The following is a 57,671-nucleotide window of genomic DNA, read 5'->3' on the forward strand; positions in this document are numbered from 1 at the left end:
AGCCTAAGATCCAAACCGTAAAGATTTCAATATGTCGAAATTGCCCAAAGCGAACCAATTTTTTGATATATCCGATTACGGTCGTCCAATAGCCAAGGGTATTGCTACCTATTTCAAAAATACCGCCGTAACACCGATACACATAACCATAAGTTTTATTATCTCAGGCCTGCTGGCCATTGCCTTTTTAGTAAACCATCACTATTGGATAGCTGCCTTCTTCTTGGTCTTAAAATCCATTCTCGATGCTGCTGACGGGGAATTGGCCCGATTAAAAAAGACACCCTCCTATACGGGAAGGTATTTTGATTCAGTATCCGATATTCTATTGAACTTCATGATTATCATAGCGATATGGCATGTGACCAAAAGTTCAATTATGTATGCTGTCATCGCATTTATTGGCATACAATTACAAGGTACGTTGTACAATTATTATTATGTCATTCTTCGAAACAAACATAATGGTGATACGACCAGTCGTATTTTTGAAACGAAAACCCCAAAGGCCATGAAAGGGGAAAAACAAAGCAGGGTGAACCTGTTCTTTAATTTATACCTATTGTTCTATAGCGTTTTTGACAAAACCATTTATTGGTTAGATCAAAAAGCCATTTATGACAATCGATGGCCCAATTGGTTTATGACCGCTATTTCCTGTTTTGGTCTTGGTTTTCAATTATTGCTGATAGCACTATTCCTGATCTTCGACCAAATACACCTTATAATCCCTTTTTTCATTGGTTACTCCCTGCTGATTTTTGTTTTTATACTTATAAGAAAGGTAATCAATCGATAAAACCTTTTTTACAGATCTATTACTACTTATATATGGATCTATTTTTAGGATAATTATCCTGACATCCACGACTTATATGGGTTTTTATGAAAAAACAACAAACCGCTTTCCATATTCAATGAAACAATCCTAATTTTATAAGCATGAAAAAATGCGTTCTCCCCATAGTCGCCATCCTCATGTTGGCCTGTACAAATAAAGCTGAAAAAGGAACCATCATCATCGATGTGAATATTTTGGATGTCACCACAGGGGAAATACAGGAACATAAGGATGTGGTTATTGATTCGGGGCGGATTAAAAGCATTTCCGAGCATCAAATGAATCCTAAGCCCTACGAAACCATGGTAAATGGCAAGGACCAATATTTAATGCCAGGGCTTTCTGAAATGCATGCCCACATTCCCCACCCTTCTGAAAACAATGAACAGATTGAGGATGTTCTATTTCTATATCTGGCCAATGGCATTACAACCATTCGAGGAATGTTAGGGCACCCCACGCATTTGGTATTGCGCAATAATGCCGAATCCGGGGAACTACCAAGTCCACGTATCTTCACTTCGAGTCCGTCATTGAACGGAAAATCGGTTACCTCGGTCGAGGACGCTATTTCAGTAGTTACCACATATCAAAAAGACGGCTATGATTTTTTAAAAATACACCCTGGAATCAAACGGGAGGTGTTTGACCAGGTGGTTAAGACTGCCAAACAAGTGGGTATTCCCTTTGCCGGACATGTTCCTGTCGATGTCGGTATTCGTCATGCATTGGAGAGTCACTATGCTTCCATTGACCATATTGATGGGTTTTTGGAAGGCTTGGTGCCCGAATCGGCCAATGTGAAACCTGGGGACAACGGTTTTTTCGGATATGCCTTTACGCCCTTGGCCGATACTTCGAAGATTGATGGGTTGGTCGCCATGACAAAAGAAAACAAGGTCTGGATCGTACCCACCCAAAGTCTTTTTGAGCGCTGGTTTGCCCCTATTACAGCCGATGAACTATTGCGGCAACCCGAGATGCAATATATGCCTTCGAAGACCTTGGCCGATTGGAAAAAGCGTAAGATTGCCACAACAGGTACCGCCACTGGTTTTAAAACAGAGCAATGGCTAAAATTCGATGCCATTCGCAAACAACTCATTCAGAAACTACAAAAAGGAGGGGTCGGTATGCTATTAGGTTCCGATGCCCCACAAGTTTTCAATGTTCCGGGATTCTCAATCCACCGGGAAATAGATGGCTTATTGGCGGCCGTACTCACTCCTTTGGAGATCATTCAATCCGGAACCATAAATCCGGCTAAATTTTTCAATAAGGAGGGGGTATTCGGTCAGGTAAAGGAAGGACTTGAAGCTGATTTGATTTTGCTTAACGCAAACCCTCTTGACGATATGGATAATCTAAAAGATCTGTCAGCCGTATTTCGTAAAGGCCATTTTATTCCCAAGGTAGAAATCAATAAACGTTTGGCCGAAATTGCGAAAAAAAATGGACATACCTTGAAAAGTAGGACGGCTACCGAAAAACGAGATGCCCCATTGAACGGTACATGGAAATACTACAGTCGAAAAGGGAAAAAACCAGCCGCCTCAGCAACATTCACCCGTATAAAAACCCTGGCAAACGGCTATTGGTCCATGTCCGAAACGAATATCCTGACCAATAAATTGGATTCTTATCAAGGAGGCCGGTATTTAAGGAATGACACCATCTTCTCAGAAACCAACACTTTCGCCAATAGCAATAGTTTATACCTGTTGGGTGAAACACAACTTTTTGAACTGGAAGTAAAAAAAGACACACTTATCCAAACAGGAATCGATAATGACACGGATGAAGTTTGGATACGGGTGGAATAGCCTTTGACAGCGTATCACTCAGGGGAAGTACTGAATTCATTAACAAGTATTTAATGAATCCCCCAAAAGATTTATTTATATTTACGAGACTAATTAACGTACCTAAACCAATGAGAAGAATCATTTCCCTAGTGATGCTAATGGCATCTATTTCAATTTTTGCACAAGAGTTTAAAATGGACCTGGCACAGGACTTAAAACCTAGGAATATTGGCCCTGGGGGTATGAGTGGTCGGGTTACCGCCATCGATGTCGTACAAGACGCCCCAGACATTATGTATGTGGGTACGGCTTCGGGCGGACTTTGGAAATCAACTTCGGGAGGAATAAAATGGGATCCTATTTTTGATAAGCAAGTCACCGCTTCAATCGGGGCAGTTGCCATTCAACAATCCAATCCCTCTGTAATTTGGGTAGGTACCGGGGAAGGAAATCCCCGGAATAGTTTAAATGGAGGCTATGGCATTTTCAAATCCCTGGATGGGGGAAAATCATGGAAATCGATGGGTCTCGAAAAAACCCGTCATATACATCGTATCAAAATTGACCCCATGAATCCGAACACCATTTATGTAGGGGCCATTGGCTCCCCATGGGGCGAGCATGCCGAAAGAGGGGTTTACAAAACCACTGATGGTGGCGAAACTTGGGAAAAGATACTTTTTGTAAACAACAAGACAGGGGTTGCCGATCTGATCATGGACCCAACGAATCCAAATAAATTGATCGCCGCCATGTGGGAACACAAAAGAGACCCATGGTTCTTTAAATCAGGTGGAGAAGGTAGCGGGCTTTACATGACCCACGACGGCGGTAAAAACTGGAAAAAACTAACCGAGGAAGATGGGCTTCCCAAAGGGGAATTAGGCCGAATTGGTATCGCCATAGCCCCAAGTAAACCCAATATCGTTTATGCCTTGATAGAAGCAAAAAAGAATGCACTCTACAAATCGGAAGACGGTGGTTTTAAATGGAAGAAAATCAATGATAAGGCCGATATCGGGGATCGTCCTTTTTATTACTCGGAAATTTATGTAGATCCCCAAAATGAAAATCGGGTCTATTCGGTATTTACCTATGTAAATGTTTCACAGGATGGAGGTAAGAACTTTTCCCAGCTCATGCCTGCCTATAATGCCACCAATGGTGTGCATCCCGACCACCACGCATGGTGGATACACCCGGATAACGGACAGTTTATGATGAACGGTAATGATGGTGGGTTGAACATTACCAAGGATGGCGGTAAAACATGGCGGTTTATAGGAAATTTACCCGTGGCCCAATTCTATCATATCAATACGGACAATGAATACCCATACAATGTTTATGGAGGAATGCAGGACAATGGTTCTTGGCGGGGCCCTGCCTATGTTTGGAAAGACCAAGGCATACGCAACAGTTATTGGCAGGAAATCAGTTTTGGTGATGGCTTTGATGTCGTACCCGACCTGGATGATTCAAGATATGGATATACCATGAGCCAGCAAGGTTTCGTTCAGCGATATGACCATGTTACTGGTAATAATTATATTGTACGCCCCACCCCTCCCGATGCCGATACCAAACTCCGTTTTAATTGGAATGCGGCCATTGGCAAAGATCTCTTTGATACTAATACGGTATACTTCGGTAGTCAATTTGTACACAAAAGCACCGACAAGGGCCTTACTTGGAAGGTGATTTCCCCAGATTTGACAACCAATGACCCTGAAAAGCAAAAACAATCGGAAAGTGGTGGTCTAACCATGGATGCCACAGGTGCCGAAAACCATTGTACCATTTTGGTCATTGAACCATCCCCTGTAGAAAAAGATATGCTTTGGGTTGGTACGGATGACGGTCGTGTTCATTACACCCTAAATGGGGGTGCCACCTGGACCGAGGTAACACAAAACATAAAAGGCTTACCTAAAGGTAGTTGGATACCACAAATTAAACCTTCAAACAAGAATAAGGGCGAAGCGCTTTTAATTGCCAACGATTACAGGCGATTCAACTACACCCCTTACGCCTACCGCACCAAAAACTACGGAAAAACATGGGAGCGTATCGTTGATGGCAATGACGTAGCGAGTTACACCCTATCGATCATAGAGGATATAGAGAATCCTAATCTTATGTTTTTAGGAACCGATGACGGACTCTATATTTCGTTTAATGCTGGAGAGAAATGGCAAAAATGGACAGAAGGTTTCCCTACGGTCTCGACAAAGGATTTGGTCATTCACCCAAGGGAACATGATTTGGTCATAGGTACGTTCGGACGGGCTGCATGGGTTCTGGATGACATCCGTCCGTTAAGGGCTTTAGCCACGGATAAATCGATTTTAGAGAAAGACATCAAAATCTTCACTCCACCTACGGCATACCAAGCCGCCTACCAACAACCGACGGGAAGCCGCTTTGGGGCAGACGCCCTTTATAATGCCGAAAACCGGAAAAAAGGTGCGATGATCACCTATTTTTTAAAGGAAGGAAAGAAAGAATCCCCTAAGAAGGATAAGGAATCGACCCAAACAAAACCAGAAGTGACCGACGACTCCGACAATGCTGAAAGTAAAAAGGACGAACTAACCGGGGTACAGAAAAAAGATTCCATCATGTTCCAGTTCTATGATGGGGATAGATTGATACGAACCATTAAGAAGAAAACCCCAGAAAAAGCAGGGTTCCATCGTATATATTGGGCTATGGACGAAAAAGGCCCGGACCGACCTTCAAGAAAGCTACCAAAAAACAAAGATGAACGTGGAGGCACTGATGTAAAACCAGGAACATATAAGATAAAAGTTTCCTATGGAACATTAACCGATGAGACAGTGATCGAAGTGAAATCGGATCCGAGATTGAATGTTTCCTTGGCCTCGATCAATGAAGTCTACGAAAGTTCAAAAAAGTTGGAGTCCTTTACCCAAACGGCTGCAGATGCCGTAAAACAATTGGTGGAAAGCAAGGACATTGCCAACAAATACCTAAAAGAACTTAAAACCCTCGATGATGAAAAATACAAAGACCAAATAAAAGCCTCCAAGGAAATGGTAAAGGCCATAGATACGGTCATTGCCTTATATCTGGGCAAGGAAGATAAAAGACAAGGTATCACCAGAAATCCGGAAATAACCGTAATGCAACGTATTGGGAATGCCAGTTTTTATTCCCGTACCCGAAAATCGGGAATTACGGCTACGGAAAAACAACTGATTCGGTTTGCAGAGGACGAACTGAAAAAAGCATTGCAGGAGACCAATAAATTCTTCAATGAAAAGTGGAAGCCTTATAAGGACGACATTGAAAAACAGGAAGTCAGTCCTTTTAAATCCATAAAGACATTCCATCTGGATTAAAAATCCCATTTCTTAAAAACACACCCCTTTCTTTAAATAGAAGGGGTTTTTTATGTTCACTGTTTAAATGGATCTTTTGCCCTTCCCTTAATTCAAAGCCGTAATACCGTTTAAAAAAATAAAGATTATACAGAAACTTGACTTTTATCAGGTTTTCCTTTTCAGTACGAAAGTACATTTGCAGCTTCAAATTTCGCCTAAAGGCATTCTATATGTCCAGGCTTGATAAAACCAAATCCTTTACCTGTAAAAACGACCATCATGAAGCGGGGCCTACTGTTACTTTCCCTACTATTTTCATCCCTATTAAGTTCCCAGAATACCACCGAAGACAAATGGGGCACATGGATTATGCTGTACGGAGACAATAAAATATCCGAAAATTTAGATATTGTCACTGAATTCAGGCTACATCATTATGAAATTTTCGATGTCTTGGACAATCAATTCTATAAAATCGGACTTGGCTATCGTGTTACCCCCAATATATCGGTAGGTGCCGGTTATGTTCACCATTATTCGGAAACACGGACAAACATCAGTGTCTCTGAGAACAGACCTTATGAAGAAATATGCCTTAATAGAAAAATAAAAAAATTAAGTGTTTCGCACCGTTACCGAATAGAACACCGGTGGATAAACAAAGATGGGGTTACTGATTTTGTCAATAGAATGCGATATCGATTACAACTGATCCATCCAATTTCAGGTAAGTTTTACATCAAGGTTTTCGATGAGATTTTCCTTAACCTCCAAGAGGATGTTTTTAATCAGAATAGATTGCATACGGGAATCGGATATCAAATAAACCCAAACTTTAAGTTTGAAATGGGCTATTTAAAAAATCATTTAGCGAATCGCGCTGATGACATTCTTCGGATTGGGATTCTTTTCAAAACCGATTTACGAAAAAAAACAAACATCGAATAAAACGTTCAGGTTAAGTATTTTGGATATTTTGCGACCTATTAGAAATATCATAAAACTTGACTCCAATGAATCTGCAAAAAATAATCTTCAAGAACAAGGATGGAAAATCATTGGTAGGACGATTAGAACTTCCTGCCAACCAAGATGCGCATAACTTCGCGATTTTCGCCCATTGTTTTACCTGTAACAAAAATCTGACGGCGGTCCGGAACATCAGTAAAGCCCTAACTTCAAATGGTTTTGGGGTTCTCCGCTTCGATTTCACGGGCCTAGGGGAAAGCGAAGGTGACTTTGCGGACACCAATTTTTCAGGGAATGTTGAGGATTTGATTGCAGCCTCGGACCATTTGGGAGCCAACTACCAAGCCCCCACCCTTTTAATTGGGCATTCCTTGGGAGGCGCTGCCGCTATTTTCGCTGCTGCACAAATTGACTCTATTCAGGCCGTTGCCACGATTGGGGCCCCTTCAGATCCCGAACATGTAAAACACTTATTGCGCAATGGAATCGATGAAATTGAGCATCATGGGAAAGCTTTGGTGAATATAGGCGGAAGGGATTTTACCATCAAAAAGCAATTTTTGGATGACCTCCAACAAAACACCCTGTCGGCTACCGTGAAAAATCTGCGCAAACCCCTGCTTATATTGCATTCACCACAGGACACCACTGTGAGCATAAAAAACGCGGAGGAAATTTATAAAGCGGCCCATCATCCCAAAAGTTTCATTTCCTTGGATGGAGCGGACCACCTGTTAATGAACAGGAAAGATTCCCTTTATGTAGGCGATAGTATAGCCGGATGGGCAAAAAGGTATCTATCGATTGATGATGACGAACATTTAATCGAAAGCGACCACCAAGTCATGGCCAGTTTGGATTTTGAAGATGGATTCACCACCAGAATGAAAGTTGGCAACCATTACCTCTCTGCGGATGAACCCGTTAGTTATGGGGGCAATGATTACGGTCCTTCCCCCTATGAATTGGTGTCCGCAGGGCTATCGGCCTGTACCGCCATGACACTGCAAATGTATGCGAAACGCAAAAACTGGCATATTGAAAATGTTGAAGTACACACATCGTACAGCAAAACACATGCTCAAGACTGTGAGGATTGTGAATCATCGAATGCGAAAATCGACACTTTTCATCGAGATATCAAGATTTCAGGGGATTTTGACGAAAAACAACTCGACCGCTTGCTCCAGATCGCTGACAAATGTCCCGTACATAAGACTTTACATAACGAAGTTCAAGTTATCAGTAAACTCATCAAGTAGATTGGTATCCATAACCCTTTTACTATGGGAAAAACCTTATTCCGGTAGACCGATTATTGCCTTATTACGATAATTAATTATCTTTAATACCTAACCTAAAACAAAGTAGCATGAAAAAATTATATTTTTTTGCATTAGCATTTGTCTTAATGGCTGGTTTCAGCTGTAAAGAAACTAAGAAAGAAGCTACCGAAAAAGTCGTAAAGGATGTTGTTCAGGAAGAATCCGTGGAGACTATCAGCTTCACCATGGAACCTAAGAGTGATAGTACTGTTAAGGGTGAGGTTACTTTTACCCAAGAGGATGACGAAGTAACAATGATCGCCAATTTTTCGGGACTTACTCCTGGAAAACACGCTATCCATTTGCATGAAAAGGCGGATTGCTCCTCCTATGATGGCAAATCGACCGGGGGTCATTGGAATCCCACACACGAACCACATGGAAAATGGGGTGCGGCAGAAGGCTATCACAAAGGGGATATCGGTAACTTCGTAGCGAATGAGGAAGGCAACGCTACCCTTACGTTTTCAACCGACCAATGGTGTATTGGTTGCGATGACCAAAACAGGAATATTGTAGGTAAGGCCGTTATTGTGCACCAAGGTGTAGATGATTTTGTATCACAACCAAGTGGTGATGCCGGTGCGCGCATCAGTTGTACGGGCATTATCCAATAAAACCTAAAAAACCCAATGGTAAAAGCTGCTTTTTTGGCAGCTTTTTCATTTTTATTGGATTACCCCCTATTTCCACTATTCGGAAGCCCCAATCAACTCCATCAAAAATGATGCTTTTCCCCGTGCAACATTCGTATGTTACAGCAAAAAGAGTAAGATAAAAATCAAAATCCATCACCAATTGGACCTTACCCGCATATGGATGATTACCGATTTAAAGGTCAATCCTAAGAATTAATCCCTTCAAAAAGAACATCTTTTTTCATTTATCTTTAATATTGCAGTAAATGTGGTCACCTAAAATAGGTGTTCAACAGTACTTTTAAATAATTTAAAAAAATCATGATGATGAAAAGAATTAATTTATTGGCCTTAGGCATGCTTTTGATTTTAGGTTTTAGTTGTAAACAAGCCAAGAAAGAAAATACAGAGCAGCAGAAAGAATCCAAAGAAATCATGAGTGATTCCTTTACCCTGGTCAAGGATTCGACCAAAGTGGGATTCACTGCCTATAAGACGACGGAAAAAGTACCCGTTGGCGGCCAGTTCAAGGATATCAATATTACGAATACCAAATCCGGAGCCACGCCCTTAGAGGCTTTGAACGGCACCGAGTTTAGCATCCCAGTAAGCAGTTTATTCACGAATGACCCTACAGGAACCAGAGACCCTAAGTTGTTGAAGTTCTTTTTTGGCGTCCTTAAAAATACCGAGCTTATATCAGGGATCTTTAAAACCACTGCTGACAACAAATGTTCCATTGACGTTACGCTTAATGGTGAAACCTCAAATATTCCACTCGAGTACACCATGGATTCTGAAAACAAAATCACATTCAAGGGCGTAATGGATTTGGCAAATTGGAATGCCTTGGATGCCGTTACTTCCATCAACAAAGCCTGTAAGGAATTACACACGGGTACGGATGGGGTAAGCAAAACATGGAGTGATGTTGCGGTACAAGCCGAGGTACAACTGAAGAAAAATTAATAAAGAAACCCTTAACATACATACCAAAATATGCATAAAAGCAAAGGGATATAAGGGTGTTCCCAGGATTAAAAAAATAGCTGCCAAACGGCAGCTATTTTTTTTCGACAGTTAAATCACTAATCACCAGAAAATCTTTCATTGTATGTAATTTTTGCATTGGCATTTTATCAAAAACCCAATTTCAACTTATAAACCGATGATTACATGCGAAATGTCCTATAATTTGCTTTATTTTGGAACCAAAATAACAATACCATGAACCCTTCATCCTCAGGATGGATTGATAAATTCGGATATCTGGTTAAAGATCAGGTTGAAAGCTATAAGGATTATATCGACCTTTATGAAGCTTTGAAAAATACCGGGTTCGTATATGGACTTAACATTAAGTTCCCAAGATTCATCCATCCCGAACATAAACTATCAGAAGACGAGAAGGCCAAGATCAACCTTTTGGCCGCACTATATTATACCTATAGATTTGAAAAAAAGAGCACTGACTTCAACGCCTTTTTAATTGCTGTTTTCCAGTTTTATCAGGACTTGGGTCTCAACAAAATCTCATTCTTGAATAAATTATTCGTTGGGAGCAAAACTTCCGATCAGCTCGAAAAATTAATTGATACCAGGGTATATTTGGAAGATAATGTCATTAGCAAGACCTTTAATAGCATTATCACCAATTCATTACTATACATCGATGTGCTCACGTTTAAAAGGTATTTGAGCAACCCCAGTGCTATTGAGGAATTTGCGGAGAATTTCGAAAAAACGGCAATGAATGTCATTTACCATACCTTGAATTCCAAGGAGAACCATGAAAATGACCATAAATTGGCCCATTTATTCGAGGCTTCCCTAACCTTTATCGACAGTGAGACCCATACTTTTGATGCTAATTATCGCGATAGGTTGCAAAAGGACCTTTCCCCTATCGAAAAACAGTATTTACTTGATCTTGCCGCATTGACCATTTGGGAAGACCACTCTATCGATTACATGGAATCGGAATTTATATATCAATTTGGAAAGGACCTTGGTTTCACCAAAAATGAAATAGCAACCATCTTGGATGATATTTCGGTGTTTTTTGAAAAGAATTTAAAAATAATTCCCCATTTAAAAAATCATAATTTAGCCTCCAAGTTCTACGACAGCATGTCAAAAGTGGTGAATAAATTGATTCTACGGAACAGCAAGAGACTTCAAAAAGAGCTTTCCGAAAGTAAGGAGTTGGTTGCCTTAATATCAAAATCAACGGTCAGGGACCTAAGTGCTGAGGAGAAGAAAAAAGTTCAAAGCCAATTGTTGGATATTTTTAAAAGCATTCCCTCACTAGCCATTTTCATGCTTCCCGGAGGGGCTATCCTACTACCGATTTTCATTAAATTGATACCTAAATTATTACCCTCCTCATTTGATGAGAATAGAATCGATAAAACCTAATTTTTTTGCTTTATTTTGGACTATAAGAAAAATCTATGCAAGGTATTAATATTCTAAACCTCAATTATTTAAATATATTTACTCCAACCACAACTTAAAGTCCTTAACCCGCTCCCTACTCACAATGATCTCTTGATCAATATAGCGATTTAATTTGATTTTCAATCGCGAATTCGTGTATGCGACAATATCATTGATGTGATTGATATTGACATAATACTTTCTACTTACCCTAAAGAAAATCCTAGGCTCCAATTCAGACTCGAGATTTTCCAAGGTAGTGTCCAACAAATAATTCCTACCATCGGAAGTCGAGGCGTAAGTACCTTTGTTCTCACTATAAAAACATTCAACATCGTCAGCGTTTATGATCTTAAGATGCTGTCCCACCCTTGCGGTAAATCTTTTTTTGTATTCACGCTCCAACGGATTGACCAATAGTTTTTTGATATCCTCAAAATCCAATGCCATTGTTGGGGTAGCAGGCTTAACGGTTTTGTATTTTTTGATGGCATTTGCAAGCTCTTCGTCATCAATGGGTTTCAACAAATAATCAATGCTATTTAGCTTAAAGGCCTGTAGGGCATACTCGTCATAGGCGGTCGTGAATATTATGGCACTCTGCACATCGACCACATCGAATATTTCAAATGAGAGTCCGTCAGAGAGTTGGATATCCAAGAAAATAAGGTCGGGATGCTCGTTGTTTTGAAACCACGCTATCGATTCCTCAACGGAATGGAGCATTGTGGTCGTCTGCACGTCCAGTTTGGCCAATTGCCGACTAAGCCTTCTGGCGCTAGGTTTTTCATCCTCAATTATGATTACATTCATTGGTTTCAAGTTGGTTTTATTACGTTTATATATTGGAACCTATTGTACTTAATCGTTTTCAAGGTATTTCTTAATCTGTTCTTCTTCCCAAATCTTAAGAATGTTCGCTTTGAACACAAACAACCTTAACCCTATCACAACAAGCACTAATCCCCAAATAATAGGTATTAAGAGCATATTCCATTCCATCCACTGTAATATATTTTCATCTTCAACACCTTTTTCAATGAATATTTTCAAAACCAGCCCTTTAAAAAGCAATATCAAAATCGTAATCATTGCGAATTTTATCAAGTGGAAATAAAAATCTTTAATTTGGTCAACCCTTTTTTTTGCTTTGATGTACTTTCCTATTTCTTTCTGTTCATTCTCCATTACCTGTACTTTTTACTTTCTTTTATATCCTTGTCCATATATTTCTGAATCTGTCTTTTTTCCCAATCCTTCCCGAAAAAAGGATTATACGAAAAGACCTTCACCCCATGAAAAAACAGACCAATACCCCAGAACAACCACACAGCAAAGGTGCCGAAATCCCAAAATGCCTCACTAAAACCCTCTCCGTCCCCCAAATTACGAACCACCTTCATGATAGAAATAAAGGTATTCACCATAATATAAACAGCAAAATGAATATAAAATCCCTTGAGTTCCTCTACCCGTTTCTTGACACGGTCTAACTTTCCATTATCCTTTTTATCCATTATTTCCATCTTTGCTGTTTTTCATCCTCTTGCATATACTCCTTTATTTTTCGTTCCTCCCAGTCCCTTCCAAAGAACGGACTTAAACTGAATGTCTTAATGGCCTGGAAGACCAAACCAATACCCCATCCAAAGGCTGCCCAAAGAAACCAAGGATACCGCCATTCATCTGTCCAATAATTTATCCCTGCCAAAAGACCAATAAAAAATATATACGATAACAAACTGGTATAAAACTTTTTAATAGCCTCTACTTTATCCTTTGCTCTAAAATACTTGTTGTCTTTTTCTGAAGTCTCCATGTGTTGTTGGTTTATTGAATCATACTTTATTACTAACCCAAAAGTAAAGCGATCACAACTCCTTTATAAATGAATCTTACCCACTTGTTATTTTTAGGGGATGGATTGTCATTTAGAAGTTTTCATCATCCATATACTTCCTTATCTTTCGTTCTTCCCATGATTTTCCCCACAAGGGATTATACCCAAAAACCTCCATACCATGAACAATCACCCCAAACCCCCAACCGATGGTTGGAAAAATAATCCATGGGAAACTGGTCGTATTATAGTTCAATATGGCCAAACACGGAATCACAATACAATAAGCCATAAGGTTGCCATAAAATCCCTTAAGCCGCTCTACGTGTTCCTTAGCCTTTTCATAACGTTTGTCATCTATATAAGTTTGTTGTGTCTCCATGATTGTTACCTGTTTTGTCAACATTGGCAATTTCACCCTGAATTCGTTGGGCGATTTGGTTATTTCCACTTGCCTGTTGGTTAATATATCGTAGCGTTGTTGAATATTACGCAGCCCCACCCCACTACTCTTCTTTACCACCTGTTTTTCCTGTATATTATTATCGACCACCAGCATATCCCCCTCCTCATACACCTTGATATGCAAGGGTCTTGCAGAGGTGACCACATTGTGCTTTACCGCATTCTCGAGCAACAACTGCAGGGACAGGGGCACTATTTTGGCTTCCGGGTTACTACTGTTGTCGGGTATATCGAAATGAATACTATCCTCAAACCGCATCTTCAAAAGCTTTACGTAGGTTTTGGCAAATTGAAATTCCTCATCCACGGACACCAGGTCCTTATTCTTCTGCTCCAACACATACCGATACACCTTGGAAAGTGAGGTAGTGAATTTCTGCGCCTGATCGGGGTCTTCCTCAATTAAACTGGTCAGTACATTTAAACTATTGAAAAGGAAATGTGGGTCTAATTGGTTTTTAAGGGCATCGAATTTAGCCGAGGCCGTACCTGCAATTATTTTTTGCTCTTTAACCTTGTTTTCCTGCCGATATTTATAATACCATACCGCATAGAACATAAGTGAGATACATATCGCAATGATCAACGACAACTGATAATACCCCAGATTCTCATTGGCAAGGAACTCCATTAAGGGCTTCTTTTCCAATACCACAACAAGAACAATACGGGAAAGGAAAATTCCAAGAATTGAAACCAGGATATTTCCTGTAATCCCTATGGCAAATCTTTTCAAGGTGAACAGGTCATGTTTATAGACTGTAACAAGATGTTCAATCCAATACGCATTTACCATGTACAGGATCAAAGCGAATATCATGTTTTTATAATATTCGGTCCAAGCGATTTGATAATCAAAACCTTCATCGAACCTGCCCGTGAAAAAATAAATGGCAAGAAAAATGAAATAGATCACAGTGCCTATTACGATTGCCTTTATAAAATGATTATAAAATCGTGTCATTGATTACTTGTTCTTATTTACAGTTCTTGACTATTTCTTCCGCCCTGTCTTTTCCCCAATTGGGATGAAAGGCCGACTCTGGCTTAAATTTAGCAAAAAGTTCCAAAGCACGTTCAACATCTTTACAGAATGGAGCGGTATCCTGTCCAAAGTACCGGGCGGACCCCATATCCCATTCAGCCTTTGAAAACACAACCCTTGGGTTTTCCGGGGCCAATTCCAGTGCCTTTTGGTACAGTGCTACCACTTTACCCGAAAGCGTCATTCCGTAGGTAGCCCCATCAAATGCGATCCAAGCCGTATAAATCATAGCCTGTTGCACCATGATTTCAGGATTATTGGGGGATATGGCCTTTGCCAGGTCGATAAACTCTTGGGCCTTGCCCAATTGCTGGGTGACTTTCCCCTCGTCCTGTTCCCCAAAAGAGGCCACGGTGTTCACTTGCGCCCCATAATAAGACGGAAGCCAATTATCCGGTTCTGCCATTGAGATTCTATCAAACAGGTTGGAAGCCTCCAATATATCCCCATTGCCCCAGTACTCAAATGCCTTTTGCATTCCTGAGGTGAATTTATCCTGTGCCGAAACCATTGTTGCCATACACAACAAGACCAATGTAACTGTTTTCTTCATGATTATTTGTTTTATGGATTGTATGGGCCAAAATTGAAACAACCCCAGAACTTATGACAAAATGAATTACCGAACTGTTTAAATTCCATACTGGATTGTCAATTAAATCCACAATTGGCCTGTGCCGCTTTATTATTTCATGAATCACCTATCGAACAAACAGTTTTTAAGGCATCAATACCCTAACCTGTTAAAATCACACACCATTTTTATTATACCATCAACAAAACATTACCTTAAATCACTGAAATTTAAGCGCTTATGGTCATTTCACGGATTTAACTCTTTTTAATAACTAATCCACTACCTTTGCCGCTTATTCTTCACAATACATGACATTCAAAGATTTAGGCATTATAGAACCCATCCTTAAGGCCCTTGGGCAAGAAGGTTATACCAATCCCACACCCATTCAAGAACAGTCCATTCCCATTTTATTGAATGGCAAGGACCTATTGGGTGTTGCCCAGACGGGCACAGGCAAAACCGCAGCCTTTGCGGTACCGATCATTCAACAGATATACAACAACCAACCCGAACAGGGACGCAATCGAAAGATCAAGGCATTGGTGGTTACCCCAACCCGTGAGTTGGCCATTCAAATCGGGGAAAGTTTTACGGCGTATGGCAAATTCACCGGAATTAAGAATACTGTTATTTTCGGCGGTGTAAAACAAGGAAAACAGGTGCAGGCCTTAAGAAACGGAATTGATGTTTTGATTGCCACACCAGGGCGTTTATTGGACCTTATGAACCAAGGGTTCATCTCGCTTAGGGATATTGAATATGTGGTATTGGATGAAGCCGACCATATGTTGGATATGGGGTTTATCCACGACATCAAGAAAATCATAGCCAAGCTTCCTTCCAAAAGACAATCGCTGTTTTTCTCAGCCACGATGCCCAAGGATATCGTTGAACTATCACGTAAGATACTCGGTGATTTTGAAAGGGTCACCGTAAAACCGGAACAAGCCACAGCGGAAAAAGTAGAACAAGTCGTCTATTTTGTAAGCAAGGGAGACAAGGTAAACCTCTTGGTTCACTTATTAGAGGAACAACCCAATAGTTCCGTATTGGTTTTTTCACGAACCAAACACGGGGCAAATAAAATCGTCAAAAAATTAGCCCAGGCGGAAATCCGCTCAGCCGCTATTCACGGAAACAAATCACAAACCGCCAGACAAAATGCCCTGAATGATTTTAAAGATGGGAAGCTTGGTGTACTCATAGCAACGGACATTGCCGCTAGAGGCATCGATGTAGACGGACTATCCCTGGTTATAAACTTTGATTTACCCAATGTTCCCGAAACCTATGTACACCGAATCGGTAGAACGGGAAGGGCCAATGCCAGTGGAATCGCGGTTTCCTTTTGCGATAGGGAGGAACGCCCCTATTTGAGGGATATTGAAAAACTGATCAACCTGAAGGTTCCCAAAATAACCGAGCACCCTTTTCACGAGGAAGTTGCGGAAGGATCCCCCATCAAAAAGAGCCGAAATACACAACGGCCAAAAAATCCCAGTCAAAATCGGAATCGGAATCAATCCAGAAACTCGAATTACAAAGGCAAAAGCAGCGGGAATAGAAATAATAACGATAGGAACAAATCCCGGGGAAGGGATTAGACACCCCAATACATCCAACAGCACCAGTTGACCACAGCTTAAATCGTCTGTAAACGGCTTAACAAAGCCCCTCTGTGCATTTTTGCAATAGGAATGACCTTTCTATCGATTTCAAGATGACCTTCCGCCACAACGTCTAATTTGGAAATATTTACGATGTACGACCTGTGCACACGCAAAAAACCGTGCTTGGGCAATCGTTCTTCCATGGTTTTCAAGGTTGTTGCCAACAAATATGTGCTTGACACCGTAATGATCTTACAATAATTTCTGTCGGCCTCAATATAGAGCATATCAGCCAACAACAACTTTACCATATTGCCCTTGTGACGAATAAAGATGCGATCTTCCAAAACTTTCAAAGTTGAATTTTCGACTTGGGTCTTCCCCCCTTTCAAATCTATCTGTTGAACTACAAGTTCAAATGTTCGTCGCAATTGAATGATATTTAAAGGTTTGGGGATAAACGCAAATGGATGGGTCTTCTTGGCCCTATTGAATGAGGCCTCATCGGTATTGGCCGTGAGGTAAATAATGGGAATATTCAAAATACTGTTAATATGGGTGGCCGTTGCTATACCATCGAGCTTTCCTTTTAGATGAATATCCATTAGAATGATATCCGGATTATTTTCCTGGACATGGAGAATAGCCTCTTCACCCCGGGTCTCTATACCCGTAACCTCAAAACCTAGATTGGTCAATTGGAGGCTGATGTTGGCCGCAATGATCATATCGTCCTCAACCACCAATACCTTTACTTTATTTTCCATTGCTATGCTGCTTTATTATATTGGAATTCAAAGGAAACCGCTGTCCCGTTTTCCACAACCAAATGCATTTCTCCATCAAGCTGTCTGGTTAACAATTTAACCAGTTTAGTACCAAAACCGGTTCCTGTTTCATTTTCGTTTACAGTGGCACCAATACCATTATCCGTTACATTCAGGAATAATTGGTTGCCAGTTTTGCGCAATGCGATAACAACGCTTCCTGATGATTGTTCCGGAAAGGCATATTTCATCGAATTCGTCAAAAGTTCATTTACAATAAGACCAATCGGAATCGCAGTATCAACATCAAGTTCCACCTCCTCCATATCCAAAAGCACCTCAACCCTACTTTGAACACCGAAAACATTGACGATATAATTCGATAAATTAAAAAAATAGGATTTCATTTCTATCGACGATAAACTATTCTCCTGATATAATTTTTGATGTACCATGCTCATACTCTGAATTCTATGCTGACTGTTTTCCATGGCATCCACAATCTTTTTGTCACTGATTTCAGCGGATTGCAAGGTTAAAAGGCTAGAAACGATCTCGAGGTTGTTCTTTACCCTATGATGGATTTCCTTCAGTAAAAACTCTTTCTCCTGGTTTTGTTTTTCGAGCATTTTATTCTTTTTCCTATTGTTCTTCATAGCCTTAAAAAGCAGTACCAAATAAAGTAACAGAAGAAATAGAAAGGCCATGATCAAGGTCTGCCTTAGTTGTTGTTTTGTGATTCGGGTTTGCTGAAGTTGAATGGTATTCTCTTTTTGGGCAACATCGTATTCCGTTCTAAGTAGTGATATTCTTTGATCGGCCTCAGCGGTAAAAACCTTATCTTTTAAATCATCATATACAGCGAAGGCCTGATAAGCTTCTTGATAATTATGGTTGCCTGCATAAGCCTTACCCAAGGTTTCATAGGCCTGACTTAAAAAATACCCATCCCCAAAATCCTCGGTCGCAATAGCGATGCTCTTATTCAGACTTTCTATGGCTGAGATATACATTCCTTGTATATTCTGCAATTTCCCGATAGCCAACCAGGATCGCATCAACATAAAACCATTATCCAACAATTCGGCATATTTCAATGCATTCCCCGCAGCTTCTGTCGCTTTCCCAAACTCGTTCAAATAGCTGTAAAGATCCACTTTGGATATATACACGTCGCTAAGATTATTGTAAAAACCATACCGCTCCCCTATAGCAATCGAATGATCGTAATAGTTCATGGCTTTTTCATATTCTTTCAATCTTAGATAGTTGTTGCCCACCACGTAGAGGGTAAAGTCGTAGTCCAAGTCATTAACACCCCGTTCCTCAAAAATAGCTACCGATTTTAAACCGTATTCCAAGCCCGACTCAAATCTGGATTGCTTCCAAAATAAATTACTTAAATCACTGTATGCTAAAGCTATAGCCTTCTTGTCTTTATGTTCTTCTCCAAGTTGCAAAGCCAGTAATGCATAATCGGCAGCCCGGTCTAACTGCCCCTTACGTTCGTAAACATATCCCATTTGGGTATACAGAAAAGGAAGGTCATTTTCATTGACTTTCCCCTTGGCTTGGGATAAGATGGTGAGGGCACTGTCCAAGGCTTCCATTCGCAACAAAACTGCGGCTTGGGTAATCTGAAACCTCCCCTCCCACAATGTGTTCTCCTTTTTTGAGGCCATATCCAATCCCTTTAGCGTAAAATACATGGATCGGTTCAAATTACGGGTATGCCAATAGTAGGCAAGATCATTGAGTATGGAAAACTTAAGGGTGTCCGACTTGGCCAATGGATAAGACGTTTCCAAGGTATCCAAATAAGAAGCGCCAAAATTATCGGTATCGACAAACACCTTTTTGTAGGGTTTTTCGCGATCAAAGTCCACTATTTGGGAAACACCAAGAAAACCATTCAAAAGTATAATGGTCAGTGGAACGACAGTAGTCAAGAAGCGCAGTCTCATTTCTCGAATTTTTTCACCGGGGGAAATGAGTATTGTTAAATATACAACTTTTTACAAAGGAATGCTCGATAACAAACCATAGGGTTTCGGACAGTTTTTAACGCGCCCCATCCTAAAATCCTTTTAGAATAAGGTTATAATGTATTCCTTGGTCCTATAAAATTTTTACTTGTGGTGCCATACGGTCAACACCATTAACATTCAGGATCATGGGAAGAAGGGGAGTAATATTGGTCATTATCGTATTCTTAGGAATTACCTGTAAGGAGAATAATCATCACAAAAAGGAAATTGAACTTGAAAACGCGATTACAAAAAACTTCGGAAGTTTTATAACGAATGCCTGGAATCATAAAAACATGGATAGCCTAAGATCTATAACCGTAGAAAACTATAGTCGCCGACTCAACGGAATAATGGTAGCGGAAAACCATAATGAACTTGAGGCCAATATGAACATTTATTTTAACGGGTTTCCCGATCTAAAGGTTTCCATTAAAAAAACCATTATCAAGGACAACCATTTATATACCAGCTGGACTTTCAAAGGCACCAACACAGGGACGTTCGGCGAATCCGCTGCCACAGGTAAAAGAATAGCGGTAAACGGATTCTCTGAGGTCACTTTCAATGATGAGGGCAAATTGGTCAAAGAGGACATCTATTATAACGAACTATCGCTTTTACAACAAATGGGGTATTCCTTGGTGCCCCCAATCGTTGAATGAACCATTGGAAACCATATTAAACCAGTAATCAAAGACTAAACAAACACTAAAACAAAGTATATCATGAGCGCACTAAAATCAACTGTATGGGTTACCGTAATATTATTCTTGCTTCCTTATCTGAACATTGCACAGGAAAGTAAAAACCAACTCTTCTACATCCATGAGGATCGGGTTAAACCATCAATGATCCAAGAATATGAACAAATTTCCAAGGAATTCAAGGAAGCCTGCACCAAACACAATCTTCAAGGTCTTAGTTGGGAGGTTGCCTCAACCTCAACAGGAAGATACCTGAATATATCCCCACTAACGAACATGGCTGAACTTGACAAGAACGTTATGGCTCCCTTAGCCGAAAAAATGGGGGACGAGGCTTTTAAGGATATGTTCAAACGTTTTAATCGATGTTATGATAAACATGGGGACTATTTGGTGTACCTCAACGAAGAACTGACCTACATGCCAGAGGGCATTAGCACCACTACAGAAGGTCAAAACTACAGAAAATGGCATTTTCTCCATGTAACACCGGATAATATCCAAGATCTTAAGGAAAAACTCAAGGAACTGAAGGCCTTATTCACCAGAAAAGGATCTAAGGAATACTACCGTGTTTACCACAACGGATTTGGAACAATGGGAGACTACTATGTTGCCGTTCTGTCCGCGATAGACGAGGAGGACTATGCCAAAAAATCGAAAGCGAATCAGGTTTTGTTGGGGGAAGAAGGGAAAAAGGTTTTTGATGATGTTTTCAAATATGTATACAAATATGAGGTTGAATCGGGCAGCATGCACCCTGAGTTGTCTTACTCCCCAAAATAAGAACAGTACCAATGAAAAATTCAACACGATCACAACATAGTATAAAAACCATAGGGTCATGAAAAAATTAAGTTTGCTTCTACTTACCGTAATTCTCGCTATAGGATGCCAGCAAAAAGGAGCTGAACGATACACGCAGAAATCGCCTGAAATCGAAACGGTCAAGAAACTATTGGCCAATTATAATAGTCAATCGTATGATACCAGTATGTATGTTGATACCGCCAAAACCTATTATAACACCAAAGACAATCACATGTCCCCTACCCAGACCATTGCTTTCCACAAGCAAAATGAAGCCAATTACGCGGCAAGGGGTTTTTTGGATAAGGATCAGGAATATGAAATGGTAGTAACCGATGATGGGGAAACATGGGTCAATTGCTGGGTGGATTGGGAAGCTACCTTAGCCGTGAACAATCAGAAATACGATATCCCAATCCATTTGACCTATCAATTTATCGATGGTAAGATTGTGAGGGAATATGGATATTGGGATTCCTCGGTACTCGTGTTGGCATTTCAAGAAGCAGAGGCTCAAAAGAAAATGACCAATCAAAAAGAATCCGATGAACACGGACATTCTGAGGAATAACACTTTAGATTAAAAAAACCAAACCCGGCAGATACATTTGCTAAACATATTTCGGGGGAACAATGCTAGCACCCTGTCGGGTTTTAATCCTAATAACATGAGAAAATTACTTCCAATCCTATTCCTATTCATTGTGGTATGCTTTTTATCGTGTACTTCGAAGGATAAACAAGTAGCTGAAAACATCAAAACATACTCCAATACCTGGGATGGAATCATTAATGCCGGAAAATTGGAATTGATCAATGACACCCATTTTGACGAGCGTATAACGCTACTTATGAATCCTGAAAATATTGTTGGCATTAAAAACGTACAGGATTTTTACGCCAATTATCTGACCGGGTTCACCAATATCGAATTCACCATCGTGGATATATTTGGGCAAGGTGATAAAATCGTAAAACACTGGAATTTCAAGGGAACCCATTCCGGTGATTTTTTTGGGATTCCCGCGACGGGAAAATCAGTGGATATCGATGGGGTAACCCTCGTTGCAATGAAGAACGGTAAAATTACCCAAGAGCAGGACTTTTTAGACAATATGGCCTTTATGCAGCAATTGGGGGTTCTTTCCAACCCCAACAACATCGCTACCATAGATACCTTGTACAAAGCCTTTGCCGCAGGTGATATCCCCGCCGTCCTAGCCTCAATGGATCCCAAAGTGGTGTGGCACGAGGCTGAGGGTAATGCCTATGCCGATGGCAACCCCTACAAAGGTCCAGAGGCAGTTTCAAACGGTGTTTTTGCCCGTATAGGAAAGGATTATGACTATTTTAACCTGGCCCAAATTCAACTGTATGAAATGGCTGGAAATCAAATCCTTGCCACCTTACGCTACCAAGCCAAGTCAAAGAAGAATGGGACCGTCATAGACGCCCAAGTAGCCCATCACTGGTTTCTTAAAAACGGAAAGGTTATCGGATTTCAGCAATATGTAGACACCAAACAATTAGCGAAAGCGGTAAATAAATAAAACAGGGACAACATCTTTATAAAAACTGACAATGACCCCTCTTTTATTTTCAATCATCGACTTGAAATGTAAACAACCATAAAAGGAAGCAGCGGTAAAAGTCAAAACTATTAAACATCATGATCAAACTAACAGTACTTTATGGCCATCCGACGGATATCATTGCTTTTGAGGAATATTATGCCAACACGCATTTACCCAAAGCAGCGAAAATGAAGGGCCATACCAAACTCGAACTCACAAAATTTATAAGCACACCCGAAGGCAGTAAACCAGATTATCACCGGATGGCTGAATTTTGGTTCTCCGACCCCGAAACGATGCAATCAAGCATGGAATCGACCGAAGGGAAGGCCACGGCTTCCGACCTTGCCAATTTTGCAACGGGTGGGGCGACACTTTTGGTAGGAACGGCATTGCTGAAAACCGTATAGAGTAGGCGTAATTAATACATATACTAAAAATGACGAAAACAATCGTAACCCGTCACAAAGTGGGAAATATTGATACTTGGTTGAAAGGACACCAAGACAGGCTTGATGTATTTGCCCCTGCCATAACAGATCTTAAAACATTTCAGGATACAGACGATTCAAATTCAGTGGTTATGGTTATGATGGTAACCGATATGGATAAGTTTCAAGCGATCTTAAATGACCCTACTACCGAGGCCTTAAAAAAGAAACATACGGTATTGGAACCCATAACCATCTCCATGCCGGTAGAAGTTTAAATTTCAGAACATGGATGATATTAAACCTAAGGACAGTTTATTATGAAAACAGTACTGATTACAGGAACCAGCAAAGGCATCGGCCTTGAAACCGCCTTCGCATTTGGGCGTGCCGGCTATAAGGTATTCGCGACGATGCGAAACCCGGAAAATGCTTCCGTATTTAAGCAAAAAATAAAGGAGGAATCTCTGGACATCACGATTTCCAAAATGGATGTGGACTCCGATTCTTCGGTCAAGCAATGTACGGATGCCTTACTTGACCAACACGGAGCGATAGATGTTCTGGTCAACAATGCCGGAATAGAACGTCATGGCGCTATCGAAGAAATGTCCATGGACGATTTCCAAGCCATTATGAACACCAATTATTTGGGTGTGATTCGTTGCACAAAAGCAATGTTGCCACAAATGCGGAAAAACAAAAAGGGTTGTATCATCAATATAGCATCTGTCTCCGGCCATATTGCCAATAGTCCATTAGGTGGTTATGCCGCTAGCAAACATGCGCTCGAAGCCATAAGTGAAGCCCTGGCACAGGAAGTAAAACCTTTTAATATCAAGGTTGCCATTGTAGAACCTGGGATAATCAATACACAAATGGCATCTGATATAGCTGTCGATGGCCAATCGATATATCCGCACTCCAAACGTTTTGCCGGCTTGTTTGCGGCCTCGTTACAAACACCAACACCACCAACACTTGTGGCGGAAAAGATTTTGGAAGTGGCGGAAAGCAATTCTTGGAAATTACGACACCCCGTTGGTCCTGATGCCGAGCCTTTTATATTATGGAGAGCTTCCATGACCGATGAACAATGGGTAGATTGGAATGCGTGCAGTGATGAAGAATGGTATATGGCCGTGGAACAGGATTTTGGTCTGAATGCAAGGCCCATGGAACACCAGGCAAAGCATTAAGAAATGAAAACCATTATGGGAGAGGGCAAAATAAACTCCGATCCTAACAGAATAAGTAGGTTGAGAAACAGAATATTAACCAATTAAATATAGAACAAATGAAAAAGTTAATGTGTACCCTATTGCTATTGCCCTTAATGGCCATGGCCCAAACCAATGAAACTTTGGTTATTGAAAATGTGATGCTTACGGTAAATCCGGAAAAAATCATGGAATTCGAGGCGGGCGTAGCCGCCCACAACAAAAAATTTCACGCCGACGGACCCTATGGTGCCCGGGTCTATAACGTATTGAATGGCAAAAATGCAGGCAAATATATGTTGATTATGGGGCCCTTGCCATGGAGTGCCATGGATGGTAGACCTTCCAGTCAAGAACATACCGATGACAATAATACGAATATCAGCAAATACCTCACCCCGGAAGTTGAAGTGCGTTATATGAAAATGCATCCGGATCTTTCCAATTTCTCCAAGGATTTCGAAATCAACAAAGTATCGGTATTCATGATCGATGTAAAGCGTTTCAAGCAAAGTGAGTTTATTGATAAAGTATTGAAAAAGGTGGTCAAGGTATATAAGGAAAAAATGCCCGATCAGCTTTATGGCATTTACTCCAATGAGATGAACAACATGGACGGAATGGATTTTGCCTGGGTAGATTTCTTCGATAGTTCCTCTTGGATGGCAAGGGAGAATAAATTTATGCAACAATTCGAAGAAGTCCATGGCTCTGGAAGTTTTAAACAATTCCTGGCCGATGTTGAAGCAACGACCGATGGCGACCGAACGGAAATATGGGTCCTCAGGAAAGACCTTAGCGGTGCCAATGCCAAAATTATGGCGGCAACCCCTAAGTGATTGATTATAATTAGCACCAAACATTTGCTGATCGATACTTGTAAAACCCGGTCATTACCGGGTTTTATTTTAAGTAGGCATTTTGCACCTTTATAGGTTTTATTCCTTTTAGGTCGGTTGATGCGATAAGGGGTAACGGTATCTTAAAATAGGTTTACAGTTACCTTACCTAAAACGCAGGCCTTCTTTCAAAATACAACCAGTGAAACAAAAACAATCTTGCCAACAATTACTGTTGCAACCATTGTGGGAATCAGTAGGAATACTCCCTATGATATTTCCGCCAAAACGAAGATAACGAGCTTACTAAAACCATATCCATGAAATCAAACGAAAACCATTGGTCAAAAACTGAACTGCAAATCTATATTTTGTTGCTCTGTGCAAATGCAGATTCAATTGAAACAGAGGAAGAAATGGAATTAATAAAATCGAAAACCAATATGCAGACGTTAAAAAAGTTGTATAATGAGTATACCGGTGATTCGGAAGATGAGCGTCTGGAAAAAATTTCCAAAAATCTGCAATTTCACGATTTTACCCATATGGAACTTATGGAATTTCGAGAAGAAATAAATGAGGTTTTCCATGCGGACAAAAAATTTACGATGATGGAGCGCAATCTGGATCGAATATTGGATAATATAATTTATTAAGGCCTTATATGAGCTTACCCTGGATGTTCCTTATTACTACAACACAGTGATTTGACAACCTTATAGCTGAGGGTGTATGTCGATCGCATCTCGAATAACACCGGCATAGGTCAGCTTTTTACCATCATATCCGAAGGCAATCCTAAAATCTAAACGATTCATATAAAAATCGAACGCATTAACCACATCCTTCCCAAGAAGTACAGATTGGATTTGATGTAAATAGCCTTTCATATTTTAAAATTGAACATATATAAGTACCTTGTGTATTATTTTGTAAAATAATAAAATCCTATATTTTGAAAATTCACTACACCCTCTTTTTTCTGATCCTTTTTATAGCTCAAGGAATACAAGGCCAAGACATTAATGTTATGACCTATAACATCAAATACGACAACACCAAGGATACGGTAAACAACTGGAACGATCGTAAGGAAAGCATGATAAAACTGATCCAACATTATAACCCATCGGTTATCGGTATGCAAGAGGTCTTACACCACCAAATCACCTATATCGATAGTGCATTAACTGATTTTTCCTATATTGGTGTAGGCCGCGATGACGGACAGCAAAAAGGGGAATACTCCCCAATAGTATACAACCACACTAAATTAAAAGTCTTAAAAAGCAATACTTTTTGGCTTTCCCCTACGCCCGAAAAAGTATCCAAAGGTTGGGATGCCGCCTTGGAACGGATCTGTTCCTACGGACTTTTTGAAAACAAGGCCGATCAAAGTAAATTCTATTTTTTCAACACCCATTTTGACCACAGGGGTGCTATTGCCCGTGAAAAGTCGGCGGAATTGATCCTTAAGAAAATCCAAGAAATAAATCTCCAAGGTTACCCCGTGGTATTAACAGGTGATTTTAACCTTAGCCCTGGGGAAAAACCAATAGTATTCCTGAAAAAGAACCTTCATGAGGGCAAGGACTATACACTTAAACCATTTTATGGGCCTAGTGGAACCTTCAGTGGTTTTGACCATAATAGAATATTGGACCTTAAAATCGATTACATCTTTGTGAAGGGTTTCAAGGTGCAATCATATATTCATATTGATGACCGCATGGAGAACAACAAACATATTTCCGATCATTTACCCATTTTGGCCCATTTGACAAAAGAGTAATAATGTATATCCCCCATCAATATAAAAACGGGAATATTGCCGAAGTAAAAGACTTCCTTGCCAAAAACAGTTTCGGCATATTGGTAAACCAAGTCGATGGCAAACCTTGGGCTACCCATATTCCGTTGGAATTGGATACTACCGATGACGGTAAGGATGTTTTGGTAAGCCATATCTCAAAAGCCAATCCCCAATGGAAGCATTTTGAGGAAAACGATAATGTCCTCTGTATTTTCAACGGACCACACAGTTATATCTCCTCCTCCTGGTATAAAGAGGAGGAAGTCCCCACATGGAATTATATTGCCGTCCATGTATATGGTAAAATCAAGATTTTAACCGAGGAAGAAGTGATGGCATCCATGCACAAATTGGTTGACAAATACGAGGAGCATTCGGAAAATCCGATTTCCTTGGATCATTTATCGGAAAAGACCCTACGGCAGGTAAAAGGAGTGGTCGGTTTTCAAATCACCATAGACAGCATTCAGGCGGCCTACAAACTTTCCCAGGGCAGGGAGCATGACCACGAACGCATAATAGAAGCATTGGAAAACACCAAAAACCCGAACTCGAAGGATATTGCCAAGAGGATGAAGGGTTAGCGCTATGCCTTTTTGGATGTATACTTTTCCAAAATACGATCGATCTTTTCGTTACTTTCAGGATTGATGAATTTATTTTCTGGATTTTCATCCAACCATTGTAAAGTCCTTTTTATTCCCGTGGCAAAAGGAATGGTAGCCTTAAATTCGGGCACAAAAGTCTTTATTTTGGTATTGTCGAAAATAACGCTTTCGGCCTTATCGGCCAGCAGTGTACCGGTGAAGGAAGGTTCAATGGCACAGATAAATTCTGAAGCGATATGCACTACGTGGGCCTCATGCCCTAAACTTTCGGCTAAAATCCCATAAATCATATTCCAACTTAAGATTTCATCGGAAGTAATGTGAAAGGCATGACCAATGGCCTGTGTCAATCCCAACAAACCAACGAATCCTTTTGCGAAATCATCGGAATGGGTAACCGTCCATAAAGAGGTACCATCGCCATGAATGATTATCTCCTTTCCCTTTAGTATCCTATCCGCTGTGGTATATTCATTAAACCCACCGATAGCTATAGGTATTACTGTGTCATACGTTAAGGAAGGGCGAACGATCACCATAGGGAACCCCTCTTCGCGATAGGCCTTTTGCAAACGATCTTCACATTGTATCTTGTTAAAGGAATAATCCCACAGGTTATTGCAGAGCGGGGTGGATTCGGTAATTACCGGGTAGCTTAAAGGCGTTTGGTAACAAGAAGCCGAACCAATAAAAATATATTGCTTTGTTTTTCCTTTAAAAAGTGCAATATCCCTTTCAATATCCTCAGGGGTAAAGGCTATCCAATTGACCACCACATCCCAATCATGTTTGGCCAATTCGGTTACTTCATTGGCCTTGCGGATATCGCCAAGGATATTCCTCACCCCGGCTATTGGGACAGTAGCATTGCCTCGGTTCAAATGATAGAGGTCAATACCTTTTTTTATGGCCAATCGACTTGAGGCTGTGCTGATATTCCCGGTTCCCCCGATGAACAATACTTTCATAAAAGCTGGTCTTTAATATAGAACCATGAATTTAGAAATAAAAGAACAAAAAGACTATTCCTTTGACCTAAAACCGTAAAAGAACCTGATGCCAAAAGGGATATAGGTTTGTAATTTGAAGAAGAACGAATTGGTATTCCATAAGCCTTCCCCGCATATGGTTACTTATAAAAGGGGACTTGAAGGACACTTTAAAACCAATGTGTTGACACCCCTAAAAAACCTTTGGCGACGGACTATAAAAATGCCCTACGGATACCAATGAAAATGATAAAAAGCACTAATTTTATAATCGTTTTATTTTCCAACTTAAATACACCACATGTCTCAAATTTCCATCGGTTCTAAAAAACCTAAGTTATCATTTTGGCAAATCTGGAATATGAGTTTCGGATTTCTAGGGATTCAATTTGGCTTTGCCTTACAAAATGCAAATGTCAGCCGAATTTTCGAAACCCTGGGCGCCTCGCAGGACGAACTACCCATCCTATGGCTTGCAGCCCCCGTCACGGGGCTGTTGGTACAACCCATTATTGGATATTACAGTGACCGGACCTGGCATAAAAAATGGGGCCGTCGTAGACCTTTTTTCGCGACTGGGGCAATTTTAGCCACCATCGCCCTATTCGTTATGCCCCATTCAACAGCTTTATGGATGGCGGTTATTATGCTTTGGTTGATGGATGCTTCAATAAATATCAGTATGGAACCATTTCGGGCCTTTGTTGGGGACATGTTGCCCAATGAACAACGAACCAGTGGTTTTGCCATGCAAAGTTTCTTTATCGGTGTTGGGGCCATTATTGCCTCTGCCCTGCCCTACATTTTCACCAATTGGTTCGGGATAAGCAATATAGCTCCTGATGGTGGTATTCCCGATGCCGTAAAATGGTCGTTTTATGTGGGTGGAATCGCATATTTCAGTGCTGTTATGTGGACCGTCTTCAATACAGAGGAATACCCTCCTGACGATTTGGAAAAACTTAAATTGGAAAACGCCCAAACAGGTGTTTTTACAGGATTGAAAGAATCTTTTATCGGTATTTTCAAAATGCCCAAAACCATGGTACAATTGGCCTTTGTGCAATTCTTTTCATGGTTCGCGCTATTCGCTATGTGGATTTATACCACTTCAGCAGTGACAAGCCACGTTTATGGCACCTCCGATACGGCTTCAGCCTTATATAATGAAGGGGCCGACTGGGTAGGCATTTGTTTTGCCATATATAACGGTATTGCGGCTGTCGTTGCCTTCCTACTACCTGTCATTGCCAAAAAGACCAGTAGACGAATCACCCATTTATTGGCTTTGGTCATTGGGGGTATCGGACTCATTTCAATCTATTTCATTACCGATCCGAATATGCTTTTGGTCTCAATGATAGGTGTCGGTATTGCATGGGCCAGTATCCTATCTATGCCTTATGCCATGCTTTCGAGCATTTTACCGGCAAACAAAATGGGCTATTACATGGGGGTTTTTAACTTTTTCATTGTAATTCCGCAAATAGTCGCTGCCGGTATCCTAGGCTTTATCTTGAAATCATTTTTTGAAAATGAGGCCATTTATGCGATGTTCATTGGGGGTGTTTCGTTTTTTATAGCCGGCTTGTTATGTTTGATCGTTCACGACAATGAAACTCCAATCAAAAGTGAGGATTAACCGAACATTAGAGGTTATCTAACTGATTGCTCTTTTTATCTGCACTGATCGTCCAAAAGATACCGACAAAAAAGAATGTATCGGCGGTTGGACGAATAGTCCTGCGATCAAATTGCCCGTTGGAATTTGGTGCATCGGCATATTGATATCCATTGACATTTTTAAAACCCAATGCATTGCTCACAGAACAATATAAGATTTTCTGTGGGGAAACCAGATAGGCCCAATTAAGGCTCAGGTTATTGTACGTCTTTGTTTTTTCTGCGAGAAAAGATCCTGTTGTATTCGGGTCGTCATACGGCCTTCCTGAAGCATGGGTATAGGAAAGACCAACCTGCGAACGCAAATCGTTTATCCAATATTTGGTCACTATCGAGAGATTATGCTTGGGCGCAAAATTGGGTGTCGCCTGTTCTTCAAAATTCAAATAATCACGTTGGGTATCCAAATAAGAATACGAAATCCAATAATCCAGGTTCTTGATATTCTTATTGTCCCTCCAAAAAACATCCAATCCTGCTGCATAGCCACTTCCCAAATTATTGAAAAGCGTATCAAATCCCGGTGTATCGGTATCAAACTTCACCAAATGATCATATTCCTTATAATAGGCTTCCGCCCTAAACGTCCTTCCATTCCCCATATACTGATAATTCAATATATAATGGGATGTTTTTTCAGTATTAAGTCCGTCACCATACTTCGCATATTCAATAGCCGGATTTTGGTAAAAATCACCATAGGCCAAAGAAAACTGTCCTTTATCCCCACCCTTATAAGCCAAGGATACCCTTGGGGCCAAACTGAAATCTTCCACCGCCGTTGAATACTCCCCCCGCAATCCTACCTTCATCGCAAACCGGTTACTGAAGAAAATATCGCCTTCCGCAAAGGCAGCTGTTAGATCATCGTCGTAAACACTCTTATAAGTCCTATCATTTTCCGCCATAAGCACATCCTCATAATCCAACTTAAAATACGCTGCCCCAAAAGTCAATTGAAAACGACTGCTGAAGTTTTTCTTTAGTTTTAATTTGATATGGGCTCCTATTTCTTCGGTATCTATGGCATCTGTGAGCAAACCGATTTTGTTTTTATCTATGGAAACGCTGGCCCCTGTCGCCAATGTCCAGTCATTTTCCAAATAATGCTTATAGGTTGAATTTATATAGAGGTTATTGTTCTTTAATCGAAAACGAACCAAATCCTCATAATTGATGTCTTTTTGATCTATATCCAAGGTACTATGGTTGAACCCTGTGTAAAATTTAAACATGTTGTGCGCTCCCTTACTCCTAAAAACGGCTTCCCCCGACAAAGATTCATAAGGTTTTCTCCAGCGTACATCCTGGTTTGAAGGTACCAAGGCCTGATAGGGGGCCAGATTTATATAGGACGTATTGATGCTTAAGGATTTCGTTCCCCAAATTTCAGTATGGCCAAGTCCACCACCAACTGACATCACTGAAATATCGGTTTTTTCCTGTTCGGGGACATCTGTCGTATTCAATAACAAAACACTGGAAAGCGCCTGACCGTATTCGGCGGAATAGCCCCCCGTACTAAAGGTAATTCCCTTAAAAAGAAAAGGGGAAAACCTTCCTCGGGTCGGAATGTTGTTAACCGTGGCATTAAAGGGTTGGAAAACCCTAAGACCATCGATAAAGACTTGGGTCTCCCCAGCTGCACCCCCACGTACAAAAAGCCTACCATCACCACCGACCGTCGAAGTACCCGGCAGGGTTTGTAAAGCCGCCACAAAATCACCGGCGGCACCCGCTGTCGTAACAATATCCAAAGGTTTCAAAACGGAAACTTTTGAATTGTCACCGGCTTCAAATGAACCCGCGGTTAAGGTTACCCCATTTAACTGGTTGATCGTTTCCCTGAGATGTATCGATAGGTTTTTAAAGTAGGAAACATCCCCAACTTCATAATGGGTCTCGTAAGCGATATTCGATATTACCAAGGTTTGCGACCCCTTCATGGTGGTTTCAAAAGAAAAATCCCCATTTGCATCGCTCGAAGCCCCATCATATGTTCCTTCCAGATAGACATTGGCTCCACTTATTGGAATATTCTTTTCATCAACAACCTTCCCCGATATGGTTGTTTGCGCTACAAGTAGGCTTGTGCAAAGGAAAGCAAGGGATAATACATGATATTTTAGCATGACGTTCATTTTTTTGATGAAACAAAAGTGTCATACACAAAAGGATTCCCCCAATACAATTTTCCCAGTTGTAAAATTCCTGTACCCAACTGTAGCTATAGTGTATCCTTGTACCAATCGATGGTAAGCATTCCAATTTGGGTTAGAGACCTCTCCTATACCATGCCCCATAATCAAAAGGGTGACCATAAACACAATTCAGGACAGCAAAACCACAATTGGGTCATTGTGATTTTCAATAAACAGGTAATAAACGGAGTTTTGACGCAGTACTAACAATTAAACCACTACACATGAAAACTATTGGACTTATTTTATCATTGGTATTTACAAGCTTTATCGCTACTGCACAACAAGCCGAAGAAGGCGTTACGGTAACAGTGAACATTGAAAATGTATTGAATGCCAATGGCAAGATACTGGCTTCCCTACATAATTCGGAAACCTTTTTGAAAGGAGAAGGTTTGGACCATGTAGCCATGAAAAGTACCAAAGGCACACTTACCTTGACTTTTGAGGATGTTGTACCCGGAACATATGCCATTATGGTGTTACACGATGAAAACGACAATCAACGCATGGATTTTGAGGCCAATGGAATGCCCAAGGAAAACTATGCTACAACGGGAGTTATGGAAATGTACGGACCGCCGAGCTTTGATGCCTCCAAATTTGGGGTATCCAACGAAAATCTCGAACTCAATATTCGGTTTTAGCCCCTGACCATCAATAAAAAAACAAAAAAAAGGCTTCCTAAGGGAAGCCTTTTTTTATACACTTTTGGTTCCTACTATATATCTTCGGCCAACCATGCTTTCATCATCCAAACTGTTTTTTCCTGTTCAGAAATGAAATCGCTCATCATTGAATTGGTACCTTCATCATCAGCTTCATCGGAAGCCTTTAAAATTTTACGTTCGATCATCAATAATTGGGTCAACGATTCCACAATAAGACGAATGGCATCCTCATCCTTGGTTATATTCTTACCAACAGGAACCTTTGAATTCGCGATATAATCCTCAAAGGTATGTAAGGGCACCCCTCCCAAGGTCAAGATACGCTCTGCGATCTCATCAACCTTTATATTCGCGTCGTTGTACAAGTCTTCAAACTTTACATGAAGGTCAAAAAAACGTTTCCCTTTGATATTCCAATGGATACCCCTCAAATTTTGATAATATCTTTGTGAATTTGCCAATAATTCGTTTAAATCTTTACTTAAGGCCATTGATTTTTCGGCACTTAATCCTATACTATTGTAAGACATACTATTTGTTTTAATTATACTATAAAATTAATGAATATTCAGGTCTTCAAGGCCCGTTTTAATCGTTAGTTTTTATATTTTTATAGGCTTAAACTATAATTCATGACCATTACCCAATTACAATATGTATTGGCCGTTGCCGAACATAAGAATTTCACTTTGGCGGCCCAAAAAAGCTTTGTCACACAACCTACATTAAGCATGCAGGTACAGAAGCTTGAGGATGAATTGGACATTTTGATTTTTGACCGGGCAAAAAAACCAATCGCTATTACCGAGGTTGGTAAAAAAATTGTGGAACAAGCAAAAAATATCGTTAATGAAGCCGACCGCATCAAGGATATCGTAGACCAGGAAAAAGGCTTTATCGGGGGTGATTATACCTTAGGGATCATTCCTACCATTATGCCAACGTTGTTACCGATGTTCTTAAAAACCTTTATCAAAAAATACCCCAAGGTCAACTTGATCATCAAAGAACAGAATACTGAAAATCTAATTCGGAATATCCAAGATGGACATTTGGATGGCGCCATAGCCGCTACCCCCTTGGAAATTGAGTTCATTAAGGAACGTCCTTTATATTACGAACCTTTTGTAGGTTACGTGCCCCCGAACCATAGATTGGCACACAAGGAAAATCTTGAACCCTCCGATTTGGACATTGCCGATATTCTCTTATTGAGGGATGGACACTGTTTTAGGGATGGGGTCATTAATATTTGTAATGCCACCAAAAATTATGGGGAAGAGCATTTTCAAATTCAAAGTGGTAGTTTTGAAACGTTGATCAACTTATCGAATGAAGGACTTGGCATGACGTTATTGCCGTATCTAAATACGATGGAATTGGATGATCTTAAAAAGAAGCACCTAAAATATTTCAATGCTCCCTCACCGGCTCGTGAAGTAAGCTTGATCTATCACAAAAGTGAATTGAAAATACAGATTACCGATGCATTAAAAGATGTGATTTCCGGGATTGTAAGGGGTGCAATAGCCTTCCAGGATGTTAAGATCATAAGTCCATTGGGCAAATAAAAAATCAATCCACCCGCTTGAATCGATAAGAGCATTCCTCGATGCAGCCTATGAAGCCCAATATGAGCTTTTTTTCCTCAACCAAAATGCGGTAAACGGGTTCATACAATTCGGAATTACAAAAAAATCTTAAATAGAGTTTTTCCTCGGCGATGGCGAAGGTACCATTGACCGGTGCCTTGCACCCATCCCATTTCGATAATTCGAGTGAACCATCGCCTTGAAAGTCATAAATCGCACCATCATCAACACGGGTCCAATCCACAATTCCCCCCGGACTGATTTTTGTAGCTTCCAATTGCCACTGACCTATAATTTCGTGATCAATTTCCCCTCCCTTCAAATCATCATCGGCACATCCTAAAATCAACAGGAACAAAAACGGGAAAAAATACTTCATTTACTTCTCTACTTCTAATTGAGTACGGTACATTATAACATATACGGTACAAATGATCCTGCGGTTCACGAAAACCCAAAAAAAACCACCCTTTTAGGGTGGCTTTATTTATGCATTTAAATAAATGAGACTTTCTTTTAATTGCGGTTTATCGGTTACGAACTGATATAACCAGTATTTTAGTTCCTCTATTTCGGCCGGCAGCAATCTATTTACCGCCTTTTTAAGCTCTTTACAAAATAGCTTTGTGTCAAAACTAACCTTTTTTAGTACTGTTTTAGTGTACTCAAGCATAGCTCTAGCCATATTACAAAATGTTTAATTAGTTGTTGTCTTTCCAAAGTTAACTATAAATCAATCAACAATATTGTTTGACAATCGTTAAATATTCGATAATTTCCTGTTAAAATAACACAGTTTAATTCAATTTGGTAAACTCTACGTTAAAGATATGAAAAAAATCGTTGTATTACTACTGTTAACTATCTTAACCACAGGATGTTCAAGTGTTAAAAAACAATTGAAGAAGACCATTGACCCCCATTTGAAAACAGCGCTTTTCAGTGACCAGTTCACGGGTTTTTTATTGTTGAATGCAACGACCAGGGATACTTTGTACCAACACAACAGTTCCAAATATTTCACACCCGCCAGCAACACCAAGATCTTTACACTTTTCACTTCTTTAAAGTTATTGCCAGAACGAATTCCCTCACTTAAATATTCCTATGTAAGGGACACCCTGTATATAGAAGGTACTGGTGACCCTTCGGTTTTACACCCCTATTTAAAAGACAGCACGGCCATTCGTTTTTTAAAATCCCATGAAAATATCGCCCTATACCTGAACAACTTCAAGGATGAAAAATTTGGCCCAGGGTGGTCATGGGATGATTATCAATATTATTATTCGCCCGAACGTAGTGGTTTTCCGCTTTATGGGAATGTGCTTACCATTGAGAATGGCGATAGCCTACGGATTTCGCCGGATTATTTTAAGGATAGTATATTTCCTTATGCAAATGCCGTACAGCGAGATCCCATAAAGAATTTGTTCTATTTTGACCCTTCCCAAAAAGATACCCTTGAAATCCCCTTTGTTGTCGATAGCAGCTTGACCAAGAATTTGTTGGAAAAAGCACTTGGCAAGAAAATTAGGATATCGCCTACCATGCCCAATACAGCGCATAACGTTTTATATGGAATAGCTGCTGATTCCATCTATAGCCGAATGATGGAAGTGAGTGACAACTTCCTTGCCGAACAATTACTTTTTTTGGCATCCTCTACCCTATCGGATACCCTTAACAGTGCGAAGGCACGAAAATTTATACTTGAAAACCACTTGTCCGATCTAAAACAACCCCCAAGATGGGTAGATGGCTCGGGACTTTCCCGTTATAATTTGTTTACCCCGGAGTCTATGGTGCACGTGCTGTATAAACTGTATACTGAGATACCTAGAGAAAGGTTGTTCCGGTTTTTTCCGGTAGGTGGCGTTGCTGGAACCTTGGAAGACTGGTATCCGGGTAACCCAGAACCATACATATATGCAAAGACAGGTAGCTTAAGCAATAATCATTGCTTAAGTGGCTATTTACTGACCAAGTCGGGCAAAACATTGATTTTCAGCTTTATGAACAATCATTTTAGGGAGAGTCCATCGGAAATAAAAAAACAGATGCAAACCATTCTCGAGGAAATACGGGACACTTATTAAATCAAAAAAAGGACCGAACGTCCTGATGGAATTCCTGAGGAAATAGGTTTAAAGCAACTTATTTATCTGTGCATACTGCAATAACATGATGGTCTTGGCATCTTTTATTTCTCCCGATTTGATCATAGCAATCGCTTCTTTGAACGGCATCTCCAAAACTTCAATATTCTCGGTTTCATCCTCGGCACCACCACCTTCACTGATTTTCATGGTTTCCTCATATTCGGCAACGAAAAAATGCAAGATTTCGGTCACGGAGCCGGGGGACATAAATGATTCGAAAACCTTCTGTACATTCTCGATCTTATATCCTGTTTCTTCCTCTGCCTCCTTCTTTATGCAATCCACTGGATTATCCCCATCCAACAAACCAGCACAGACTTCAACCAACATTCCGTCTGTATTGCCATTTACATAGGTAGCCATACGAAACTGCCTCGTCAAAACCACAGTACCCTTCTTGCCATTGTACAATAAGATGGCTGCCCCGTTACCACGATCATAAACCTCCCGCATTTGGGTTTCCCATGTACCATCTTCTTTTTCATAATCGAAAGTGATTTTTTTGAGGATATACCAATTATCGGACAACAACTCGGTTTTGATATTCTTTACACGACCTTTTTCCAAGATAGATTTATTTTGGGTTACTACTAATTTTTAACATCGAATTTACGTTCATTCTAAATAGCCAAAGAGCTCCGTACACAAAAGTCGAAAATGAAAATTAAATGCTACTTTTAAGCAACGAATGAAAACGATTTCAATTATATTCCAAGACAAATTTCAGGGATTTAAACCAAACCAAATAACAAACTACATGAAAAAGTCGATTGCACTCCTTATTATTTCATTTTTCCTGGTATTAAGTTGCAAACAGGTAAAGAAAGAAGACAATAATGTAAAAAATCTTCCCAGGGTAGCCATTGCAGGTCTGGGTATAGAATCGAGTACCTTTTCACCCGCCCAAAGTCATGAAGAAGCCTTTCATGCCCGAATCGGGGATTCTATTTTTGGAAAATATCCCTTTTTTGCTGAAGGAAGTGAAATTCGCAAAAGGGCAGATTGGGTACCAACCCTCTTGGGCAAAGCATTGCCCGGTGGTATTACGACGAGGGAGGCTTATGAAAGTATGGTTGATAAAACCTTGAAAATGCTGAAGGAAAACGGTCCATACGACGGTTTGTTCTTTGATATTCATGGAGCAATGAGTGTTGTAGGGTTGCAAGATGCCGAAGGTGACCTAATTAAACGAATCAGGGAAGTGGTCGGACCGGATGTCCTGATTTCCACTTCAATGGATTTACACGGTAATGTTTCCGAAACCTTGGCAGAACAAAGTGATCTGATCACCTGTTATCGGATGGCCCCCCATGAAGATGCCTTGGAATCGAAGGCAAGGGCGATCACCAACCTATTGGATCGTTTGGAAAATGGCAAGGGCAAACCCAAATACAAGGCATGGATCCCTGTTCCCATTTTGCTGCCGGGCGAAAAAACAAGTACCCGCATAGAACCTGGCAAAAGCCTATATGCCAAAATACCGGCTATAGAAAAACAAGAAGGGGTTATCGATGCGGCCATTTGGATTGGTTATGCATGGGCTGATGAGCCCCGAAACCATGCCGTGGTTATGGTCACCGGTGACAACAAAGAACAGGTAACACAGGGAGCTGAAGCGTTGGCCAATGCTTTCTGGGATGTACGTAATGAATTTGAGTTCGTAGCCCCTGTAGCAACTTTTGACGAGAGTCTAAAGAAAGCCCTCAACAGTAAAAAACATCCGTTCATCATCAGTGATATGGGTGATAACCCTACCGCTGGAGGTGCAGGTGATGTGACTTGGACCTTACGGGAACTTTTATCGCGTCCTGAATTCAAGACCAGCAAAGGCCCTTCCTTGATCTATGCTTCCATACCTGGTCCCAAATTGATCCAGGAAGCTTTAAAAGTGGGTGTCGGTGGAAAAGTTTCCGCAATGGCAGGTGCCGAAGTTGACGATCGTTTCGCCCCTCCCTTAAAACTTACCGGTACGGTAACGGCCATTAAAGAAGGGGACCGTGATGCGGAAGTCGAGGTAGTCGTACAGATAGGCAGTATACAAGTGATCGTCACCAATAAAAGAAAGCCATACCACTATAAAGCTGATTTCACGGATTTGGATTTGAATCCGGAGGAGACCGATATTGTCGTGGTAAAAATCGGTTACTTGGTTCCTGAACTGTACAATATGCGAGGGGATTGGATCATGGCCCTGACCCCTGGTGGGGTTGACCAAGATTTGGAACGTTTGGGTTACAAACACATAAAACGCCCTATGTTTCCTTTGGATAAGGATATGGAGACCCCGGATTTAAGTGCCCGTTTAATAAAGGCTTCCGACAAACTAAATTAAGTGTAAAAAAGGGAAAATGGTCCTAGGACCATTTTCCCTTTCTTGTTTTTCCTTATCGACCAATACCATTGATCTTCCCTAATACTACGACTTGGAAAAATCTGGGTTAAAATCGATTGTCTCCACCAACGATATCCCCTAGTGTACCCAAAATGCTTCCTTCCCCTTTGTCCTTACCTCCTCTGGGAATCGATGCCACTATCCTTCCGGCCAATCTACTAAAGGGTAAGGATTGTATATAAACCGTTCCTGGGCCTCGAAGCGTGGCAAAGAACAAGCCCTCTCCACCAAAGACCGTGTTTTTTATACCTCCCACAAATTGAATGTCATAATCGACATCCTTGGTGAAACCGACAATACAACCGGTATCTACCTTTAATACTTCCCCTGGCGCCAATACTTTTTTTGCCAATGTTCCACCGGCATGTACAAAAGCCATTCCGTCACCTTCCAACTTTTGCATAATGAATCCTTCCCCACCAAAAAGGCCTCTGCCCAATCGCTTGGAGAATTCGATACCCACGGAAACCCCTTTGGCTGCGCAAAGGAATGCATCTTTTTGACAGATGAACTTCCCATCCTTTTCAGAAAGGTCAATAGGCAGTATTTTTCCTGGGTAGGGTGAAGCAAAGCTTACCTGTTTTTTTCCTTGTCCCACATTCAAAAAGGCGGTCATAAACAGACTTTCCCCTGTGAGCACCCGCTTTCCTGCTGAAAAAATCTTTCCCAGTACACTATTGTCCTGATTGGAACCATCCCCGAAAATGGTATCCATCTTAATATCGGAATCCATCATCATAAAACTTCCCGCTTCGGCCACAACGGCCTCTTGGGGATCGAGTTCTATTTCGACATACTGCATTTCTTCCCCATAAATTTCGTAGTCTATTTCGTGTGCGTTCATTTTTTATATTTTTTTGTTGATGCCAATTAGTTGACGGATTGACTGTTTTGTTACAACCAACCATAGTTTTCCATGTGAATATAAAAAAAGGAATAAAACAAAAAAACAGATACCTCGAAGAAGTTTTGATTCTTTTCAACCATAAAGGGAAAAGGGCAATATATCAACAAGGATAATAACGGAGTGGCTTAGATTGGAGCTAGGGCTATTTGCCAAACGGATAAAACTAGTAAGGACTTTTGACCTTGGCTTTCTTATTAAAATTATACTTTAATCCGAAATTATAGTATAAACCATTCTTCATATCAAAGTCGTAAATCCGATCTGAATCATAATCTTGGACTTCCATCGTATTAAAATCCGAATAACCGGCTTTGGCATTGAATTCAAAAGCTTTCAGGAAGGAAATGTTATACCCCAAACCACCAACCAAATAGGTGTTTTTCAACTTACCTGTATAATCTTCTTTGTAAATCTCGATCTCATCATTGATGTTTCCGGCAAAACCATCCAAGGTGGTAAAGGCTTCAAAATTATGGTTATCGTGAAAAGACCATTTTAACCTACTATCGGGAAAACCTATTTTATATGCCCATTGATCATCTATTCTTTTGGTATAGGCAATGACGGGAATCGGGATATCCAATCCGTTTTGGGCATCGTATGCTACCCCAAAACTCCACATCGATTTATTTTCCGCGTTTAATTTATCAAAAACCAAGGTACCATTAACAAAGATATCCTCGTTACCCAATTCCTCTACATCAAAATTAGAGGATATCTGGGGAGCCACTTTTAAGGAAAAACCCCATCCATTATCAAGGATTCGATTATATAATAGCCCTAAACTAAAGGTCTGGAAGTTATCGATTTGATAGGTTTCAAAAGGCACGTCCTCATCGACATAACCAATGTTCAAATTTTGATATTCCCCGATCAAGCTGATACTTTCCTTACTTGAAAAGTTTTTTATGGGAAAATCGAACCCAACGCTATTCTTTTTAAAAGTTGCCACCTCGGAATTAGGTAAGAATTGAGTGTTGAAATAAACACTCCCGGTTTCCTGTGAAAAGCCCTCACTTACCGCACTTAAAATAAAGATAATCACCAATTTTCGCATTTTCATTTCTATTTTTAAGATTATTCATCCGGTCCTGATTACTATAGACTAGTTCCAAGACCAATTAGAAACGAAATTGCTGATTATATAAACAAACGACAAAGCAAATAGATCTGCGGGGGTTTTAAGTATACCAAACAGGGGTATTTATCTACGGAATGCTTTTAAAGCGTAAAATTTATTTCTTTTTTAACTTAACCGTCCACTCAAATTCAAAGGTAGAGACCACTACCCCATCCTCATTGACGCCAACCGATTTCATCCAAACGGTTTGCCCTTCCCCTGTGGCAATGGTTTTGTCCAAGGCTTCCTTGATCTTATGACCATCTTCACAGGTAAACGTAATTCTACCGGTTGCTTTTTTTGAAAAATTGGCCGTGTTGTTCAACACCAGCATCGAAATCCTTTTACCACTTTCCTTTATCTGATCAATGACCATCGTACCCGTACTAAATTCTGCGGCCATACCCTGTACGGCCCAAAACATCGAGTTAAAAGGGTTCTGATTGAACCATTTATGCTTTACTGTAACGATGGCTTTTTGCTTATCTATATATTTTAATCGCACACCACACCACCAAGCCGATGGTAATTTAAAAAAGGAAAATGTATTGAATTTTCGTACTGAAGTACCCATAATCATTATAATTTCCCCTAAATGTATGCAAAATAGTTGAAGTGATAAATGTTAATTCTATGTTAATTTTTAGTACTATGTTTTGCAAAGTACCTGTCTTTAGCCATATATTTGTATAAGAAAATAATAGGCCATGACAGACACCATAACAAAACACGAACGAAATCTATCAGCGATCATACATGCATCGACCTTTAGTAAATTCTTTATTCCCTTCGGTAATTTCATTATTCCATTGGTATTATGGACCGCGAATAAAAAGGAATATGAATTCGTAGACTACAATGGCAAGCAGGCGTTGAACTTTCAGATAAGCATGCTTTTATATTCGATAATCCTAGGTATGGTAAGCATTCCATTTTTTATTGGTTTCCTACCCAATCTTTTTGATCATGGTTTTTTCGGGTTCGACGGCTTAAACAGTTATAACAATTTCAATATCGATATAGACTTGGACGGTTTCCCCTTTAACAAATGGATATTCCCCATTGGCATCGCAAGTCTATTGCACGGGGCACTTTTTATCGTGAATGTCGTATACACCATTTTAGCCACAATGAGAACCAATGAAGGACAAACCTTTCAATATCCATTTACCATTAAATTCATCAAGTAATGAAAAACAGCAATCAAAATAAGCGAAATCAATCCATACTTATCATTATGGTCATTGGGCTATCGCTGCTTTCATTCAGGCCTATTGATAATCCGGGACCACAAATTGGCCTGGGTGACACGGACCTTTATGATGCTATTGTAGCCATGGACGACATCTACTTTACCGCCTATAATTCATGTGATATGGAAACCCAATCCAAGATCTACGATGAAAATCTTGAATTTTACCACGATAAAGGAGGCTTATCAACATCAAAAAAGGAAATCCTGGAAAGTTTAGAAAGGAATATTTGCGGTAAGGTTACCCGGGAACTCATAGAAGATAGTATTGAAGTCTATCCCATTGCAGGATTTGGGGCGGTGGAAATAGGCTTGCACAAGTTCCATAACAATCAGGAACCCAATGCAATCGTTGAACCAAGTAAGTTCATCATCATATGGAAACAGGTAGACCAAAGCTATAAAATAACCCGGGTCATAAGTTTACATTGACACTAAAGTACAGTCGGTACCCATCATGCCGGTTTGGAGTTTAATCATCAATCAAAACTGTCCTGGTCCTTGTTCATAAACATCTTAATCACATGTTGTAAAACTGAGTAAGGCCCAGAACAGAAAAAACGAACAGTTAAATTAATAGAATCATGAAATTATGAATGTAGAAAACACAAAAGCACAAATGCGCAAGGGGGTTTTGGAGTACTGCATACTGTCTATCCTTAACGGAGAGGACAAATATGCCTCCGAAATTCTTAGTACCCTCAAAGACGCTAAGATGCTCGTCGTTGAAGGCACCATATACCCATTATTGACCCGGCTAAAGAATGCTGGCCTACTCAACTACCGATGGGAGGAATCGACTTCTGGACCACCACGAAAATATTATACGTTGACCGAAACCGGAAAACTATTCCTGAAAGAATTGGATACTACCTGGGATGAATTAAGAATGGCCACAAATGTGGTAACCAACAAAAAAAACAAAAAATAATGAACAAGACAGTAAACATAAATCTCGCGAATAGGCTCTTTCACATGGATGAAGAAGCGTACAACAAAATGCGTCGATATTTGGAGGCTATTAAACGTTCATTCGCCAACACCCCGGGCAGTGATGAAATTCAGGCCGACATCGAAGCGAGAATTGCAGAGCTCTTTTACGAAAAATTGGAAAATGAGCGGCAGGTAATCACCCTAAAGGAAGTAGATCACATTATTTCTGTCATGGGCCAGCCTGAGGATTATATGATCGATGAGGATATTTTTGAGGATGAACCCATTAACAAATCAAAAAGTGCATCAAGTGCAAATACCAGGGTCAAGAAACTATATAGAGATCGTGAGCATAGATATGTGGCTGGGGTATGCTCTGGTTTAGAACATTATCTTGGTCTCGATGCCTTATGGATCCGTATCATATTCATTCTCTTGGCGGTGACCACTGGTTTCGGATTCATTGCCTACATTCTTCTGTGGATATTGGTTCCTGAAGCTGTTACCACCGCGCAAAAGTTGGATATGACGGGGAAGCCCGTCAATATCAGCAATATAGAGCGTAAGGTTAAAGAAGGGATTGACGACGTTGCCGATAGGGTAAAAAGTGTAGACTATGAAAAAGTAGGAAACACGGTTAAGAGCAGTAGCAAAACTTTTTTCGATACCATAGGCGAAATATTCATGTTCCTTTTTAAGGTCTTTGGGAAGTTCATAGGCATTATATTGATCCTTATAGGTGCTGCTACCTTGATCGGATTATTTGTGGGTCTCTTTACTGTAGGTATAATGGATATGATACATATACCCGGTGTGGATTTTTACAATATGGTCAACTCCACGAATGCACCCGTTTGGCTCGTTTCCTTATTGGCATTCTTTGTCGTCGGCATTCCTTTCTTTTTTGTCCTTTACCTAGGATTAAAGATATTGGTGAACAACTTAAAATCAATTGGGAATATCGCTAAATTCTCTTTATTGGGATTATGGCTGATCTCACTGATAACCTTAGTGGTACTAGGAATCCGCCAAGCTGCGGCCCATGCCTATTCGGATAGTATATCCGTGGAACAGTCCATAAAATTCGAAGTCCCCAATGACACCTTGCTCATTAGTATGCAACCTTCCGAATATTTTGAAAAAAGAAGGAATATGTCCATCGATGGTGTTATGGTCACTGCAACGGATGAAGGTGAGGAAATCTTGGTCTCGGATGACGTACGTCTTTCCTTAAAAAAGTCCAAAGACAGTATCGTACGGGTAAAAATACGTAAGGATGCCAATGGTAGCTCCTTTAACGAGGCGAAGGAAATCGCCAGAAACATCGAATATTCCTATAGCGTGGAAGGCAATTCAATTGTATTCGATGATTTTCTCATCAGTGCCATGCAATATAAATTCCGGGATCAGGAAGTTTGGATTACACTCTATGTTCCTGAAGGCAAAACGATTCAATTCGATAGTGAATCGAAACGATGTATCCCTATAAGTGCAAGGAATGACATGGATATGGGACGATGTGATCTTTCCAAACACATTTGGGCCATGGGAACCGATGGGGAATTAAAATGTCAGGACTGTCCGGAAGTCATTGAAGACGAAAAAGGTAATGACCGCATTATCATCAACGAGGATGGTATCGATATCGATATTAAGGACAATGGGGATTCGTTCAAAATGAAAATCGATGGGAACGGTGTTAAGATACAAGCCGATGACGAAACTGATGGGGAAGTTTTGAACATTGACTTAAATGACCAAGGTGAAGGCCTTAAAATGAATATAGACGAGGACGGGGTAGTCATCAAAAACGAGAATAGTTAGCATATTTTACGACTCAGTAGCAATCATCAACAACTGGGTATCTATAAATGGTTTAATCACCAAATAAGTACGAAGTTTATTCATCAATTAACAACAATCAAATGGCCCGATTTGGGTCCATCTAAAAAAAACGATCATGACAACACTAGTAAGGATTACCATCGCATTGATTTTGACTTTATTCCTGTCATCCTGTGGATTTGACATCAACTTTGGGGACTTTGGCAATGGCCAAAAAGGCAATGGCGTAGTTACCTCGGAAACCAGGGAGATTACAGAAGAGTTCACAGAGGTTTCCGCTTCGGAAGGCCTTGATGTATATGTTACAAATGGAACTGAATTTGAAATTACGGTTGAGGCCGATGAAAACATCATAGACCTTATCGCAACCGACATTAAGAATGACCGATTGAGAATCCATGCCGTGGAGAATATTGGAAGGGCTACCAAGAAAGTTTTTGTAACCCTACCGGAAATTACCGGACTAAAGAGTTCTAGCGGTGCCCATTTGAGTACGGAAAACCTAGTCAAATCCGATAAACTGGAAATAGATGCCAGCAGTGGGGCCAACATCAATATTCAAATGGATGTAAATGAGGTCGATATTGATGCCAGTAGCGGGGCCAATCTCAATCTATCGGGCGATGCCCATACGGTTTATGTAGATGCCAGTTCAGGTGCCAACATCAACGCTAAAAAACTGATTTCCAAAGTATGCCATGCCGATGCCAGTAGTGGGGGGAACCTATCTGTATATGTTTCTGAAGACCTCACGGCAGATGCCAGTAGCGGTGGTAACATTTCCTATTCGGGTGAGGCCTCGGTTACCAAAAAGAAATCGGTATCGGGCAGTGTACACAAGAACTAACCTATCCTGATTTTAGGAATAATTGAAAGTCCTTTTGCAAAAAAAACAAGCAATATAAACGGGATTGAAAACACAAAAAAGCCACCGAAATTTCGGTGGCTTTTTTAGTATTAGTCCCATGGCTTTAGTTATCTTAGTATAAACATTTGACGCATGCAATTACAGTTGAAAAAATACACCTTAGCATTAAAACACACCTTTAGCATTTCCAGGGAATCACATGACTATCAAGACACTATGATTGTCAGTCTCACTTTGAATGGGCAAACGGGATATGGTGAGGCAACCTCAAACCCCTACTACAGGATTACCACTGAAAGTATGATTGATGAAATTGAAACGATACGGGAAGCCATTGAATCCTTTGAATTTACCATCCCCGAAACCTTTCACCAATTTCTTGTTGATAAAGGACTAAGTAATTTTACCATCTGTGCCTTGGACCTTGCCGCCAATGACCTATATGGCAAACTATTGGGGAAACCCCTATACGAAATTTGGGGTACTACCACAGACCATTACCCTACCTCGAACTATACCATCGGACTCGCCGATATACCTACCATGGTAAAAAAAATGGAAGAAAAACCATGGCCCATCTATAAGGTAAAATTAGGGACGGAAAATGATGTGGAAATTATACGTGAATTACGAAAACACACTGATGCCGTTTTCCGAATCGATGCCAATTGCGCATGGACAGCGGAACAGACCATCGCATATGCCCCACAACTTAAGGAATTAGGGGTCGAGTTTTTGGAACAACCCTTAAAGGCTGATGACTGGGCTGGTATGGAGAAGGTTGCCCATGACTGTGTTCTACCTGTTATCGCCGATGAAAGTTGCATCGTTGAATCCGACGTTGAAAAATGCGCTTTGTTCTTTAATGGTATCAACATAAAGCTTACCAAATGCGGTGGCCTAACCCCGGCGCTGCGCATGATAAAAAAAGGAAAGGACTTAGGTTTGAAGGTGATGGTTGGCTGTATGACAGAATCTACCGTCGGGATCTCATCCATTGCGCAATTGGCTCCCCAATTGGATTATGTTGATATGGATGGCGCTATGTTATTAAAAGGGGATATAGCCGATGGTATTCGAATAAATGAAGATGCAACCTTAGATTACCCTAAGTTGGGCGGTAGTGGCATAACCCTAAAATAATGGCATATTATATCGATGGTTTTCCAGGGCGTAAAATCAAAATTCATGGGAAAAACTACCTCTATTTTGGTGGAACCTCCTATTTAGGACTTCAAACAGACAAGAATTTCCAAGACCTGTTCATAAACAACATCAGGAAGTATGGCACAAACTATGGCGCTTCAAGAAAATCGAATGTACGCATTTCGGTTTATGGAAAAGCGGAAACACTTTTGGCCAATATTGTGGGAAGTGATGCTGCCCTAACCATGTCTTCAGGCTACTTGGCCGGACAGTTCATTGCCCAAAATTTCAACAAACCGGGGTATAAGCTATTTTATGCACCCAATACCCACTCGGCATTATATAACAATTACAACAAGCCTTATCCCGACTTCAAGACGTTAAACCTTGCCATAACAGAACATCTCGGTCTAAAGGACGATATTGTCCCTGTACTGTTCTTGGATTCAATCGACTTTAACGGATATAATTATCCCGAATTCAAGGAACTTGCAAACCTGCCATTGGACAAAATCATTTTAATCGTTGATGACTCCCATGGGATAGGGATCATTGGCAAGAATGGTGAAGGTGTTTTTAGGACATTGCAAAAATTCAACGCCAAGGAGCTGATTATTTGCTGTTCATTGGGAAAGGGTTATGGCATACAGGGAGGAGCCGTACTGGGATCAAACGAAAGAGTGAAACAACTTAGTGGAACTGCCTTTTTTGGGGGTGCAAGCCCGGCCGCACCTTCCGGGATGGCTACATTCATTGAGGCCCAATCCATTTATGCCTCAAAAAGATCACAATTGTACAGAAACATGGCTTATTTTGAGCAATCAATTGACCAAATTGATTTTTTCCATCATTTAAACGGACACCCCACCTACACCTTTTCATCCCCGGAAATGGCAGATTATATTGAAAAAAAAGGATTTATCCTTACCAACTTCAAATATCCGGCAGAAAGCTCTTCCGTAATGAGTCGTGTTGTACTGGGCAGTCACCATTCCCTAAAGGACATTGAAGGCTTATGCAAGTGCATAAATGCTTTTCTTTAAAAGATTTTCACACCAGATTGTATTTCATTGTAAGATTCACAATTACAGATACTTAAAATTATGTTGTTATTATAATTTTTTGTAACTTTTATACAATTATTAATCCCTAAAACACACCACTATGAAAAAATCAATCTACTTGGTTTTATTGCTGTCCGTTTTTGTTACCATTGTTGCCTTCACAAGCGATAAACCTGAAACTTACCACAGCATAGAAGGCACTTGGGAACTTGAGAATTTTTATAATTTTGATGGTGGGAATATCACAGATACCTTACCGACTTCAGAAGGTTATAGACAGGTAAAAATGTATTATAATGGTAAAGTCATGTGGTCCCGGACAACACAGAAGTATATTAAGGATGCCGATGGCAACAACGTAAAGGGCAGATTTGGTTATGGCACCTACAAGATTACCATGAATGAATTGATAGAAAACATTGAATATGGCGATATTGGAATGATGACAGAACTTGATACCTTACGCAATTTTAAATTTGAATTGTGGTTGGGTGAAGATAGATACAGCCAAATCACCCTTGATGAGGAAGGAAACCGTACTTTTTCTGAAAACTACAAACGAATTGATTGATTCGTTACTTTAAAGCATAAAAAAAGACCGCTGCAATGCAGCGGTCTTTTTTTATATCCATTTATTTTAAGCTACCTCTTCGGCTGATTCCACCATGGCCAAATAACGCTCGGCATCCAAAGCGGCCATACAACCGGTTCCTGCGGCAGTAACCGCTTGTCTGTATTCCTTATCCTGGGCATCACCACAGGCAAAAACCCCTGGAAGATTGGTCTTGGTTGATTTTCCCTTGGTAATGATATACCCGGTTTCATCCATATCAATCTGACCCTTGAAAATATCGGTATTCGGTTTATGTCCGATAGCGATAAAAAGTCCGGTTATCGCAATTTCCTCTTTTTCCTTGGTTTGGTTATTCACCATTCTAAGACCTTCGACCACTTGATCGCCCAATACCTCATCAACTTCAGTATTGTATCTAATCTCCAAATTCGAAAGACTGTTTACACGATGTTGCATGGCTTTAGAAGCCCTCATATGGTCTTTCCGAACCAACATGGTCACCTTATTGCAGATATTGGCCAAATAAGAGGCCTCTTCCGCTGCGGTATCACCAGCACCTACGATAGCAACATCCTGTCCCTTATAGAAAAATCCATCACAAACCGCACAGGCAGAAACTCCACCACCCCTTAAACGTTGTTCGCTAGGAAGGTTCAAATACTTTGCTGTTGCCCCTGTAGAAATAATAATGGTTTTTGCCTCAATGATCTTATCATCATCGATTGTAACCTTATGGGTTCCCCCCTCTTCCTTACTCAATTCAACCGCAGTCACCATACCTATTCGTACATCGGTACCAAAGCGTTCGGCTTGTTGTTGCAACTGCATCATCATCGTTGGTCCAGTAATGCCTTCAGGATACCCCGGAAAATTATCAACCTCAGTTGTGGTCGTTAACTGTCCACCTGGTTCCATACCCGTATAAACAACTGGTTTGAGGTCTGCCCGGGCAGCATAAATAGCCGCTGTATATCCTGCAGGACCGGAACCAATGATCAATGTTTTTATTTGTTCTACTTTCTCAGACATATTTATATTCTTCAATAAGTTTATTATTACAAAAGTAGGTTTTTTGTAAAAAACCTTACAGCTAAAGTTATCAAAAGTTATTGATGATGAGCCCAATTGAAAGTAAAACCAACGATGATAGGCCATGTACCTATACTGACACCCGTCATAAAATAATTCCCTGTGTTTTGTATTTTTAAGTAATATTCAAAAGAGCCCACTATGTATTGGACAATCGCCTTGATCATTTATGTGATTATAGCCATGGGAATGGTTATAAGTTTATTGGTCAATGGTATAAAACCAGCTAAAACACTGGCTTGGTTATTGGCCATTTTCACCATTCCGGTAGCGGGAATCCTTCTTTATTGGATGATAGGCAGAAATCGAAGGAAATATTCATGGAAAGACATTCAGGAAGATATTGCCATTAACAATTACCTCAAGAAAATACAACGCAACCAGGATTCCGTGGAAACGTTGGATATGGACTCCAAAGGGTTTGCCAAACTTACCCGTCTTATTGAAAAAAACAATGGCTTTAAGCCCACCAAAAACAATGACGTCACAATCTTAAAGGATGGCAAAGCCACATTTGATGCTATTTTCGAAGCCCTTGAGGCTGCCGACAAATACATCTATCTACTCTATTACATATTTGAGGAAGGAGAACTCGCCGATCGCTTAATTGCCCTATTCAAAAAAAAGGTAAAAAAAGGTGTCAAGGTTAAGATTATCTACGATGGGGTCGGTAGCTATTCCTTGAGCAAAAAATACATCTCCAAATTAAAATCAATAGGGGTTGAAGTCTATCCGTTCCTGCCATTTAAATTGGGAAGGTTTTTGGCCTCGATCAATTACAGGAACCATAGAAAGATCATTATCGTAGACGGAAAAGTGGCCTTTACAGGCGGCATCAACATCTCGGATAAATACTTGAAGGGTGATTTGGTATTGGGAAAATGGCACGACATGCATTTGCGATTAAGGGGGGCTTCCGTCCGGGAGTTGCAGGTGGTATTTGAAATTGATTGGTTTTTGGTCTCTGGTGACAATTCCGAATTTGACAGGGAATTACCCCCTTTACGGGAAAAGGTAGGAAACCAGATTGTACAGATCGTTTATGGCGGCCCTGACGATTACTTTTCCCCCATTGGGCAGACCTATTTTGCCATGATCAATAATGCAAAAAAATACATTTATATCACCAACCCCTATATCATTCCGGGTACAGCGATTCTCAAGTCCCTCGAAGTAGCCGCCAATAGTGGCATCGACGTTAGACTTCTGGTATCGGCCAATGCGGATAGTGTCCTGGTGAATTGGAGTGTGCGGTCTTACTTTGAATCCTTTTTATTGGCCGGAGTAAAGATTTACCTATTCCCCGAAGGTTTTTTACACAGTAAGATCATTGTTTCCGATGATAATTTAGTTTCCATCGGTACTGCCAATATGGACATTCGAAGTTTTGAGCAGAATTATGAAGTAAATGCCATGGTATATGACTCCAAAACCGCGCTACTGCTCAAACAGGAATTCTTGAATGAAATAGAGCACAGTATTCCCTTAGACTATAAATCGTTTAAAAACAGGCCCTATATAGAGCGACTGAAAGAAGGTTTTGCCAAGATATTCAGTCCCTTGTTATAGAACAAGGGTTTCATACCCCAATTCATTGGGACAAGGCTTACCTTGCTCCCAGTAATCCAGGTTATCAAATGTTATCTCTGCAATTCGGGTAAGTGCCTCCTTGGTAACATACGCCTGGTGCGGGGTCAACAAAACATTGGGGAATGAAAGTAAGGTCTTTAAATTTTCATCTTTAATGTCATGGGGGGCGTTATTCTTAAAGAACAGTCCTTTTTCCTTTTCATAAACATCAGCAGCATAAAATCCGATTTTTTTGGTTCCTATCGCCTTGATCAAGGCTTTGGTTTCTACAATGGCCCCCCTCGCCGTATTCAAAAGGACTACACCTGGTTTCATCTGTTCAAAGGCCTGTCCGTTCAGCATATGGTGGCTTACAGAAGTCAATGGTAAGTGAAGGCTAATGATATCAGCTTGCGCATATAACTGCGCCAAATCAACATATGCCACACCGTATTTGTCAACCAAGTCTTGATTCTCAATTAAATCATGGGCCAGGATCCTACAGCCAAAACCATGCATGATCTTAACCATTACCGAACCAATGCGTCCCGTACCAACAATGCCTATGGTCTTACCCACCAAATCGAACCCCAACAATTTCTGTTGTTCAAAGTTATAACGATGTACTTGACGGTCCGCTATATGTGTTTTCCGATTGACGGTCATTAACAAGGCCACTGCGTGCTCGGCAATGGCATGGGGTGAATAATCAGGGGCATTGGCGACTTTGAACCCGAAACGTTTTGCCCCCTTTATCTGGATGTTATTATACCCCGCCGACCGCAAGGTGATATATTTCACCCCTAGATCCCTTAATTTCTCAAGGACGATCAAACAGGCATCATCACCGGAAAATATACTGACAGCGTCATGACCCACTGCTTTTAACGCGGTATTCGTATCCAAGGCCTCCGGTATAAAGGTAACCTTATGTCGAAGTCTGTTGGCCTTTTCAAGAAAAGGTATCTCGAAATCCTGTGCACTATAGACCAGTAACTTCATTTGTGCTTTTTTTTCTGAAAATTAAATCTTGATCTTCCATGGCCATAATGACCAGGCCTATGTAATCGTCTATTGATTTTTCCATATCAACGGGATCATTGATATCTATGGATCCCCGCCAAATCAATTCCCTATCCTTATCCGGACAAATGCAGTACAAGGAGGTTTCAGCATGATAAATCGTGAAATCCTGTTTATCCTCTGGCATAAAATAGATATTCTGGTTACTAATGTAATCCTCTTCAAAACCTGCATCGTAACGGTCGATGGTATTCAACAATCTTCTATTCGCTTCAATACTCTCTATCCCGGTCACCTTGGTAAATAGAATGGCATCGAAATCCTTATCCAACAATTGCTGTTCAACCTCGCCCAACTCCTGTTCTGAACGTTCTGAGGATGTGAACTCCACATCGAAAAGGTCAATACTTCGCATGGCTTCCACCCCCCTCTTTTCAAATTCATCCCTCAATTTGGTTTCATACTGTACACGGGCTTCCTCATTATAAGTCATACCTACGACCAGTACTTTGTCCGCATCGAAGATCACAATGTCAGGATTCTTCCAATTTTCAACCAATTCGGCCGAAGAGCATCCCATTATCATAAACAAAATAAGTACTGATAAAGTCAACTTTCCCATGATTTCCAGTTTTATAGCCTCAATTAAGGAGCCTTTTTTGTTTTTCTTTTTTCATTATCTTCGAAATAAATTGGAATAAACTTCCTTTTAGTTTTCGATAGCTTACCAAATACGTATCAATGGTATAGATCATATCCCTATGACTTTCCGTATAGGCTTTCTCCATTTTAGGTTGATCAATGTCGTCCAACATAATGGATAATTGATTCTCATGTACCATAGCCTTTTTCAAGAGCTTTTCGGCCTCTAATTCCGAATTGGAGATTGCGGTAACCAATTCCTTACTCTCCTCATACAAGCCAAGACTTGTGATTTGAAGTGTATAGGACTTGATCAAATCATTTAGGAACAATTGTTCATCCTTAACGAATTTCAACTGGGAAATCCATTCTAATGAAGTTTCGTGCATTTCTTCTGGGCTTTTCCATTCCAAATACCTGTAAATCTGTTTTTTAGTTTTCATGTTCATATACTTTTAAATTGATATCGACTTGTTTTACCCTTTAAGGCAGTACACCATATTACTACTCCCAAGGTATCCCTTTTATAGCTTTGTATAAATGATTTAGATCAGTCGTAGCAGTATGTTCCGGGGTATATGCCACTAAGGTCCACCTTATACAACCTGACGTGTTACCCTAATACCAAAGGTTGGTTTTTATGTCTCATATTTTTGAAGCTAACTAAATTTGTCTAGATTCGTACTTGTAACGGATTTTCCATGTTACAAAAACGACGAACAATGAATACCAGTCATAGAACGTCGTAATAAAGAACACCCAAATGACCTATAAAACCCTGAACACCATAGTAGTTGAAGATTCTGACACCCAAAGGGCAGTAATTTCCAAATTAGCCAAAGAACACCCCCAACTGAATGTTTTGGGTGATTATTCAAATGGCATACTCGCCTTGAACGCCATTCAAAAAAACAAGGTTGATCTAATTTTGCTCGATATTGAAATGCCTGTTGTCAATGGTTTTGACTTGCTCGATTCTTTGGAGACCCCTCCACAGATCATCCTCATATCAAACAAAAGTGATTATGCGTTAAAAGCATTTGAATATCCCAATATCACAGATTATCTACAGAAGCCTATTGAAAAGGCCCGTTTTGCAACGGCTATAGGCCGAGTGGTCAAAACACACAACCAAATTAGGAAGAGCAATAAAAATCAGGATTTTGTGTATGTGAATGTCGATCTTCAAAAGAAAAAAATATATCTAAATACCATCAAATGGATTGAGGCCCTCGGCGATTACATTAAAATCGTGACGACTGAGGACAATTATATTGTCCTTTCCACAATGAAAGCGTTTCTAACACAAGTACCCGGCAAAAAACTCATTAGAATACACAAATCTTATATCGTTAATGCCAAAAAGGTTGATAACTGGAGTAGTACCAAGGTCGAAGTGGCCGGCACAAAATTACCCATGAGCAGAACGCATAAAGAGGCTTTGGAGAAAATACTCATCACCACATAATTGCATCATTCCCAAGGATTATTTGCTGGGTTTATTTTTTTTTAAAATACCTCCCGCATATTCAAATATCTCGGATTTAAGGTCTTTGAAGCTTTCCATATAACTGACCGTCTCGGCTTTTAGCAATTCATGTTTTTGATGATAGAACTTATCACATGTCCGATCGGAACTTTCAAGGATTCCCCCGATACTATTCTCATGGCTTACGACTTGTTTGGAAAGCGTGTTCCAGTCGGCCTTTGATTTTTTTATACGTGACTGGTAATTCTGTAAACGCTCGAACAAATTAGGGGTATTGGGTTCAAAAACATACGAATTAAGTAAGTGTTGTATGAAGGTAAGTTCATCAAATACGAGCTGTAAGTAGGATTTCCATTGCTGGGATTCCCTATACATCTGCTCGACTTTCTCGGACAGGACCTTCTTTGCTGTTTTTTTCTGGGAAACCATGGTCTTTAAATTTTAAACAAAGCTATCCATGCCTACCGGGTTTTACAATGACGAATATCAGTAAGGATATTAAACCATGAGTTCTATCGTCTCATGTAGTTTGGGAATATGTACCTGCCAATTGAATTTATCGTTCAACTTGCTTCTAAACGCATCCAATGCCGTTGGTTCGCCGTGGACTAAAAATACCCGCTCAGGGATATTCTTCAAGCCTGACAGCCAATCGAGCAATCCTGATTGGTCCGCATGGGCCGAGAGACTTTCCAAATGCCTGATTTCCGCTTTAACCGGGTAATACTTGCCAAAAAGTTTCAATTCATGCGCCCCTTCCAAAAGTTGTTTTCCACGAGTACCTTCCGCTTGGTATCCGACAAGTAAGACTATGGTACCTTCAACATCAATCAACTGCTTCAAATACGTAAGTACCCTTCCACCGGTGACCATACCACTACCCGCAATCACAATTTTTGGTCTTGGGTCATCAATGGTTTCCCAAGTTTCCTTGTACGAGCTTATGATATTCACATGATCACACATGGCGTTGTATTCCTTTAAGGAAAGTTTATGCCAATCGGGAAACTGCTGAAATACCGACAAAACATTATTGCCCATTGGGCTGTCTACAAAAATCGGGATATTCGGTATTTTGTTCTTTTTATAAAGCAGCCATAATTGATACATCAAGGATTGTAATCGCTCCACCGCAAAGGAGGGAATAATGAGATTACCCCTTTGCTGTATCGTCTTATTGACCAATTCCGTTAAAATACCCTCAACGTCTTCTTTGGGGTGGTTTTTATTGCCATAGGTACTTTCGACAAATAGAAAGTCCGCCCATTCAGGGCGTTCCGGTGGTTCCAACAGAAAATCCTCCTGACGGCCAATATCCCCGGAAAACACAAATCGCTTTCCGAAAATCTCCAATTCAATAAATGTGGCGCCAATGATATGTCCATTGTATTTTGTCCTAAACCGTATATTCGGGGAAAGGGTTTCCCATTCATCTTTCTCTATGGATGAAAACAAGGAAATCGTCTCTTTAGCCTCCTCAACGGTATAGAACGGAAGGGCGGGTTTATGCTTGGAATACCCTTCCTTATTCGCTTTTTCAGCTTCTTCTTCGTGAATTTTAGCGCTATCCTTCAGAATGATCGAGGTAATGGCAAGCGTAGGTGCGGTTCCCAAAATCCTACCCTTAAAACCTTCTTTCAATAACCTGGGTAAATATCCCGTATGGTCTAAATGCCCATGGGTAAGCAATACATAGTCGAGTTCATTAACCGGTATAGGAAGTGGCTCCCAATTACTCATCCTTAGTTCCTTTAAACCTTGGAACATACCACAATCGACCATGAGTTTGAGTTCAGGTGTTTCCAAATAGTATTTGGACCCCGTAACGGTACCGGCAGCACCTAAGAATTGTATTTTTACTGTATTCATATAGATTCAACAATTACATAATTGGTGTAGTTCCTTCATTATTTTTTCCTTTCTCGGCGCATTGATCTCTAGATGATCCAGGAAAAAACTATCATTCAACAATTGTCGGCATAAAACAATATCCCGGCTTAACAGGAATTGCTTTTCCCTTTGGCTCAACAAGGTTGATACGGTTATGGGGTATAATCCCAATCGGTCAATTCGGTCCCGCAGACCATCGCCTTTGGGAACATCCCAACTCAACAGATAAAGGCCAACGCATTTACCATAGACAAGGGCATCTTCAGTAAAACGGGTGTTTGTGACCACCCAACCTTTATCCAAGGTCCCCGAATTAGAGCTTTTACCTTCCCAATGCGTTTTAATATCGTTATATCTGGATTGGATGTACAAGGGTACTTTTACATTACAATTACGCCCTTCATCACTATGGAACTTACATTCAATGACCACAACATTACCATTTTTCTTGGCCAATACATCAACCTCGTGACTAACGCAATGGCCCTGCATAATCTTACCAACCTCTGTTGTATAGCCTGAATAACGCAAGATAGCGGCCACAAATTTTTCAAAGGGAAAACCAGTGGGACCCAATTCATAAATAGCCTTCTTCAACTTGTATTTAGAGGCAAATACCGATTTTTTCTTTTTCAATAATGCAAAGGCCCGATTATAAATTTCCCGTGTTGAAATTCCTTGGTACAACTCATCCCGAACTTGATTTACGATTTGCTCTACCAAAACGTCATCAGCTCCACTTCGCTGAAGGGAACTTCGCAATTTAGTAAGTGAAAACCTCACCTTGTCACCGGATGATTTAATGATTTCAATTGCTTTTTGTTCTTCCATTTGATTCAATTTTCGATGTACTTTATAAATAATGGCATC

General features: G+C 40.4%; 60 protein-coding genes. 35 read left to right on the forward strand and 25 right to left on the reverse strand.

The window, feature by feature from the left end; genetic code table 11:
• Positions 1-31: 31 nt before the first annotated feature.
• The 8 genes from LX92_RS11015 to LX92_RS11060 all read left to right on the forward strand — a co-directional run bounded on the left by LX92_RS11015 (position 32) and on the right by LX92_RS11060 (position 11,343).
• A complete protein-coding gene (locus LX92_RS11015) occupies positions 32-799 on the forward strand; it encodes a CDP-alcohol phosphatidyltransferase family protein (RefSeq protein WP_109650464.1) in 768 nt (255 codons plus the stop codon).
• A gap of 143 nt (positions 800-942) precedes the next feature.
• Positions 943-2,664 carry an amidohydrolase family protein gene (locus LX92_RS11020; RefSeq protein ID WP_109650466.1) on the forward strand — a complete coding sequence of 574 codons (1,722 nt, stop codon included), beginning with the start codon at positions 943-945 and terminating at the stop codon, positions 2,662-2,664.
• Between the two features lie 110 nt (positions 2,665-2,774).
• Positions 2,775-6,011: a WD40/YVTN/BNR-like repeat-containing protein gene (locus LX92_RS11025; RefSeq protein ID WP_109650468.1), complete on the forward strand. Its 3,237-nt coding sequence runs from the start codon at positions 2,775-2,777 to the stop codon at positions 6,009-6,011.
• Between the two features lie 261 nt (positions 6,012-6,272).
• The gene (locus tag LX92_RS11035) at positions 6,273-6,941 is read left to right on the forward strand and encodes a DUF2490 domain-containing protein (protein ID WP_109650472.1); all 669 of its coding nucleotides are present in this window, start codon (positions 6,273-6,275) and stop codon (positions 6,939-6,941) included.
• A gap of 65 nt (positions 6,942-7,006) precedes the next feature.
• A complete protein-coding gene (locus tag LX92_RS11040) occupies positions 7,007-8,224 on the forward strand; it encodes a bifunctional alpha/beta hydrolase/OsmC family protein (RefSeq protein WP_109650474.1) in 1,218 nt (405 codons plus the stop codon).
• A 110-nt stretch (positions 8,225-8,334) separates the two neighbouring features.
• Positions 8,335-8,904, forward strand: a complete 570-nt coding sequence (locus LX92_RS11045; protein ID WP_109650476.1) for a superoxide dismutase family protein — start codon at positions 8,335-8,337, stop codon at positions 8,902-8,904.
• A 348-nt stretch (positions 8,905-9,252) separates the two neighbouring features.
• Positions 9,253-9,894: a YceI family protein gene (locus LX92_RS11055; protein ID WP_109650795.1), complete on the forward strand. Its 642-nt coding sequence runs from the start codon at positions 9,253-9,255 to the stop codon at positions 9,892-9,894.
• A 258-nt stretch (positions 9,895-10,152) separates the two neighbouring features.
• On the forward strand, positions 10,153-11,343 hold the full coding sequence (locus LX92_RS11060; RefSeq protein ID WP_109650479.1) for an LETM1-related biofilm-associated protein: 1,191 nt from the start codon (positions 10,153-10,155) through the stop codon (positions 11,341-11,343).
• 78 nt (positions 11,344-11,421) lie between these two features.
• Here LX92_RS11060 and LX92_RS11065 read toward each other — a convergent pair whose 3' ends face one another.
• The 6 genes from LX92_RS11065 to LX92_RS11090 all read right to left on the reverse strand — a co-directional run bounded on the left by LX92_RS11065 (position 11,422) and on the right by LX92_RS11090 (position 15,267).
• Positions 11,422-12,177, reverse strand: a complete 756-nt coding sequence (locus LX92_RS11065) for a LytR/AlgR family response regulator transcription factor (protein ID WP_109650481.1) — start codon at positions 12,175-12,177, stop codon at positions 11,422-11,424.
• A 48-nt stretch (positions 12,178-12,225) separates the two neighbouring features.
• Positions 12,226-12,552: a 2TM domain-containing protein gene (locus LX92_RS11070; RefSeq protein WP_109650483.1), complete on the reverse strand. Its 327-nt coding sequence runs from the start codon at positions 12,550-12,552 to the stop codon at positions 12,226-12,228.
• On the reverse strand, positions 12,552-12,890 hold the full coding sequence (locus LX92_RS11075) for a 2TM domain-containing protein (RefSeq protein WP_109650485.1): 339 nt from the start codon (positions 12,888-12,890) through the stop codon (positions 12,552-12,554). The genes LX92_RS11070 and LX92_RS11075 overlap by 1 nt, the downstream gene beginning before the upstream one ends.
• On the reverse strand, positions 12,881-13,183 hold the full coding sequence (locus LX92_RS11080; protein WP_109650487.1) for a 2TM domain-containing protein: 303 nt from the start codon (positions 13,181-13,183) through the stop codon (positions 12,881-12,883). Before LX92_RS11080 ends, LX92_RS11075 begins: the two co-directional genes overlap by 10 nt.
• 112 nt (positions 13,184-13,295) lie before the next feature.
• Positions 13,296-14,633 carry a 2TM domain-containing protein gene (locus LX92_RS11085; protein WP_109650489.1) on the reverse strand — a complete coding sequence of 446 codons (1,338 nt, stop codon included), beginning with the start codon at positions 14,631-14,633 and terminating at the stop codon, positions 13,296-13,298.
• A 13-nt stretch (positions 14,634-14,646) separates the two neighbouring features.
• Entirely contained in the window at positions 14,647-15,267 is a 621-nt protein-coding gene (locus LX92_RS11090) for a tetratricopeptide repeat protein (protein WP_109650491.1), read from the reverse strand.
• A gap of 332 nt (positions 15,268-15,599) precedes the next feature.
• Between LX92_RS11090 and LX92_RS11095 the strand changes: the two genes are divergently transcribed.
• Complete coding sequence (locus LX92_RS11095; RefSeq protein WP_109650493.1) at positions 15,600-16,898, forward strand: DEAD/DEAH box helicase; 1,299 nt, start codon at positions 15,600-15,602, stop codon at positions 16,896-16,898.
• A 38-nt stretch (positions 16,899-16,936) separates the two neighbouring features.
• On the opposite strand, the gene LX92_RS11100 is transcribed toward LX92_RS11095, so the two are convergent.
• Complete coding sequence (locus LX92_RS11100; protein WP_109650495.1) at positions 16,937-17,671, reverse strand: LytR/AlgR family response regulator transcription factor; 735 nt, start codon at positions 17,669-17,671, stop codon at positions 16,937-16,939.
• A 2-nt stretch (positions 17,672-17,673) separates the two neighbouring features.
• Complete coding sequence (locus LX92_RS11105; RefSeq protein WP_109650497.1) at positions 17,674-19,635, reverse strand: tetratricopeptide repeat-containing sensor histidine kinase; 1,962 nt, start codon at positions 19,633-19,635, stop codon at positions 17,674-17,676.
• Positions 19,636-19,844: 209 nt separating this feature from the next.
• Here LX92_RS11105 and LX92_RS11110 point away from each other — a divergent pair, with 209 nt between their 5' ends.
• The 9 genes from LX92_RS11110 to LX92_RS11150 all read left to right on the forward strand — a co-directional run bounded on the left by LX92_RS11110 (position 19,845) and on the right by LX92_RS11150 (position 25,935).
• On the forward strand, positions 19,845-20,363 hold the full coding sequence (locus LX92_RS11110; RefSeq protein WP_109650499.1) for an ester cyclase: 519 nt from the start codon (positions 19,845-19,847) through the stop codon (positions 20,361-20,363).
• A 63-nt stretch (positions 20,364-20,426) separates the two neighbouring features.
• Entirely contained in the window at positions 20,427-21,191 is a 765-nt protein-coding gene (locus LX92_RS11115) for a hypothetical protein (RefSeq protein WP_109650501.1), read from the forward strand.
• Positions 21,192-21,249: 58 nt separating this feature from the next.
• Complete coding sequence (locus LX92_RS11120) at positions 21,250-21,786, forward strand: nuclear transport factor 2 family protein (RefSeq protein WP_109650503.1); 537 nt, start codon at positions 21,250-21,252, stop codon at positions 21,784-21,786.
• A gap of 97 nt (positions 21,787-21,883) precedes the next feature.
• A complete protein-coding gene (locus LX92_RS22740; protein WP_109650504.1) occupies positions 21,884-22,765 on the forward strand; it encodes a nuclear transport factor 2 family protein in 882 nt (293 codons plus the stop codon).
• Between the two features lie 119 nt (positions 22,766-22,884).
• Positions 22,885-23,199: an EthD family reductase gene (locus tag LX92_RS11130; protein WP_109650506.1), complete on the forward strand. Its 315-nt coding sequence runs from the start codon at positions 22,885-22,887 to the stop codon at positions 23,197-23,199.
• Between the two features lie 29 nt (positions 23,200-23,228).
• Complete coding sequence (locus LX92_RS11135) at positions 23,229-23,498, forward strand: hypothetical protein (RefSeq protein WP_109650508.1); 270 nt, start codon at positions 23,229-23,231, stop codon at positions 23,496-23,498.
• Positions 23,499-23,540: 42 nt separating this feature from the next.
• Entirely contained in the window at positions 23,541-24,419 is an 879-nt protein-coding gene (locus tag LX92_RS11140) for an SDR family oxidoreductase (protein ID WP_109650510.1), read from the forward strand.
• A gap of 98 nt (positions 24,420-24,517) precedes the next feature.
• Positions 24,518-25,279, forward strand: a complete 762-nt coding sequence (locus LX92_RS11145; protein ID WP_109650512.1) for a hypothetical protein — start codon at positions 24,518-24,520, stop codon at positions 25,277-25,279.
• A gap of 320 nt (positions 25,280-25,599) precedes the next feature.
• Positions 25,600-25,935 carry a hypothetical protein gene (locus LX92_RS11150; RefSeq protein WP_109650514.1) on the forward strand — a complete coding sequence of 112 codons (336 nt, stop codon included), beginning with the start codon at positions 25,600-25,602 and terminating at the stop codon, positions 25,933-25,935.
• Positions 25,936-25,995: 60 nt separating this feature from the next.
• Here LX92_RS11150 and LX92_RS22430 read toward each other — a convergent pair whose 3' ends face one another.
• Complete coding sequence (locus LX92_RS22430; protein ID WP_170117829.1) at positions 25,996-26,169, reverse strand: hypothetical protein; 174 nt, start codon at positions 26,167-26,169, stop codon at positions 25,996-25,998.
• Positions 26,170-26,234: 65 nt separating this feature from the next.
• Between LX92_RS22430 and LX92_RS11155 the strand changes: the two genes are divergently transcribed.
• Positions 26,235-27,071 (forward strand): endonuclease/exonuclease/phosphatase family protein, encoded by an 837-nt coding sequence (locus tag LX92_RS11155; protein ID WP_223308361.1) that lies wholly within the window; start codon positions 26,235-26,237, stop codon positions 27,069-27,071.
• A gap of 2 nt (positions 27,072-27,073) precedes the next feature.
• Entirely contained in the window at positions 27,074-27,676 is a 603-nt protein-coding gene (locus LX92_RS11160; protein WP_109650518.1) for an FMN-binding negative transcriptional regulator, read from the forward strand.
• Between the two features lie 2 nt (positions 27,677-27,678).
• Here the strand turns inward: LX92_RS11160 and LX92_RS11165 are convergent, their stop codons facing one another.
• Complete coding sequence (locus LX92_RS11165) at positions 27,679-28,668, reverse strand: NAD-dependent epimerase/dehydratase family protein (protein WP_109650520.1); 990 nt, start codon at positions 28,666-28,668, stop codon at positions 27,679-27,681.
• A gap of 382 nt (positions 28,669-29,050) precedes the next feature.
• Here LX92_RS11165 and LX92_RS11170 point away from each other — a divergent pair, with 382 nt between their 5' ends.
• Positions 29,051-30,331 (forward strand): MFS transporter, encoded by a 1,281-nt coding sequence (locus LX92_RS11170; protein WP_109650523.1) that lies wholly within the window; start codon positions 29,051-29,053, stop codon positions 30,329-30,331.
• Positions 30,332-30,338: 7 nt separating this feature from the next.
• Here LX92_RS11170 and LX92_RS11175 read toward each other — a convergent pair whose 3' ends face one another.
• Positions 30,339-32,504, reverse strand: a complete 2,166-nt coding sequence (locus LX92_RS11175) for a TonB-dependent receptor (RefSeq protein WP_109650525.1) — start codon at positions 32,502-32,504, stop codon at positions 30,339-30,341.
• A gap of 293 nt (positions 32,505-32,797) precedes the next feature.
• On the opposite strand from LX92_RS11175, the gene LX92_RS11180 reads away from it, so the two are divergent.
• A complete protein-coding gene (locus tag LX92_RS11180) occupies positions 32,798-33,220 on the forward strand; it encodes a DUF2141 domain-containing protein (protein ID WP_109650527.1) in 423 nt (140 codons plus the stop codon).
• Positions 33,221-33,294: 74 nt separating this feature from the next.
• Here the strand turns inward: LX92_RS11180 and LX92_RS11185 are convergent, their stop codons facing one another.
• Positions 33,295-33,774: a Dps family protein gene (locus tag LX92_RS11185; RefSeq protein WP_109650529.1), complete on the reverse strand. Its 480-nt coding sequence runs from the start codon at positions 33,772-33,774 to the stop codon at positions 33,295-33,297.
• Positions 33,775-33,876: 102 nt separating this feature from the next.
• Between LX92_RS11185 and LX92_RS11190 the strand changes: the two genes are divergently transcribed.
• The gene (locus tag LX92_RS11190; protein WP_109650531.1) at positions 33,877-34,815 is read left to right on the forward strand and encodes a LysR substrate-binding domain-containing protein; all 939 of its coding nucleotides are present in this window, start codon (positions 33,877-33,879) and stop codon (positions 34,813-34,815) included.
• Positions 34,816-34,819: 4 nt separating this feature from the next.
• On the opposite strand, the gene LX92_RS11195 is transcribed toward LX92_RS11190, so the two are convergent.
• Both LX92_RS11195 and LX92_RS11200 read right to left on the reverse strand, forming a co-directional pair.
• Positions 34,820-35,215: a hypothetical protein gene (locus LX92_RS11195; protein WP_109650533.1), complete on the reverse strand. Its 396-nt coding sequence runs from the start codon at positions 35,213-35,215 to the stop codon at positions 34,820-34,822.
• Between the two features lie 108 nt (positions 35,216-35,323).
• Complete coding sequence (locus LX92_RS11200) at positions 35,324-35,521, reverse strand: hypothetical protein (protein WP_109650535.1); 198 nt, start codon at positions 35,519-35,521, stop codon at positions 35,324-35,326.
• Between the two features lie 145 nt (positions 35,522-35,666).
• Here LX92_RS11200 and LX92_RS11205 point away from each other — a divergent pair, with 145 nt between their 5' ends.
• Positions 35,667-36,935 (forward strand): D-alanyl-D-alanine carboxypeptidase/D-alanyl-D-alanine-endopeptidase, encoded by a 1,269-nt coding sequence (locus LX92_RS11205; RefSeq protein WP_109650537.1) that lies wholly within the window; start codon positions 35,667-35,669, stop codon positions 36,933-36,935.
• Between the two features lie 48 nt (positions 36,936-36,983).
• Here LX92_RS11205 and nudK read toward each other — a convergent pair whose 3' ends face one another.
• Positions 36,984-37,565, reverse strand: coding sequence for a GDP-mannose pyrophosphatase NudK (gene nudK, locus LX92_RS11210; RefSeq protein WP_109650539.1), 582 nt, complete (start codon positions 37,563-37,565; stop codon positions 36,984-36,986).
• A 190-nt stretch (positions 37,566-37,755) separates the two neighbouring features.
• On the opposite strand from nudK, the gene LX92_RS11215 reads away from it, so the two are divergent.
• Positions 37,756-39,330, forward strand: coding sequence for a M81 family metallopeptidase (locus LX92_RS11215; protein ID WP_109650797.1), 1,575 nt, complete (start codon positions 37,756-37,758; stop codon positions 39,328-39,330).
• Between the two features lie 106 nt (positions 39,331-39,436).
• Here the strand turns inward: LX92_RS11215 and LX92_RS11220 are convergent, their stop codons facing one another.
• From LX92_RS11220 to LX92_RS11230, 3 genes are all read right to left on the reverse strand, one after another.
• A complete protein-coding gene (locus tag LX92_RS11220) occupies positions 39,437-40,234 on the reverse strand; it encodes a TIGR00266 family protein (RefSeq protein WP_109650541.1) in 798 nt (265 codons plus the stop codon).
• A gap of 226 nt (positions 40,235-40,460) precedes the next feature.
• The gene (locus LX92_RS11225) at positions 40,461-41,360 is read right to left on the reverse strand and encodes a DUF6268 family outer membrane beta-barrel protein (protein ID WP_109650543.1); all 900 of its coding nucleotides are present in this window, start codon (positions 41,358-41,360) and stop codon (positions 40,461-40,463) included.
• A 172-nt stretch (positions 41,361-41,532) separates the two neighbouring features.
• Positions 41,533-41,991 carry a DUF4442 domain-containing protein gene (locus LX92_RS11230; RefSeq protein ID WP_170117831.1) on the reverse strand — a complete coding sequence of 153 codons (459 nt, stop codon included), beginning with the start codon at positions 41,989-41,991 and terminating at the stop codon, positions 41,533-41,535.
• A 133-nt stretch (positions 41,992-42,124) separates the two neighbouring features.
• Between LX92_RS11230 and LX92_RS11235 the strand changes: the two genes are divergently transcribed.
• From LX92_RS11235 to LX92_RS11270, 8 genes are all read left to right on the forward strand, one after another.
• A complete protein-coding gene (locus LX92_RS11235) occupies positions 42,125-42,607 on the forward strand; it encodes a DUF4870 domain-containing protein (RefSeq protein ID WP_109650546.1) in 483 nt (160 codons plus the stop codon).
• Positions 42,607-43,101 carry a nuclear transport factor 2 family protein gene (locus LX92_RS11240; protein WP_109650548.1) on the forward strand — a complete coding sequence of 165 codons (495 nt, stop codon included), beginning with the start codon at positions 42,607-42,609 and terminating at the stop codon, positions 43,099-43,101. Before LX92_RS11235 ends, LX92_RS11240 begins: the two co-directional genes overlap by 1 nt.
• 160 nt (positions 43,102-43,261) lie before the next feature.
• Positions 43,262-43,600: a PadR family transcriptional regulator gene (locus tag LX92_RS11245; RefSeq protein WP_109650550.1), complete on the forward strand. Its 339-nt coding sequence runs from the start codon at positions 43,262-43,264 to the stop codon at positions 43,598-43,600.
• Positions 43,600-45,426 carry a PspC domain-containing protein gene (locus LX92_RS11250; RefSeq protein ID WP_170117832.1) on the forward strand — a complete coding sequence of 609 codons (1,827 nt, stop codon included), beginning with the start codon at positions 43,600-43,602 and terminating at the stop codon, positions 45,424-45,426. Before LX92_RS11245 ends, LX92_RS11250 begins: the two co-directional genes overlap by 1 nt.
• A gap of 136 nt (positions 45,427-45,562) precedes the next feature.
• The gene (locus LX92_RS11255) at positions 45,563-46,294 is read left to right on the forward strand and encodes a head GIN domain-containing protein (RefSeq protein WP_170117833.1); all 732 of its coding nucleotides are present in this window, start codon (positions 45,563-45,565) and stop codon (positions 46,292-46,294) included.
• Between the two features lie 153 nt (positions 46,295-46,447).
• Positions 46,448-47,458: a dipeptide epimerase gene (locus LX92_RS11260; RefSeq protein ID WP_109650554.1), complete on the forward strand. Its 1,011-nt coding sequence runs from the start codon at positions 46,448-46,450 to the stop codon at positions 47,456-47,458.
• Complete coding sequence (locus LX92_RS11265) at positions 47,458-48,504, forward strand: aminotransferase class I/II-fold pyridoxal phosphate-dependent enzyme (RefSeq protein ID WP_109650556.1); 1,047 nt, start codon at positions 47,458-47,460, stop codon at positions 48,502-48,504. The genes LX92_RS11260 and LX92_RS11265 overlap by 1 nt, the downstream gene beginning before the upstream one ends.
• A gap of 121 nt (positions 48,505-48,625) precedes the next feature.
• Positions 48,626-49,096, forward strand: coding sequence for a hypothetical protein (locus tag LX92_RS11270; RefSeq protein ID WP_109650558.1), 471 nt, complete (start codon positions 48,626-48,628; stop codon positions 49,094-49,096).
• A 66-nt stretch (positions 49,097-49,162) separates the two neighbouring features.
• On the opposite strand, the gene trxB is transcribed toward LX92_RS11270, so the two are convergent.
• Positions 49,163-50,128, reverse strand: a complete 966-nt coding sequence (trxB, locus tag LX92_RS11275) for a thioredoxin-disulfide reductase (protein WP_109650561.1) — start codon at positions 50,126-50,128, stop codon at positions 49,163-49,165.
• Positions 50,129-50,329: 201 nt separating this feature from the next.
• Here trxB and cls point away from each other — a divergent pair, with 201 nt between their 5' ends.
• Positions 50,330-51,757 carry a cardiolipin synthase gene (gene cls / locus LX92_RS11280; RefSeq protein ID WP_109650563.1) on the forward strand — a complete coding sequence of 476 codons (1,428 nt, stop codon included), beginning with the start codon at positions 50,330-50,332 and terminating at the stop codon, positions 51,755-51,757.
• Here the strand turns inward: cls and LX92_RS11285 are convergent.
• Genes LX92_RS11285 through LX92_RS11295 form a run of 3 tightly spaced genes read right to left on the reverse strand, consistent with a single transcriptional unit; the run spans position 51,752 to position 53,865 of the window.
• Positions 51,752-52,759 (reverse strand): 2-hydroxyacid dehydrogenase, encoded by a 1,008-nt coding sequence (locus LX92_RS11285; protein ID WP_109650565.1) that lies wholly within the window; start codon positions 52,757-52,759, stop codon positions 51,752-51,754. The genes cls and LX92_RS11285 overlap by 6 nt on opposite strands.
• Positions 52,740-53,402 (reverse strand): hypothetical protein, encoded by a 663-nt coding sequence (locus LX92_RS11290; protein WP_223308360.1) that lies wholly within the window; start codon positions 53,400-53,402, stop codon positions 52,740-52,742. The genes LX92_RS11285 and LX92_RS11290 overlap by 20 nt, the downstream gene beginning before the upstream one ends.
• Positions 53,403-53,421: 19 nt before the next feature.
• Complete coding sequence (locus LX92_RS11295; protein WP_109650568.1) at positions 53,422-53,865, reverse strand: hypothetical protein; 444 nt, start codon at positions 53,863-53,865, stop codon at positions 53,422-53,424.
• A gap of 320 nt (positions 53,866-54,185) precedes the next feature.
• Here LX92_RS11295 and LX92_RS11300 point away from each other — a divergent pair, with 320 nt between their 5' ends.
• Complete coding sequence (locus LX92_RS11300) at positions 54,186-54,890, forward strand: LytR/AlgR family response regulator transcription factor (protein WP_109650570.1); 705 nt, start codon at positions 54,186-54,188, stop codon at positions 54,888-54,890.
• Between the two features lie 18 nt (positions 54,891-54,908).
• On the opposite strand, the gene LX92_RS11305 is transcribed toward LX92_RS11300, so the two are convergent.
• From LX92_RS11305 to LX92_RS11315, 3 genes are all read right to left on the reverse strand, one after another.
• Positions 54,909-55,340 (reverse strand): hypothetical protein, encoded by a 432-nt coding sequence (locus LX92_RS11305; RefSeq protein ID WP_109650572.1) that lies wholly within the window; start codon positions 55,338-55,340, stop codon positions 54,909-54,911.
• Between the two features lie 69 nt (positions 55,341-55,409).
• On the reverse strand, positions 55,410-56,780 hold the full coding sequence (locus LX92_RS11310) for an MBL fold metallo-hydrolase RNA specificity domain-containing protein (RefSeq protein WP_109650574.1): 1,371 nt from the start codon (positions 56,778-56,780) through the stop codon (positions 55,410-55,412).
• Positions 56,781-56,786: 6 nt separating this feature from the next.
• Complete coding sequence (locus LX92_RS11315) at positions 56,787-57,632, reverse strand: ATP cone domain-containing protein (protein WP_109650576.1); 846 nt, start codon at positions 57,630-57,632, stop codon at positions 56,787-56,789.
• Between the last annotated feature and the right edge of the window lie 39 nt (positions 57,633-57,671).

It is taken from the genome of Maribacter polysiphoniae (genome assembly GCF_003148665.1).
Lineage (GTDB): Bacteria > Bacteroidota > Bacteroidia > Flavobacteriales > Flavobacteriaceae > Maribacter_A > Maribacter_A polysiphoniae.

Excerpts from the sequence above, each read along its gene's own strand:
- LX92_RS11015 (WP_109650464.1), top strand. The coding sequence starts at position 32 with ATGTCGAAATTGCCCAAAGCGAACCAATTTTTTGATATATCCGATTAC.
- LX92_RS11020 (WP_109650466.1), top strand. The coding sequence starts at position 943 with ATGAAAAAATGCGTTCTCCCCATAGTCGCCATCCTCATGTTGGCCTGT.
- LX92_RS11025 (WP_109650468.1), top strand. The coding sequence starts at position 2,775 with ATGAGAAGAATCATTTCCCTAGTGATGCTAATGGCATCTATTTCAATT.
- LX92_RS11035 (WP_109650472.1), top strand. The coding sequence starts at position 6,273 with ATGAAGCGGGGCCTACTGTTACTTTCCCTACTATTTTCATCCCTATTA.
- LX92_RS11040 (WP_109650474.1), top strand. The coding sequence starts at position 7,007 with ATGAATCTGCAAAAAATAATCTTCAAGAACAAGGATGGAAAATCATTG.
- LX92_RS11045 (WP_109650476.1), top strand. The coding sequence starts at position 8,335 with ATGAAAAAATTATATTTTTTTGCATTAGCATTTGTCTTAATGGCTGGT.
- LX92_RS11055 (WP_109650795.1), top strand. The coding sequence starts at position 9,253 with ATGAAAAGAATTAATTTATTGGCCTTAGGCATGCTTTTGATTTTAGGT.
- LX92_RS11060 (WP_109650479.1), top strand. The coding sequence starts at position 10,153 with ATGAACCCTTCATCCTCAGGATGGATTGATAAATTCGGATATCTGGTT.
- LX92_RS11065 (WP_109650481.1), bottom strand. The coding sequence starts at position 12,177 with ATGAATGTAATCATAATTGAGGATGAAAAACCTAGCGCCAGAAGGCTT.
- LX92_RS11070 (WP_109650483.1), bottom strand. The coding sequence starts at position 12,552 with ATGGAGAATGAACAGAAAGAAATAGGAAAGTACATCAAAGCAAAAAAA.
- LX92_RS11075 (WP_109650485.1), bottom strand. The coding sequence starts at position 12,890 with ATGGAAATAATGGATAAAAAGGATAATGGAAAGTTAGACCGTGTCAAG.
- LX92_RS11080 (WP_109650487.1), bottom strand. The coding sequence starts at position 13,183 with ATGGAGACTTCAGAAAAAGACAACAAGTATTTTAGAGCAAAGGATAAA.
- LX92_RS11085 (WP_109650489.1), bottom strand. The coding sequence starts at position 14,633 with ATGACACGATTTTATAATCATTTTATAAAGGCAATCGTAATAGGCACT.
- LX92_RS11090 (WP_109650491.1), bottom strand. The coding sequence starts at position 15,267 with ATGAAGAAAACAGTTACATTGGTCTTGTTGTGTATGGCAACAATGGTT.
- LX92_RS11095 (WP_109650493.1), top strand. The coding sequence starts at position 15,600 with ATGACATTCAAAGATTTAGGCATTATAGAACCCATCCTTAAGGCCCTT.
- LX92_RS11100 (WP_109650495.1), bottom strand. The coding sequence starts at position 17,671 with ATGGAAAATAAAGTAAAGGTATTGGTGGTTGAGGACGATATGATCATT.
- LX92_RS11105 (WP_109650497.1), bottom strand. The coding sequence starts at position 19,635 with ATGAGACTGCGCTTCTTGACTACTGTCGTTCCACTGACCATTATACTT.
- LX92_RS11110 (WP_109650499.1), top strand. The coding sequence starts at position 19,845 with ATGGGAAGAAGGGGAGTAATATTGGTCATTATCGTATTCTTAGGAATT.
- LX92_RS11115 (WP_109650501.1), top strand. The coding sequence starts at position 20,427 with ATGAGCGCACTAAAATCAACTGTATGGGTTACCGTAATATTATTCTTG.
- LX92_RS11120 (WP_109650503.1), top strand. The coding sequence starts at position 21,250 with ATGAAAAAATTAAGTTTGCTTCTACTTACCGTAATTCTCGCTATAGGA.
- LX92_RS22740 (WP_109650504.1), top strand. The coding sequence starts at position 21,884 with ATGAGAAAATTACTTCCAATCCTATTCCTATTCATTGTGGTATGCTTT.
- LX92_RS11130 (WP_109650506.1), top strand. The coding sequence starts at position 22,885 with ATGATCAAACTAACAGTACTTTATGGCCATCCGACGGATATCATTGCT.
- LX92_RS11135 (WP_109650508.1), top strand. The coding sequence starts at position 23,229 with ATGACGAAAACAATCGTAACCCGTCACAAAGTGGGAAATATTGATACT.
- LX92_RS11140 (WP_109650510.1), top strand. The coding sequence starts at position 23,541 with ATGAAAACAGTACTGATTACAGGAACCAGCAAAGGCATCGGCCTTGAA.
- LX92_RS11145 (WP_109650512.1), top strand. The coding sequence starts at position 24,518 with ATGAAAAAGTTAATGTGTACCCTATTGCTATTGCCCTTAATGGCCATG.
- LX92_RS11150 (WP_109650514.1), top strand. The coding sequence starts at position 25,600 with ATGAAATCAAACGAAAACCATTGGTCAAAAACTGAACTGCAAATCTAT.
- LX92_RS22430 (WP_170117829.1), bottom strand. The coding sequence starts at position 26,169 with ATGAAAGGCTATTTACATCAAATCCAATCTGTACTTCTTGGGAAGGAT.
- LX92_RS11160 (WP_109650518.1), top strand. The coding sequence starts at position 27,074 with ATGTATATCCCCCATCAATATAAAAACGGGAATATTGCCGAAGTAAAA.
- LX92_RS11165 (WP_109650520.1), bottom strand. The coding sequence starts at position 28,668 with ATGAAAGTATTGTTCATCGGGGGAACCGGGAATATCAGCACAGCCTCA.
- LX92_RS11170 (WP_109650523.1), top strand. The coding sequence starts at position 29,051 with ATGAGTTTCGGATTTCTAGGGATTCAATTTGGCTTTGCCTTACAAAAT.
- LX92_RS11175 (WP_109650525.1), bottom strand. The coding sequence starts at position 32,504 with ATGCTAAAATATCATGTATTATCCCTTGCTTTCCTTTGCACAAGCCTA.
- LX92_RS11180 (WP_109650527.1), top strand. The coding sequence starts at position 32,798 with ATGAAAACTATTGGACTTATTTTATCATTGGTATTTACAAGCTTTATC.
- LX92_RS11185 (WP_109650529.1), bottom strand. The coding sequence starts at position 33,774 with ATGTCTTACAATAGTATAGGATTAAGTGCCGAAAAATCAATGGCCTTA.
- LX92_RS11190 (WP_109650531.1), top strand. The coding sequence starts at position 33,877 with ATGACCATTACCCAATTACAATATGTATTGGCCGTTGCCGAACATAAG.
- LX92_RS11195 (WP_109650533.1), bottom strand. The coding sequence starts at position 35,215 with ATGAAGTATTTTTTCCCGTTTTTGTTCCTGTTGATTTTAGGATGTGCC.
- LX92_RS11200 (WP_109650535.1), bottom strand. The coding sequence starts at position 35,521 with ATGGCTAGAGCTATGCTTGAGTACACTAAAACAGTACTAAAAAAGGTT.
- LX92_RS11205 (WP_109650537.1), top strand. The coding sequence starts at position 35,667 with ATGAAAAAAATCGTTGTATTACTACTGTTAACTATCTTAACCACAGGA.
- LX92_RS11215 (WP_109650797.1), top strand. The coding sequence starts at position 37,756 with ATGAAAAAGTCGATTGCACTCCTTATTATTTCATTTTTCCTGGTATTA.
- LX92_RS11220 (WP_109650541.1), bottom strand. The coding sequence starts at position 40,234 with ATGAACGCACACGAAATAGACTACGAAATTTATGGGGAAGAAATGCAG.
- LX92_RS11225 (WP_109650543.1), bottom strand. The coding sequence starts at position 41,360 with ATGAAAATGCGAAAATTGGTGATTATCTTTATTTTAAGTGCGGTAAGT.
- LX92_RS11230 (WP_170117831.1), bottom strand. The coding sequence starts at position 41,991 with ATGGGTACTTCAGTACGAAAATTCAATACATTTTCCTTTTTTAAATTA.
- LX92_RS11235 (WP_109650546.1), top strand. The coding sequence starts at position 42,125 with ATGACAGACACCATAACAAAACACGAACGAAATCTATCAGCGATCATA.
- LX92_RS11240 (WP_109650548.1), top strand. The coding sequence starts at position 42,607 with ATGAAAAACAGCAATCAAAATAAGCGAAATCAATCCATACTTATCATT.
- LX92_RS11245 (WP_109650550.1), top strand. The coding sequence starts at position 43,262 with ATGAATGTAGAAAACACAAAAGCACAAATGCGCAAGGGGGTTTTGGAG.
- LX92_RS11250 (WP_170117832.1), top strand. The coding sequence starts at position 43,600 with ATGAACAAGACAGTAAACATAAATCTCGCGAATAGGCTCTTTCACATG.
- LX92_RS11255 (WP_170117833.1), top strand. The coding sequence starts at position 45,563 with ATGACAACACTAGTAAGGATTACCATCGCATTGATTTTGACTTTATTC.
- LX92_RS11260 (WP_109650554.1), top strand. The coding sequence starts at position 46,448 with ATGCAATTACAGTTGAAAAAATACACCTTAGCATTAAAACACACCTTT.
- LX92_RS11265 (WP_109650556.1), top strand. The coding sequence starts at position 47,458 with ATGGCATATTATATCGATGGTTTTCCAGGGCGTAAAATCAAAATTCAT.
- LX92_RS11270 (WP_109650558.1), top strand. The coding sequence starts at position 48,626 with ATGAAAAAATCAATCTACTTGGTTTTATTGCTGTCCGTTTTTGTTACC.
- trxB (WP_109650561.1), bottom strand. The coding sequence starts at position 50,128 with ATGTCTGAGAAAGTAGAACAAATAAAAACATTGATCATTGGTTCCGGT.
- cls (WP_109650563.1), top strand. The coding sequence starts at position 50,330 with ATGTATTGGACAATCGCCTTGATCATTTATGTGATTATAGCCATGGGA.
- LX92_RS11285 (WP_109650565.1), bottom strand. The coding sequence starts at position 52,759 with ATGAAGTTACTGGTCTATAGTGCACAGGATTTCGAGATACCTTTTCTT.
- LX92_RS11290 (WP_223308360.1), bottom strand. The coding sequence starts at position 53,402 with ATGGGAAAGTTGACTTTATCAGTACTTATTTTGTTTATGATAATGGGA.
- LX92_RS11295 (WP_109650568.1), bottom strand. The coding sequence starts at position 53,865 with ATGAAAACTAAAAAACAGATTTACAGGTATTTGGAATGGAAAAGCCCA.
- LX92_RS11300 (WP_109650570.1), top strand. The coding sequence starts at position 54,186 with ATGACCTATAAAACCCTGAACACCATAGTAGTTGAAGATTCTGACACC.
- LX92_RS11305 (WP_109650572.1), bottom strand. The coding sequence starts at position 55,340 with ATGGTTTCCCAGAAAAAAACAGCAAAGAAGGTCCTGTCCGAGAAAGTC.
- LX92_RS11310 (WP_109650574.1), bottom strand. The coding sequence starts at position 56,780 with ATGAATACAGTAAAAATACAATTCTTAGGTGCTGCCGGTACCGTTACG.
- LX92_RS11315 (WP_109650576.1), bottom strand. The coding sequence starts at position 57,632 with ATGGAAGAACAAAAAGCAATTGAAATCATTAAATCATCCGGTGACAAG.